Here is a 57,671-nt window from a genome sequence, read left to right on the forward strand (position 1 = left end):
TGCGTAACCAACGCTGTTGTGTTTTAGATACCAGCCGTTTGGGTGTTGATGTGTCTATTAGCTGGGACCCGGTCACAGGAACCGGAATCCTGGCGACTGCGCGCACCACTATCGCGTTTAGTGAGATACACGCCGCCTTCTGGGACCAATACTATCCGCGTGCGGCCTTGGCCGGCAAAGACACCGCCACCTGTGCACATGAGTGGCAAAGCTTGCTTGAAACGTTATTAACCTATCAGGCAATCCGCTGGTACAACAGCATCGCAGCAATACGCTCACATCGCTGTAAGCCCCAGCAATTGTATCGGGCGGTGCAACATGGCCTGACTATTCCAGTGACCTGCATTGGTAATGACCCCTCCCGCATGCAGCAGTTTTTAGCTGAGCACGAGCAAACCATTATCAAACCGGTTCACGGTGGGGCTTTCACCGAGCTATACCGGCATCGCGAGCTCCAGGCGCAGCAACCTACTTGCTTGCCCGTTACCGGCCCGATGACTCTGCAGGAGTATATTGAAGGCACTAATATCCGCTCTTATGTGATAAACACCACCGTTATCAGTGCAGAGTTACGCTCAGCGTGTGTGGATTTCAGGCAGGATACCAACACGCAAGCCTTTGCTCACGAGTTGCCCGAGGCGCTTACACAAACCGTGCTGGCATTGTTTAATCAGTTGGGTATGCAATGGGGAGCGATTGACTGGCGGCTGGACGATCAAGGGCGCTACGTTTTTTTAGAAGCGAACCCTGCCCCGCGCTTTACCTATTTCGAACAGGCAACCGGGTATGCAGTGGCAAGTAAAATGGCCGAAACCCTGATAGGCTAGAATATGCGTCATAACTACTCGGGCAAAGCAGTTTGGCCGATAATCAGCGCTACGTCCCCGGGCTTGTGACATAAAAAAACCGCTGCAGTTACGCAGCGGCTTTGGTAAAGCAATAGATATTGGCTGACTGGTTACAGCCGCCAGATACCTGCTTGCGCTTATAGAATAAACCGGCTCAGATCTTCGTTGTCTACCAGTGAATCCAAATGTTCGTTTACATAATCAGCATTGATGGTAAACGACTCACCACTTTTTTCAGATGCATCAAACGAGATATCTTCCATTAAGCGTTCCAGCACAGTGTGCAAGCGCCGCGCGCCAATGTTTTCAATCCGTTCATTGACCTGCCAGGCTGCTTCAGCAATACGCTGAATACCGGATTCATCGAATGCCACAGTAACCCCTTCGGTTTGCATCAATGCCCGATATTGTTCACACAACGAGGCATTTGGCTCGGTCAGAATACGTTTAAAGTCTTCTACCTTCAGCGCCGACAGTTCTACGCGGATCGGCAAACGGCCTTGTAGCTCAGGAATAAGATCTGACGGCTTGCTCATCTGGAACGCACCCGAGGCGATAAACAGGATATGGTCAGTACGTACCATGCCATGCTTGGTCGACACAGTAGAGCCTTCCACTAAAGGCAGTAAATCTCGCTGCACACCTTCGCGCGACACATCGCCAGAATTGTTGCCTTCACGCTTACAGATTTTGTCGATTTCATCTACAAACACAATGCCGTGCTGTTCCACCGACTCAATCGCTTTTTCTTTTAAGTCTTCCTGGTTCACCAGACGCGCGGCTTCTTCTTCAATTAAGGCTTTAAATGCATCCTTAATTTTCATTTTTTTCTTTTTCGTTTGCGAGCCAGACAGGTTCTGAAACATACCCTGTAGCTGGTTGGTCATTTCTTCCATGCCCGGCGGGGCCATGATTTCAACGCCCATTTGCGACTGCGCAATATCAATCTCTATTTCTTTATCGTCCAGGTCGCCCTGACGCAGTTTTTTACGGAAGTTCTGGCGGGTACCGCGATCTTCCACTTCCTCTTTTTTTCCCCAGGCATCTTCCGGGGGCGGTAGCAGGACATCCAGTATACGATCTTCAGCTGCTTCCTCAGCGCGATAACGTACTTTCGTCATTTCACGCTCTTTGGTCATTTTTACGGCAATATCAGCAAGATCCCGAATAATGGTTTCGACTTCCTTACCAACATACCCCACTTCGGTAAATTTAGTGGCTTCTACCTTGATAAAGGGGGCGTTAGCCAGCTTGGCCAGGCGCCGGGCAATTTCGGTTTTGCCCACGCCCGTAGGACCAATCATCAAAATATTTTTAGGGGTAACTTCCTGGCGCAATTCTTCGGGTAATTGCATCCGGCGCCACCGATTACGCAAGGCTATAGATACCGCGCGTTTGGCGTCTTGCTGGCCGATAATGTGGCGGTCCAATTCGTGAACTATTTCTCTGGGTGTCATTTCAGACATGTATAAAACCTTCTTTCGTAGGGCCGGCCTGCCGCGGCACACCGGTAGCAATACTTGGATAATCGGTAAACTTAGTAGTCGAGTACTTCAACTGCCTGATTATGGTTGGTGTATACGCAGATATCGCCTGCAATGGTCAGGCTTTTTTCAGCAATTTCTTTGGCTGATAACTGGGTGTTATCTAGTAATGCCGTAGCCGCTGACTGCGCATAAGGGCCACCAGAACCAATCGCGATAAGATCGTGTTCAGGCTGCACCACATCCCCGTTGCCGGTAATAATAAAAGAGGCAGTTTCATCGGCCACGGCTAACAGTGCTTCAAGCTTGCGCAGGGCGCGATCAGTTCGCCAGTCTTTGGCCAACTCGACAGCGGCCCGGGTTAAATGGCCTTGATGGGCCTCCAGCTTGGATTCAAAGCGTTCAAACAGGGTAAATGCATCTGCCGTTCCACCGGCAAAACCGGCCAGCACTTTGTCGTTATAAAGCCGACGAACTTTGCGTGCATTACCTTTCATGACGGTATTACCCAGTGATACCTGACCGTCACCGGCCATGACTACCTGATTGTTTCGTCTTACTGATACGATTGTTGTCACTGTTTTCCCCGATTGTTGGGCGTGCCTGCCATCTGTGTATGGCGACGCGATTTAACTTGATGATAACTAAGTGGGGGAAGCGCTATAAATTTCAAGGCTTAGCTACTGCATTCCCTGTCAGGCGGCTAAGCTGTAACCAGCTGGCATCTTAAGAGGTAAGCAGATACTGCAGGATAAGATAGGCCACGCGAAGTGGCTATGGTGTATCGGATAACAGGATGCAGGGGCCATTATCCCAGGATGCCAGTGGCATCCTGGGATAATATTCAAGCTGTTATAGAGACCAGGTCAGGATAATACAGGTGGTAATATTAATTTTTCGCAGGGTATGCTTGGCTCGCTCGGCGTCCCGCTTGGTCTGCAGCGGCCCCAGAATGACACGGAACCAGTTACCATTGGTGCCGGTGCTATCGCGAATCTGTGCTTCAAGGCCCTGAAAGGCTATTTTCGCTTTCATTTCCTCTGCTTGAGAACGGGTTCTGAATGAACCACACTGCAATAGATAGAGCTTGTCGGATTTCTCCTGCTTAGCCACCTCAACCTCTACCTCATAGCCCGGCAGTGATTTTATGTATTCCCACTCCTCTTCCGGCATTTCAGGTAAAGCATCTTCTTTTTTAACTGACACCGGCGGGGCTACTGGTCCATCTATATTGTCCTGTGCATTGTCTTTGATAGACCACAGAAACCAGATAAATCCCACCACCAAAAACGCCACCACACCGGCCACCAGCCGGGTCGATTTAGCCGGGCCAGGAGATTTCTTTTGGCGGGTCTGACGGGCAGGTTGTTTATTGTTTTTCTTCTTCGGACCTTGGGAACCACGGCCGCGAGAAACATAATCACGTTGAGCCATAAAGCGGCACTCATATCCCTCTGTTAAATCAATTGCAGCAAATTGCGCATATCCAGGCTCAAGTGTAACCTAAAACTGAACCAAAATGCTGCCTGTAAATTAGCCGTTTAATGGCGCGGCTATCATAACCGAATAAAGCCGCTAACTAAAATCTGTTGGATCGACATCTACTGACCATCTTACTTTTGCGGCATCGGGCAAGGCGGTTATAACTGGCAAACTCAGGCGCAAATGTTCGTGCAGTACTTTACGCCGCGATGATTGTAATACCAGCATAAAACGGAAGCGCCCTTGCCGCTTCTCAATTAAGCTGGGCATCGGCCCAATCAAGGTAACATGCTGGTGGGCCAGTCGCTGCTGGGAGTCGGTTAAAAACCGCCACGCCACATCACCCTCCATCGCTTCTGCCCGAATAATTACCTGCGCGCAAAATGGCGGTAATTGAGCCATTTTCCGTTCCAGCAATGCATGGCGTGCGAAGTGAGCATACCCATTATTAACCAGATCCTGAAGCAACGGATGTTGCGGGTTGTGTGTTTGTAACCACATTTCACCGGGTTTTGAAGCACGCCCGGCACGGCCCGCTAACTGGGTCACCAACTGCGCGAGCTTTTCCGGAGCCCGGTAATCACCACTAAACAATGCGCCGTCGCAATCGACGACGACCACCAGTGTTACATGTGGAAAATGGTGTCCTTTAGATAGGATTTGAGTACCAATAAGCAACTGGAACGCTTGCTTATTAATATCATCCAGGATGGTTTGTAACTTGTCTTTGCCGCGGATTGAATCGCTATCAATGCGTACCTGGGCAGACGCTGGAAACAATTGCGCCAGCCCTTGTTCTAACTGCTCTGTACCAATGCCCGCGGTAACCAGCTCAGTGCTGGCGCACTGTTCACAACGCGTGGGCATAGGCCGGGTTGCACCACAATGATGGCATTGCAGCCGTTGCTGGGCACAATGGACCGTGTAGGGCCGTTCACACCGACGACAGGTTTCAGTATGCCCGCAGTGATGGCACAACAGCGCTGGCGCGTAGCCCCGCCGGTTAACAAATACCAGAACCTGATTACCCTGGCTTAAGTGCTGGCGCATCAGGGTTAATGTCCCTTCTGCCAAGCCAAACCGCATAGGTTGGTCCCGGACATCCAGCAAGTGTTGCATAGTGGCCACCGCGCCAGCCGCCCGCTGGGTCAATTGTAAATGTTGGTAACGCTGGCTTAGCGCATTGTTTAAGGTCTCCAACGAGGGGGTCGCACTGCCTAATACTAACGGTATGTGTTCCGTACTGGCGCGCATTACTGCTAAATCGCGGGCGTGGTAGCGCAGTCCATCCTGCTGTTTGAAGGACTCATCATGTTCTTCATCTACAATAATCATCCCCGGCCGCTTGAGCGGCGTAAAAATGGCCGAGCGGGTACCAATAACAATGCCGATTTCGCCATGTCGGGCTTGATGCCATACCTGGAGACGCGCGGCATCGGTTATTTGAGAATGTAGCACGGCTACCTCGATCCCAAAACGGCGGGTGAAGCGGGCCACGGTCTGGGGCGTCAGCCCTATTTCTGGCACCAATATGAGAACCTGTTGCCCCGCCGCCAGCACATCTTCAATAGCCTGTAGATAAACTTCGGTTTTTCCGCTACCCGTTACTCCTTCAAGCAAGAATGGCGCAAATTTTCCAGCTTGCTGGTGAATAGCAGCAATTGCTACTGCCTGCTGGGAATCCGGCCGCGGCTTCTCGCCTACCTTAAATTGGCTCAGCCAGGCATTGTCATTGACGGGGGCCGCGGCTTCATACGCTTCAATCAACGCGCGTTCGCTCAACGCCTTAATTACCGCCATTGAAAATTGCGCTTTTATACTAGCCTGGCTGGCAGGTTCGGCTTGCAGCATTTGTAAACAGGCAGCCTGGCGCGGGGCTCTGGACAACGTATCGGCTGCGGTGGCGGCCCCGGTAGCCGTGACCCGGTACCAGGTTTGCGGGGCTGGTGTAGCGCTATCACCTTTGCGTAATTTAACCGGTAATACGGTATGCATTACCTCACCAGGCGCATGGTGATAATACTGCCATAACCAGCGGCTAAGGGATAATTGGGTAGCATCCAGCACCGGCTGCTCATCCAATACCGCGGCTACCGCTTTTAACCGGCTGGTGTCGGCGACCTCGGTCAACATGCCTACCACCACGCCTATCAGTTTGCGATTGCCAAACGGTACACTTACTCTTACCCCGGCAGGCAACGGCGAGTCGTGTGTATAGGTAAATGTTTGACGCAGCGGCACGGGCACGGCCACATCAATATAGACACTTGTCATAATACGCAGAGATAAACTATACCGGGCAGGCTGCCAATGGTCGCTTTTTGCACAATTATTTCTGCCTGCTACTTGAATACTGTTGCGGCATACATTAATATGCGCGGCTCTTTACGGCAAGGTCAGGTTTGACTTTGTTATTATTTAAGTAACGTATGGTGTTTAGCTGCGGGCTGAATAGCGATACGGCCTTATTATGAGGTAACCCATGAAACAAGATATCCATCCTAACTATTCAGAAATTACTGCAACCTGTTCTTGTGGTAATGAAATCAAAGTTCGCTCTACTGTAGGTAAGGACCTGAACTTGGACGTATGTTCAAACTGTCACCCTTTCTACACTGGTAAGCAGCGTAACGTTGATACTGGTGGTCGTGTTGATCGCTTCAAAAAACGTTTCGGTGCGCTGGGCAAAAAGTAAGCCTGACCACAGAAACAAAAAAAAGCGCCTTTCTGGCGCTTTTTTTATGCGCCCTGTGCGCTAAGTATTACAGCATTTTATGGCGTTTCCCCCTCATCGCCGCAGGGTCACTTAGTCCCTGCCCCTGTCCCTGGTTATCTTTCGCCACCCTCTCTGTTTTCTCAAAATCCCCGGTTGGTTCTATTCTATAAGTAAAATGAATAGAGATTATTCGCCCCTGCCAATGGTCTGCTGCGGCAAGATCATCTAGATTGGTAAGCACCACGTCATCTGATATGTTCGGTCAATACGGCTGTGCTACAGTGGTGGAAAAGATGGCAATTAAGACCAAGACAGGCAATGTACCTGTACGACAGATGTATGGACAGACCGGGCAGGACTGTCTGCGGTACAACTCCCTACCAAGAAAAGGACATACACGAAATGTCAGATTTCAGACAACGTGCGCTCGATTATCATGCTAAACCTACGCCGGGAAAAATCAGAATAGAGCTTTCAAAACCCGCCGAAACCGTAGACGACCTGGCCTTGGCCTATAGTCCTGGCGTCGCCGAGCCAGTGCGCGAAATCGCGAACGACCCTGAAAATGCGTATTTGTATACAGGCAAAGGCAATACCGTCGCGGTTATCAGTAATGGTACGGCTATCCTCGGGCTGGGAAATTTAGGACCACTGGCATCAAAACCGGTGATGGAAGGTAAAGCCTTATTGTTTAAACGCTTCGCTGGCCTGGATGCTATCGATATAGAAGTGAAACACCGTACCACCGAAGAATTTATCAATACGGTGGCCAATATTGCGGATACGTTCGGGGGCATTAACCTGGAAGATATCAAAGCGCCTGAATGCTTTGAGATAGAACAGGAGCTGATTAAGCGCTGCAAAATTCCCGTGTTCCATGACGATCAGCACGGTACAGCTATTGTGACCGCCGCCGGTATGCTCAACGCGTTGGAGATTCAGGGCAAAGACATTGAAGAGTCAACTATTGTATGTCTGGGTGCCGGGGCCGCCGCGGTAGCCTGTATGGAGCTATTGATAAAATGCGGCGCTCAGCGTGAGCGTATTTATATGCTGGATCGCAAAGGCGTGATTCACACTCGGCGTGACGACCTGACCGAACATAAAAAATTGTTTGCCAATAATACCGATAAGCGCACGCTGGAAGATGTGATGGAAGGGGCCGACATTTTTGTTGGGGTCTCTGGCCCTGATTTGTTACCGCCGGAAGCACTGGCCTTGATGGCGCCCAACCCGGTGGTTTTTGCTTGTTCCAACCCTGACCCGGAAATTAAACCCGAGCTGGCACTTGAGGTTCGTAGCGACCTGATTATGGCCACGGGGCGCTCTGATTACCCTAACCAGGTTAATAACGTACTGTGTTTTCCCTTTATCTTTCGTGGGGCTCTGGACGTGCGCGCCAGTGCCATTAATGATGAAATGAAGGTAGCGGCGGTTGAAGCAATTCGAGGGATTACCAAAGAGCCTGTGCCAGATGAAGTTTTAAAAGCCAGTAATTGTGCCGCGTTAACCTTTGGTAAAGACTATATTATTCCGAAACCAATGGATCCGCGGTTGTGCTCGCGTATTGCGACGGCAGTAGCCAAAGCAGCCATTGCCTCGGGAGTGTCACGGCTAACTGAACTGCCCTCCCATTACCAGGAATAAATTTACCAGGAACAAATTTCACCGACTATTAAAAAAGGCCCTATCCGGGCCTTTTTAGTGGTTATCAGGCGTCATTTTCGCTGGTCGGGTCGATACCCATTTCTTCCATCATTCGTCGTGCCTCAGCCGGAACCCGGTTGGGGTTATCTTTGCGCAAATCATCATCGTTGGGCAAAGGTTGCCCGGTAAACGCATGCAAAAAGGCTTCGCACAATAATTCTGAATTAGTCGCGTGGCGTAAATTGTTAATTTGCCTACGGGTGCGCTCATCAGTTAATTCTTTAAGCACATTAATCGGTATTGAAACCGTTACTTTTTTAACCTGCTCGCTCTTTTTCCCATGTTCCGCGTAGGGGTGAATATACTTTCCGTTCCATTTTGCCATTAGGAGCTCTCAGACTACTCTTTATTATGTTATGGGCTGAAATTCTAAACAATGTGCAGAAAAGGTCAATTGAGCAGTGTAAACCGCTTGACGTCTAGACATATATTATTTAGTTTAGACGTCTAAACGTCCATATATATGAGTATTTTCATGGTTTCCTACGCCCAGGGCATTGATGCCCTTAATCAGTCTTTATCTGAACTACGTGATATTGACGTGTCTTTTGAATTTTTTCCGCCCAACTCGGAGAAAATGGAACAGACGCTGTGGAAATCTGTAGAGCGCCTTGCGCCGCTAAAACCTTCTTACATGTCGGTGACCTACGGAGCCAACAGCGGCGAGCGAGATCGGACTCATGATGTGGTTAAACGCATTAATCAGCAGACTGGTATTGCCGCGGCGCCGCATCTGACGTGTGTAGATGCCAGTAAAGCAGAGTTGCAACAAATTGCGGAGGATTACTGGAACTCAGGAATACGCCGTATTGTAGCGCTACGCGGGGATCTTCCAGCCGGGGTAGATAAAACCGATATGTATGCCTCTGACCTGGTAGCGTTATTAAAAGATGTGGCTGACTTTGATATTTCGGTCGCGGCCTACCCGGAAAAGCATCCGGAGGCGGCAAACGCCCAGTCGGATTTACTCAATCTCAAGCGCAAGGCTGAAGCCGGTGCATCAGAAGCCATCAGCCAGTTTTTCTTTGATACCAGTACATTTTTACGCTTTCGTGATCGCACGGCGGCGGCGGGTATTGATATTGATCTGGTGCCGGGCATTTTACCGGTCACTAACTACCAAACCCTGCTGAAATTTGCCGGCTTCACTAATGTGCATGTACCAGGCTGGATGCACAAAATGTTTGATGGGCTGGATAAAGACGATCAGACCACCCGTAATCTACTGGGTGCCAGCATTGCCATGGAACAGGTTAAGGTACTGGCTAAAGAAGGCGTAAAACATTTTCACTTCTATACGCTTAACCGTAGTGAGCTTAGTTATGCTATTTGTCACATGCTTGGCGTACGCGGTAACGGTTAAGCGCCCCCGTTTGCTAACCCAGGGCACTACGGGCCCTGTTTATACCGCTAACCATCAGCCGCGGGCGGTGTCCTGCCAGCATAAAAAGGACGCACTATCAGTGATTAACACTGTATGCCGCGGGTAACTCACGCTACACTGAAGCCAGATTTCAGGTGTAAGGAGTAAGTTGTGGGCAAGCGAACCCCAACAGAATTGTGGCATATTGCCTATCCGCATTTTAAAGCTTTCACACAAGTGTTTGTCAGCCGCTGCAAAGGCGACAAAATTACTATTTCGGCGGGCCACCTGGCTTACGTTACGCTGCTGTCTTTAGTGCCTTTCATTATGGTGACCTTTACCGTGATGAGTGCATTCCCCGCCTTTAAATCGGTCCGTAGTAAGCTTGAACAGTTTGTGTTTTCTAATTTTGTGCCTACTGCCAGCGATGTCGTACACCAGTACATGACCGATTTTGTCAGCAATGCGTCGGAAATGGGCGCGATTGGTATTTTGTCACTATTGGTGGTGGCCCTACTGCTCATATCCAATGTTGATAAAACCCTGAACCGTATTTGGAAAACACCTAGCGATCGCCCCATCATCTATACGTTCGCTATTTACTGGATGGTGATTACATTAGGCCCGATGCTTATTGGCACCAGCGTGGTCGTTAGTTCCTATTTAACCGGTATTGCAGCCTTCGCCGAAGAATATACTCCGGGGCTTGGTACATTAATGCTAAAGCTGGTGCCTAGCATCGCCACCATGCTGACGTTTATCATCTTGTATATGTTGGTACCTAATCGCCAGGTAAAAGCACGCTACGCGGTTCCAGGGGCCATAGTCGCTACCATTTGTTTCGAGATAACCAAAAAAGGCTTTGCTTTTTATGTGACTGATTTAGCCGCTTATCAGGTTATTTACGGGGCGCTATCGGTCTTGCCGATATTGTTTTTATGGGTGTATTTATCGTGGATTGTGGTGTTACTGGGAGCGGAATTTACCTGTAGTCTGACCGATACCTTTGAGGCGAAAAAGGCGGCTCAGGAACCAAGAGACCTCCCGCTGGATTAACCAGACGCGAGGCCTGCGAGGATAGAGCACAGAAGACACCCGGCGGTGTTATTTCATTGATTTAATAAACGCATCTGATTCAGAGATGGCTGAATTCATGTCTTCAATCAATGAGCTGATATCGCCCTGCATTTGCGATAGCTCGCCTTGCAACGCGCCAATCGCACTGGCATTCAGGTTATGTTTTAAATACAAAACGTTATCTTCCAGTGCTTGCAGTACTGGTTCCATTTTGTCTTCAGCCCGACGCATCGCGGTAAGCATGCTGTCATAACGGGTGCGGGTTTCACGTAACTTGGCTTCACTTTCCCGACGCAGTGACGCGCTTTGATAGCTTTCTAGTTCATCTTCCCATTCATCAAACAGTGCATCAGCCACGCTTTCAACATTATTGATACGCGATGATACTTTCTCAGCCGCAGACTTACTGGCCTGGTATTCGTCATTTAAATCGTTGTATACATCTTCTAGTTCACCGCCATCAAAATTCATCAAGGCACTGAATTCTTCTAGCGCTGAGCTAAATTGCTCTTGCGCTTCTTCCTGCGACTCTTTCGCATTTTCTACCCGGTCGACCATGATGTCGCGTTTTTCTACACCCAGCTTTTCCCAAGCTGAATAGTACGCTGACTGGCAGCCTGATAACATCAAGCCCGTGGTTAACGTAGCCCCAAGTAGTAAGGATTTTAGTGTCATAGTTTTAGTTAGCTCCTTTATAGGTTGCTGCATCAATGATCGCCCACAGGTGGAAAATAGCGCCCACCGGCCACAGAAAAATGAAAATAACTGTGGCCGCCAGCGCGTAACAGGCGGTGATCACCAAAAAGAACATTATCGCTTTAAGTACCCTTCCCTGGACCAAATGGCCCAACCCGGGAATAAAAAAATTACACAGCGCCGCAATCACATTTCCACCTGAACCTTGACCTGACATACTTACATCCTCGAATATTTACTTAAAATGTGTTTTAGTAGTTTTAAAGTATTACCCGAACCTGCTACTTCAAACAACTCGACAAAAGCAGGAAACGACCTATTAAGCTAAACCATAAGCTTCGGCTAAACAACGCGCTGAAATAAAATGAAACGACTTTATCCAGACATTGGATGTTATGCCAGCGGATACCTGCAAACCCAGGATGATATAGCGCTGTATTACGAATTAAGCGGTAATCCTGAAGGAATTCCGGTTTTATACATTCATGGCGGCCCGGGAGCAGGACTGTCGCCGGACTACCGGCGCTTTTTTGATGGTAACCGCTACCGTATCATCGCCTTTGAACAGCGCGGCTGTGGGCGCTCGAAACCGTTCGGCAGTACCACGAATAATACCACCCAGGACACGCTTTCGGATATCACTGCTTTACGCCGCCATTTAGGTATTGAACGCTGGATACTGTTTGGCGGGTCCTGGGGCGCGACCCTGGCCCTGTTAAGTGCAATTGAAGCCCCACAGACCGTATTGGGCCTTATTCTACGGGGGGTATTTCTGGCCCGTCAGGAAGACCGTGACTGGTTCTTAGGGCCCGATGGGGGGGGCGCCCAATTATTCCCGGAATATTATGAACAGTTTGTAGCCGGTATCGCGGCGCCGGTAACGCCAGCTCGTATTTGCCAGTGGTATCAGCAGCAGTTTGATTTACCTAACGAGGCACAACGGCTATCTGCGCTCAAACGCTGGTATGTATGGGAAGAACGCTTATCCCGATTATCCCTGCCCCCTGGCACCGGCGACTTCACCACCCACTACCCGCTGCCGCTGGTGACCTGCCTGGCCAAACTTGAATGCCATTATCTGCTGAATGATTGCTTTTTAGCCGAAAATTATATTTTAGATAACATCCATAAAATCAGTCATTTGCCTGGCACCATTGTGCATGGAAGGTATGATGTGATCTGTAAAGCCCGGGCCGCCTGGCAACTCCATAAAGCGTGGCAGGCCAGTAACCTGTTTATTGTGGCGGACGCTGGCCATACCACCAGCGAGATCGGCGTAGCGCTTAAGTTGTGTCGGGCCACCCGGGATATGTCCAGATACGTGGGAGAAACATCATGATTGCACTTATTCAGCGGGTGAGCAGCGCCAGTGTAGCTGTGGACGGTAAAGATATCGCCGCCATCAACAAAGGTATGCTGGTGTTACTAGGCGTAGAGCAGAACGATAGTCAGCTACAGGTTGACAAACTGGTGAAGAAATTAGCGAATTACCGTTTATTTAGTGATGAAGATGGCAAAATGAACCTGAACCTTGGCCAGGTTGAAGGCCAGATTCTGCTGGTGTCGCAGTTTACATTGGTGGCGGATACACAAAAGGGCAACCGGCCGGGTTTTTCCCGCGGTGCGAGTCCGGCCCATGGCAAGGCTGTGTATGAAGCGACCATCGATGCACTACAGGCCGCCAACCTGCCTTTTGCCACTGGCGAGTTTGGCGCTGATATGCAGGTTAGTCTGGTAAATGATGGCCCGGTAACTTTTCAATTCACTCTGTAAGTTCAGCCTATTTCAAAAAGCTTGTTAGCGCCCTTACCTTAAGGTTAAATAGGTCTGCATTAGTATAACAATCGGGGTACACGTGTTTAGAGTCGTTACACCAAAGACAGAAGAACAGCTGGAAGCGTATTTTACTTTTCGCTGGACTTACCTGCGACAACCCTGGAATTTCCCTCCTGGCTCAGAAAAAGACGAATACGAACAGGTTGCTGAACACCGGATGCTGGTTAATGGTGCAGGTGAGATCGTCGCCTGTGGCCGAGTACATATGAATACCGCAGAAGAAGCGCAAATTCGGCATATTGCCGTACATGCTAATTATCATCGTCGCGGGCTGGGGCAGATGATACTTGGCGCGCTGGAGAATGTAGCTCGTGAGCTGGGGGCTATCCGTGCGGTCACCAATAGCCGCGAAACGTCTATCGATTTTTTCTCTTCATGCGGCTTTGCCGTGGAACGTGAAGCGCCTAACGAATTAGGCATGTTGAAACGGCAGCAAATGGTTAAGAAGCTTACTGATTTGAGCTCGTTGATTTTACACCCTAAGTGGTGCAAGGAATTGCAGGATACCTGGACAGATACGATCCCCATTACTGAACACATGGGTATAAAGTTACACCAGTATTCAGGCAAAACACTGGAAACCCGGGCCTCGCTGAATAAAAACATTAATGTGCACGGCACTATGTTTGCTGGCAGTATATTTTCACTGGCTACGCTCACCGGCTGGGGACTGATTTATCTGCAGCTTAAAGAGCGTCAATTAAGCGGCGATATTGTATTGGGCGACGGTAATATTCATTATCACAAACCGGTTACCATGAAGCCTCGGGCGATTTGTAATATTGAATCGTTAAGCGGTAAATTTACGTTAGTGGAAAAAAACAAAAAAAGCCGCTTTACCTTACAAGTCGATATTCTGGATGATGAATCGCCTGTAGCGGAGTTTAAAGGGGTGTATTGGGTACTGCCAGCCGGCTCGCCGGTAGATGAAGGTGCATAACGTGTATGGCCGGCGCCTGGTGGTGCTGCCCGCTTCATTGGCTGGGTGGTTCCAACCCGATAGAGTCACAACACCGCCGGGCGATTAAGTTGGTGTTACTGCCTTTCGCTGGCGTGACGCAGCGTAGGCGCACTTACGCTGCTGAATTTACGGCGAGAATGTACCTGGGCGTTGTACGCATTCGAACCTAACCATACGTGCGTCTCGGTTATTCATATACAGCACCTTTCCGGCATAAATCGCCTTCACTCAGACCGAACACCCTGGCTTTAGCATCATTGTGTAAAGCCTGCCTTTGGTGCGGGGCTTCACAAATAAATAGCCTCGTTGCAACTTGGGGTGGCACGCGGTTAGCACAGCTTGCTAATGCCCCTGCCCTGCAAACGTATCATCTACTATTAACGCTTAAGGCACTGGCGAGTGGCCCTGCGTAATAAATTATCCGTCTCAGGCCGTTGTCCGGCCGGTGGCGAAAGCTGCAAAGTAACCCGTTAAAGGGAAATGAAGGATACTTCTTTCCTCCAGGCAGCGTTAATAGTGTGTTAGTTATTACTGGCTCGTACGTGCATTTATCCCTCTAGCCCCTGGCAACAACCCCAACCTCTCACTAATCGACTAAAATCAGACACAAAAAAAGCGCCGGTAAGGCGCTTTTTGTATTCGATTTTTATATCACTGCGTTTTTTATGTCGCTGCGTCAAGGCTAGACTACCATTGCAGCCTGTAACTTCTTCATCGCGTTCTTCTCAATCTGACGCACACGCTCAGCAGAAACCTGATACTTATCAGCCAAATCTTGCAGCGTTATTTTATTGTCAGCTAACCAGCGGGTTTCAATAATGTCCTGACTACGCGCATCCAGCGTTTTAATTGCTGAATGTAACCGGCGGGTAGCATTGGAATCCCAATCCTGATTAATAACGTCGGTTTCGACATCCGCGGTTTTATCTTCTAAAAACTGTACGGGTGCAAAGCTGCCGCTCTCGTCATCATCAGCGCTCAGGTCAAATGCCTGATCCTGACTACTCATGCGCGCTTCCATCTGCAGTACTTCTTTAGTACTAACCCCTAATTCCTGCGCTACTTTTTGCACTTCATCATGCGTGAACCAGCCAAGACGTTTTTTTGCTTTACGCAGGTTAAAGAACAACTTGCGCTGCGCCTTAGTGGTCGCCACTTTCACGATGCGCCAGTTTTTAAGCACAAACTCGTGAATTTCAGCTTTAATCCAATGTACTGCAAAAGATACCAAACGAACACCCACTGACGGGTCAAAGCGTTTAACGGCTTTCATCAGGCCAATGTTGCCTTCCTGAATTAAGTCAGCTTGGGGCAAACCATAACCTGAATATGACTTAGCAATATGCACTACAAAGCGTAGATGAGACATCACCAGCTTTCTGGCTGATTCAAGATCTTCATCTTCACGTAATTTCAACGCCAATGCTCGTTCCTCTTCAGCAGTTAGCATATCTATCGAGCTAACAGCCTGAATATAACCTTCAATGTTGCCATTGTGGGGAACGGAAAGGGCCATTGATTGCATTGTTTTGCTCATAATCACCTCGGTTTGTTAAGCACGCTATTGTACCAATTTCAGCGCCACTTTGCGAATCCTCGCATCCGCTATATTTTGCAATGTACGGTCATATAGTCAAAATGACAATATTCAAGACCCGAGAATATCAAAAAAAGTTCCCGGTAAACGACTATTTCAATTAACCGTGTCAATGCAGTGTAGATCTAATTTCAAAAAAGTGGCAGCTGTTAGTCCTGCGTTTTATTCATCCTGTCAGATGATAAAATCGAAAACCGAACGATACAGATCTACAATCTTACTGTGCATTATTGATGCAGCAAGTAATATACCAGTATATTGTTAAAGCCCGATGACAATAAACACGATTGCGCCAATCGCTAAAACAATCCTGTTGTTGTAGGGCTGGCTTTTCCATTCGCATAAACTGTTATGTATAGCAATATCCCGCTTAGCGACATACATACACTGGTTGTATTACAGTCACTTACCAAGATGCGCTTAGTCGCGCAGTGCTTTCGGTAAACCTAGTAACTCCGCTAGTGGAACCCATCGACAAAACCGGCTTAACTATTTTATTAAATTTAATTCGTGCCCTTCCTGAGGCCAGCAGAATAATCGCTGACTTCGCCCCCGTACCGAGCATCCAACCTCTTTATATACTGTTGTTCCGTATATTCAGTTATCGCCTGACTGCGCTGTAATACATAGCCAGAAGACGGCTAAAAAATATTGTCCATGACTGTTCGTTATATGGCAAAGGCGCTGAAACCTTTGAATATTTTTTATTAACCTGGCGCTTCCGGGCCGACTTTATAGCCCCGCTGATCTGGTGCCATTTGGCTAGTGCTAAAGATGATTTGATTGGTTTTTGGAAGGATACAGCGGGCGCAAAACAAAAGTAACAGAGTATTTTCATGCCTATGTGTAGCTATTTTTCGTCTTATTGCATTAGCCGGCCGCTGGCGTGAAAATTTTGCGCGGTCTGCCCTGGTGACTTCCCACATCGCGATAAGCAGCATACATTTATTACCGCCCTCCATGGCGCGTGGTGGCATCTGTGGTGGCTTCGTAAGCCACTGGCTGGAAGCCTTCTTTTACCCAGCTCCACCTGACTGCCACGGCACTCTTGGTAATAACTCTCGGCAACTCGTGTCGGTTCGGCCCCTGTCGCCTTCGTTATATCAACTAACCTGGGCTTATCGTTTCAAGCCTGCCGCAATTTGCTTACGCTGGTGAAATCACTTTGCTCTGTACCGGCTTATTGCGCGGCTTGCGCATCCCACAACTTATACTTCCTGCCAGCTCGGCCAATACAGGCTATGACAAACAGCGTTCGTCATTATAACGTTCGCCGATAAACTGTAAGTATAATGGTGTGCATGTGAATTTCGCCGCCCCCACCGTATGCTTCAGCGCTTTGTTTTTACGGGGCCTATCATTGGTTTATCGCTGGATCGCAAACACACTGTACGGTAAAGTGAATAAATCATGTTGAAAATGTGCTCAGTGATATGGCTGAACACCAGGAAGAATTATCGGTATGTTTGCGTTTATAGCACGTCAGCCAATATTGGACGGTGAGAAAGATGTATTTGCTTACGAGCTGTTGTTTCGCGACGGCAAAGGCGGTACCTATCCTGAGCCAGCTTCTGATAAAGCCGCCCTTATCACCGAGCGGTTTAACCCGTTAGGACTGGATGATATCAGCTCGCACAAAATGTCTTTTATAAACTTTAGTGCCGAGACGTTGATTTCACGCTTTCCCACCTCGCTTGACCCGGATCGGGTCGTGGTAGAGCTATCTGAAAACCCCGGCCAGACTCAGGGCCTGATCCAGGCGTGCGAACACATAAAACAGTTGGGCTATAAAATTGCCCTCGACGACCCTATGATGCTTAGCGGTCAGTCAGACATTCTGCCCTTGCTGGATATCGTCAAGGTTGATGTGGGTAAAATCCGCGCCGAGCATGTGGCTAAACGGTTACCACAATACATTGATGCGGACGTTAAGCTTATTGCTGAAAATGTTGAAACGCATGAGGCATTTACCGAGTGTCGCGAACTTGGCTTCGATCTGTTTCAGGGGTACTTTTTCTCCCTACCAGAAGCGCGTATCGCCAGAAAGCTTCCCGCTTCAAAAATGAATCTGGTAGAGCTGATGGGCGAAAGTTCCTCAGAAAAATTTGATTTAAACCGCATCAATCAGATTATTGAACGGGATGCGGCCCTTAGTTATCTGCTATTGCGCTTTATTAATAACCCCACCGTTAACAAGCGCCATAAAATCACTTCACTGAAACATGCCCTCAATTATATGGGTGAAGTAGAAATTAAGAAGTTTATAGCCCTGTTGTCGTTGACTCACTTGGGCGATGAAAAGCCGCTAGAAATTATTCACATGTCACTGGTCAGAGCTAAGTTTTTTGATCTGTTAGCGCAACACCGTAAACAGCAGATGAATCCGCCGGTCGGCTTTTTGGTTGGTTTATTTTCGCTGCTTGATGCGTTGCTGGACCAGGATATGCCGGGGATTCTGAAGCAACTGCCGCTGGTTGATGAGGTTATCGACGCGCTGCTGGGTAAATCTAATGAATTTAACCACTATATGGTGCTGGTACGTGCCTTTGAAAGCGCTCTATGGCTCAATGTAGTGAAACAATCAAAAGCGCTGGATATTGATCAAAAGCAGCTGCATGGTTTGTATAACCAAGCGATTATCTGGGGCAATAGTGTCCGCAGTACTATCTCGTCCTACTTTCCACGCTCTAATACCAGCAATTAACAGCCTACTACAGCACTGCTTCGACCTTGTCATACCCATGCGGGGTTAGCGGGGTGTACATAGTGCTGCCTACTCTAACGCCCAAGGTACCCCTGGGCGGCCCTATAGCCTTTTATACGGCGCGGCTAGCCGTGCCCTTCGTACAGGCCAGCCCTACTCCCTTACAGAGCCAGGGCTTATAAGCACCGGCCGATTGCCACGGGCTTACTGATACAGGCTAACGGACCACCGATAGCGTGAACTACTTGGGCTCAATTTCGCGAACGTGTCGTTGCACCGATATTATTGAGCCAAGTAACCCCAATACAACTGATAGCCCTAACATCGTTAACAACGCACTGCCAGTGAGGCCGGTAATATTAAATTCTTTTTGGTAAAGACTGCCAAAGGCCTGAATACTGCTGTCCATCCACCATAAAATAATAATGACGGCGAACCAGGCAATCAGCCCACCCAGTAAACCGTACCAAAAGCCGGTGTATAAAAAAGGCCGATGAATAAAGGCATCGGTCGCCCCCACCAGTTTCATTACCAAAATCTCATCACGCTTATTAAGAATATTTAAACGAATCGTATTGCCGATAATCAATACCACTGAGATAAACAATAAGCCGCCGATAAGAGTGACCAGTTCCCGGGCAATATTCAGCACCGCATAGAGCCTTTCTAACCACTCAATATCTAACTTACCCACATCCACTTCGCGCTGCTGCGTTAACTTTTCTAACAACTGGCCGGCGGCCTGCGGCGAGACGAACTTTTCACCCGGCGTCACTAATACCACATCTGGCAATGGATTGGCCTCCAGATACGCCATTGCGTCGCCTAACCCGGAAAGCTGCTGGAACTCTTTTAGCGCTTCATCGGCCGGAATATAAGTCACACTGTCGACCTCAGGCCAGGTTTTGATGCGGGTAATCAATTGTTGTGCGCTACCTGCATTGGTTTCAGCTTTAAGAAATAGCGAAATTTCCGAGGCTTGCTCCCAGCCTGCGCTGATTTTTTCGGTATTTTTAACCAGGATATAGAGGGTACTTGGCAAGGTTATACTTAATCCTAAAACCCCGATAGTCATCAGGGAAGCCGCCGGCTGGCGCCACAATTCGCCCAGGCTACCTAGCGCTTGACGCACATGAGACACCAGGATCATGCTGATTATCTGGAAAAAGCCAACACGGCTGTCGCTGGCCCCCTGGGGACGGCCTTTAAATAACAGGCTCATGATGTCGCCTCCTGCCCATCTTCATTAAGCCCATCGGTTATCATCTGGCCACCTTTAAGGGTCAATGTGCGGTATTTCATACGCGCAATTAAGCCGAGATCATGGGTAGCAATCAATACCGACACGCCGGCCTGATTAAAGTCTTCGAATAAGCGTACAATTTCCATTGATAGCTTGGGATCCAGGTTGCCGGTAGGCTCATCAGCCAATAGTAAGGGGGGCTTATTGACTACCGCCCGCGCAATCCCTACGCGTTGTTGTTCCCCGCCAGATAGCATAATGGGCAAATCGCGGGCTTTGTCGCTTAACCCGACCATATCCAGCGCTGCATGTACTCGGCGCGAGGTTTCTTTGTGGGTGAACCCTTCAATAACCAGCGGCAAAGCCACATTGTCGAACACCGACTTATCCATCAACAACTGGTGGCTTTGAAAAATCATTCCGATATCACGTCGAATATAGGCAATTTGCCGGCGCTTAATGGTATTGAGATCATGGCCGTTGATCATCACCCGTCCCACTGTGGGCCGTTCCATAATGCTGATAAGTTTTAGTATGGTACTTTTACCTGCCCCCGAATGGCCGGTTAAAAAAGCCATTTCACCCGGGGCGATATGAAAGTTAACCTTGCTCAGCGCTCGCTGGCCGCCAGGGTAGGTTTTGCTTACCTGCTCAAATTTAATCATAACGTTTCTACCCTGCTTGAATGCTTTGCTACCAGTACCTTACGAGCGGCCTTCTGCTTCACTAAACAGGGCATCGATAAACTCGTCCCCGTTAAAGGTTCGCAGGTCATCAATGCCTTCGCCCACCCCAATGTAGCGAATAGGGATACCAAACTGATCAGCAATCGAGAAAATTACCCCGCCTTTAGCCGTACCATCAAGCTTAGTCAAAGTGATTCCGGTAAGGTTGACTGCTTCATTAAACAGTTTCGCCTGGCTTACCGCGTTTTGGCCTGTACCGGCGTCCAATGTCAGCATTACTTCGTGGGGCGCATCGGGGTTAATCTTTTTCATTACCCGGACCACTTTTTTGAGCTCTTCCATCAGGTTATTTTTATTTTGCAAACGCCCTGCGGTATCGGCTATCAATACATCCACTTTGCGCGACTGCGCAGATTGCAACGCATCGTACAACACCGAAGCACTGTCAGAGCCAGTGGGCTGGGAGATAACCGGAATACTGTTGCGCTCTCCCCATACCTGTAATTGCTCTACTGCTGCTGCGCGGAACGTGTCGCCGGCGGCCAGCATTACTTTTTTGCCGTCTTGCTGGAACTGCTTAGCCAGCTTCCCGATAGTGGTAGTTTTACCCACTCCATTCACCCCTACCATTAAAATGACAAAGGGGCCTTTGCTACTATCATGATTGTTAATCACCGTATTTAGCGGCTGTTCAACCCCTTTAAGCATAGAGCGCATTTGTTCTTTTAAGATATCCAGTAAAGCCTCGGCATCTTTTAACTGCGACCGTTTCGCGCTGTCGGTTAGCTTATTGATAATAGTGGATGTGGTATTCATACCTACATCTGCCACCAGCAGCTGGGTTTCAAGATCTTCGTAGAGCTCATCGTCTATGGTTTTGCCTTTAAACAGACTGACAAAACCACTGCCCAGATTTGCTCGGGTACGCGATAAACTTTGGCGTAAGCGACTAAACAGCGATTTTTTCTCGGCCGGCGCCGGGGCCGGCGCGGGAACGACGACTGGCTCTGGCTCTGGTTCTGGCTCTGGCTCTGGCTCTGGCTCTGGCTCTGGCTCTGGCTCTGGCTCTGGCTCTGGCTCTGGCTCTGGCTCTGGCTCTGGCTCTGGCTCTGGCTCTGGCTCTGGCTCTGGCTCTGGCTCTGGCTCTGGCTCTGGCTCTGGCTCTGGCTCTGGCTCTGGCTCTGGCTCTGGCTCTGGCTCTGGCTCTGGCTCTGGCTCTGGCTCTGGCTCTGGCTCTGGCTCTGGCTCTGGCTCTGGCTCTGGCTCTGGCTCTGGCTCTGGCTCTGGCTCTGGCTCTGGCTCTGGCTCTGGCTCTGGCTCTGGCTCTGGCTCTGGCTCTGGCTCTGGCTCTGGCTCTGGCTCTGGCTCTGGCTCTGGCTCTGGCTCTGGCTCTGGCTCTGGCTCTGGCTCTGGCTCTGGCTCTGGCTCTGGCTCTGGCTCTGGCTCTGGCTCTGGCTCTGGCTCTGGCTCTGGCTCTGGCTCTGGCTCTTCAGTGTGTGTGGCTAACGGCTCAGCTTCAACTGTTTTAGCGGGAGTTTGCTCTAATGTTTCGCTAACCTCTTCATGTGCCTCGTTTAGTTGGTCGGCCACGGCCTCGCTGGTAACTTCATCAACCTGGGTATCGGGTACAGATGACGGGGTTGAAGACTCAGAAACCGGTTTATTTTCTACGGTTTCCTTTTCGTGCTTTTTATCAGATTGCTTGTTCTTACGGAACCAGCCAAAAAGTTTCGACATTGTGCGGACAAACCCTTATTAATTCAGTATAAATTCGGCTAAACTGACCAGCCATAACCAGTCGTTATGATAACATTGTCAACCAGTATGAAGCGAGCGTCTAAAGCCCACCCTACCTCTTCCTCCCGAACCGGTCATGTTCGGATCATTGCCGGCCAGTGGCGCGGCAGAAAATTACCTGTGGCAGATATTCAGGGCTTACGTCCTACCACGGACAGAAATAAAGAAACCCTGTTTAATTGGTTAATGCATGATACCCGCAATGCCCAATGTCTGGATGTTTTTGCTGGTTCTGGTGCGCTGGGTATCGAAGCCCTGTCACGCTATGCCAGCGCGTGCGATTTTTTCGAGCAGGATGTTACCGCGGCCAACCAGTTAACCCGTAATTTGCAAACCCTGAATGCGAATGGCCTCGTGACCCGTGGAGACGCCCTTAGCTTACTGCAAAACACTTCCCAAACCTACGACCTGATCTTTATTGATCCGCCATTTAACTGCGGCTTGGTCCAACCTGCGCTGGATATTATCGTACAGCGCGAGCTGATTAAACCAAACGGACTCATTTATATTGAGCAAGAAGGTACGGCGGGCTTTCCGGTATTGCCTGATGGCTATCAGGTGGTCAAGCAAAAAAACCTGGCTCAGCTATGTTATTTGCTGGTCGAAGCCCAGGCTATGGATTAAAGCTCCAGACCAATATTTGACATACCGGCTTCCAGCGACATCGCCCTGAACGCATCCAATGCTTCGGGTTTGCGTCCCATGGTATCAAGCTTTGCTAATAGTTCTTGCTGTGTCTCAATTTCAAATTGCATCAACGGATGGTCTTTAACATTGTCATCCGTAGCTTCATCACTTAGAAGAAGAAATGCTTCTACCGAACCCTGTGACAGTTTGCTTATTACCACCGCGCCCTGCTCATCCTGCGCCAATACAAGATTGATCAGCGCACTCATTGCCATCGCGGCGTCGATGGCAGGGTAGACACCATAAAAATCGTAATCCTGAGTATCCGGGGTAGCGTCTTCTACTTTTTCCAGATGGACAGCAAAGTTAATTTTACTGCGCGGGGTGCGAAGCCATTCCCATACAAGGTCCAGGCATTTACGGTGAACGCCCTCGTCCTCATAGCCTGTAGCATCACAGAACAGCGTATAATTGGGTAACATACGCTCAAGTAGCGCGGCACCAAAAGCAACCGCTTTCCAGTCACCCAACTCTCTAACGCGGGCGAAGGTATTTAATCTTGGTTGGGTCATTAAAACATTCCAGAAGTATGTGAAAAGTACTGGGCGATGCCATCTAATAGCATTTGAATGGCGATCATCACCAGAATCATACCCATCAGACGTTCCATGGCAATAAGGCCGCGTTCGCCTAATAAGCGATGAAAGCCACCTGAAAATAATAAAATAACCGCACTTATTAGCCAGGCTGCGCCGAGCGCAAGGGACCAGTCGACCATTCGCTCAGGGTTCTGATTAGATAGCAAGATGAGCGCTGCCAGAGTAGACGGCCCGGCGATCATAGGGATCGCCAGCGGTACCAGAAAGGGCTCTTCACCTACGGCTAATCCCAACGGATTACCGGCCTGAGGGAATATCATTTTGACAGCAATAAGAAACAAAATGATGCCGCCGGCAATACTTACCGATTCCTGGCGAACATTCAGAAAATCCAGAACCGCTTGGCCACTGAACAGGAAAATAAACAATATCAGCAGCGCCAGTAGCAACTCACGAATTAAAATTACGCGCCTGCGCTTGGGTTCGATGGATTTAAGCACCGACATAAATATCGGCAGATTACCCAGCGGATCCATGATAAGAAAAAGCATGACTGCCGCCGACCAGGTATCCATTTATACAACTCCCCTACCCAATAATTCATTTAACACGTTGTAGTGTGCTACAGGCCAAACCCGGCACACATTCGGCTGGGTTTAATTTATTCGTTAATTAACTAGCAAATTGTCGCATTTACGCTTTACTTTTACTATCACCAATATAAGGATTGAATAGCATGGCCTTGATGAACGTTAAAGAAGTAGCTGCATTTTTGGGGATTCAGGAAATTCGGGTCGAACGGCTTGAGCGGGAAAGCTTGCTAACCGCAAAAGATACCGGCCCGGCAGGTGAACCTCTGTTTGAACAGGGCGATGTAGAACGTTATAAGCAACTGGCAGAGCGGTTGGGCGGAATTTAATTCCGCCTTGGTTGCCACACCAGTCCCCCACAGGTCTTTTATAACCTGTGGGTTTATGTGCCCATCTGGGCACATTTAACAATGGGTATTAGAAGTCGTGCAACATTCTGGCAATAGAGCGGATACCTTTTGCGGTTGCCCCCACCGGCATGTCACTAGTGGCGCTACCATTGTAGGCTGCCGCTAAGTCCAGGTGAACCCAGCCTTTACCCTCCGGGTTAACGAAGCGCGCCAGAAAACCTGCAGCATTGGACGCCCCGGCGCCCCCACCGCCTTTTTGCGGGCGGCTATTGGCGGTGTCGGCAAAGGCACTGGGACAGCGGTTTTTATGGAACGGCTCCAGGGGCAAGGGCCAGAATTTTTCATTTTCCTGCTGCGCGCTGGCCAGCATTTTTTGACGTGCCGCCTCGTCCATACTAAATACTGCATGGTAGTCTTTACCCAGGGCAACCATTGCTGCGCCGGTTAATGTAGCCGCATCAATGATTAATGGAGCGCCGGTTTCCGTAGCCCGTAATAAGCCGTCGGCCAACACCAGGCGGCCTTCAGCATCCGTGTTAACCACTTCCACTGTTACACCATTTTTATAAGTAATCACATCGCCTAACTTGTATGCGTGTCCGCTGATCAAGTTTTCGGCGCAGCATAATAATAGCTTTACCCGTTTTTTAAGACCCGAGGTCATCGCCAGGCCCAATGCACCTGTCACGGTAGCTGCTCCGCCCATATCGCATTTCATATCCAGCATACCTTCACTGGACTTTATTGAATAACCGCCGCTGTCGAAGGTGATCCCCTTACCGACCAGAACGGCATCCACTGGCGCATTGGGATTGCCCGTAGGATTAAAATCTGCTTCCAGTAATACCGGCGGCCGCTCACTGCCTCGGCCTACATTATAAATACCCATCCAGCCGGCGTCCTTTAACGCTTCACCGGTGGTCATTTCAATAGAGACCTTATCGCCGCCCAACTCTTTAATCCAGTTAGCTGCCCGGCGGGCCAGATTTTCCGGACTTAAATCTTCAGGTGTATCGTTTACCAGTTGGCGGGTAAACTGCAGTGCCGCAAAATGGTTTTTCAACTTGTCCTTATCCGGCGTGTCTGCCCACGTGATTGTACCCGGCGTACGAGGGCGGGTGTAGCTCATGGCAAAGGTCCATTGCTGCTCAAAGCTCCAGTCGCCTTGCAAGCGTACTTTACTTATATTCAGATTATCCAGCGTACGTGCGGCAACCGCTATTGAGCGTAAAGGGTCCGGCGAATCCGACAGATGAATCGTAGCCCCGGTATTGTTCATACTCAGTGGTGCATTGTCGCCCCACTGTTGCGCAGCGGGTTCTTGTGAAAGACAGACGTCAAAATCAGTCATAACAATTCCTTTTTTGGTTGTTACACTAGTCAAAATTTATTACAACGTAATCTAATGAAATTTACTACGTCGTTGGTACGCGGAAAGCTTATCCGCCGCTATAAAAGGTTTTTAGCCGATGTGGAGTTACCCGGGGGCGACGTCGTCGTGGCGCATTGCCCTAATACCGGGGCCATGACCGGTTGTGCCGAGCCTGGCTTTACGGTCTACCTCAGTCGCTCTGACAATCCTAAACGAAAACTGGCCTACACATGGGAGTTGGCACAGGATTTTGCCGGGAACTTCATCGGGGTGAATACCCATATGGCTAATAAACTGGTAGCGGAAGCGATAAATAACAAGGCCCTGCCCCAATTTAAACCGGTTGAGCGGTTTGTTGCAGAGGTAACACCGCCGGGGGCCAGCAGCCGCTTCGATTTTCAACTTTTTGAAGCGAATGAACTACACTACATGGAAGTCAAATCAGTCACCCTGGCACGGGACCAAGCAGGTTATTTTCCCGACGCCGTGACTAGCAGGGGAACCCGGCACTGCCAGGAATTATCCGAACTGGCGCTTAGTGGCATTCGCACCACCTTGGCATTTTGTGTTCAACATACGGGGATTGCCACAGTACATATTGCACGGGACATTGATCCCCGCTATAACGAGGCCGTATTGGATGCGCAGCGCAATGGCGTGAATATTGTTGCATTTGGCTGCTCGATAAACCAACAAAAAATGGAGATAAATCAAACACTCCCTGTTATTTTGTAAAAAACAGGTTGATTTTTTCGAGCACGACGCCATATTTGCGCCTTGCTTTTTACCTTTGCAATGGAATTTCAGGTTGCAAACGTGGTGGTTTTTGCATGAGTAAGATCACCAGTGGAAAGGTTACTTTGACACTTTGGATTGCCCGTAGCCGAAGATTTTGCTATAGATAATCGGTTTTTTGGGACATCGTGGGTGTCGTAGTGTAGGAGATGTGGCACATGCCAACAGGAAAAGAAACGAAATCCCTAGGACTTTTAGCATTAGCTGGGTTGCAACCGTATCAGCCCAAGCCTGATGAAGAGTACATGAATGAACCGCAGACAGAACATTTCCGTCTGCTTTTGAAAGCCTGGCGCGACCAGCTTCGTGAAGAAGTCGACCGCACCGTTACGCACATGAAAGATGAAGCAGCAAATTTTCCTGACCCGGTAGACCGTGCTGCGCAGGAAGAAGAGTTCAGTCTGGAACTGCGTACCCGCGATCGCGAACGCAAGCTTATCAAGAAAATTGAAAAAACTCTGAAGCGTATTGAAGCGGACGATTTTGGTTTTTGCGATCAGTGCGGTATTGAAATTGGTATTCGCCGGCTTGAAGCCCGGCCGACCGCTGATTTATGTATCGACTGCAAGACCATGGCAGAAATTAAAGAAAAACAAATGCAGGGATAATCACGCTTTGCAAGTTATGGCGGTAACAGCACCTTGCTGTTACCCGCTATTGCAATGATGTTCCCGGTATCAGCGTAATGCTTACACCTTCTTTCACAGCCTATGTGGGACGTTTTGCGCCTTCCCCGTCTGGCCCTCTTCACTTTGGTTCGCTGGTTGCAGCGCTGGCCAGTTTTCTTGACGCTCGGGCCCATCGCGGCCGGTGGCTAATTCGTATGGAAGACACCGATGCACCCCGTTGTATTGCAGGGGCTGATCAAGCGATTTTGACCACCCTCAGGGCGCACGGTTTATACTGGGACGATGAAGTACTTTATCAGTCCACCCGCACAGTAGCCTATCAACAAGCAATCAATTCGCTATTGGCTACCCACCAGGCATATTATTGCACCTGTACGCGCAAAGTCATTCGTCAGTACCCTGAAGGTTATCCCGGTACCTGTCGGCATGTTGGGCATGGTCCCCAAAACGCCTCTGTGCGGTTTAACATGGCCTTACCTGAGACTTCTTTTACTGACCGTATTCAAGGCTCCCAGCTTATTAACACAGCCCATGCACTAGAGGATTTTGTACTGCGCCGGCGTGATGGACTGTATGCTTACAATTTAGCCGTAGTGGTTGATGACATATATCAGCAGGTAAACCATGTTGTCCGGGGCAGTGATATTTTGCCCACTACTGCGGCGCACCTAACGCTCTATAAGGCGTTGGGAAAAACGGCCCCCACCTATGCCCACATCCCGGTGGCGGCCACTGAACATGGCTATAAGTTAAGTAAACAGAACAAAGCTGCGCCTCTGGATAATCAAAAAGCGACAGAAAATCTGGTAATGGCGCTGAATTTTCTGCATCTTCAGGTTCCAGATACGCTTACCCGCGCCAGTTGTGATAAAATACTGGCCTGGGCGGTTTCTCACTTTGATTGTGAGAAACTACCACACGTAAGTGAGATTATTGTCGATAAGCGCGAATCCACTTATTATAACCAGTCTATATAACATCGGAGATATCATTATTATTACGCGTGTGTTTGATACCGTTAAGCGGGTTTTTGGCAAATCAGACAGTAGTGAGGCCACTGTTGAGGGGGTCGTGATCCCACGGGCTGAGCACGGCATCTCGCGAGAAGATATCTCTGATAATGCATTAAAAGTTCTGTACCGGCTGAACAGTGCCGGTTTTGAAGCCTATTTGGTGGGCGGCTGTGTTCGCGACCTCATGCTTGGCCTGCTACCGAAAGATTTTGATGTGGTAACCAACGCTACCCCAGAGCAGATTAAAGGTTTGTTCCGAAACTGTCGCCTGATTGGCCGGCGCTTTCGTCTGGCGCATATTGTATTTGGCCGGGAGATTATCGAAGTTGCCACGTTCCGAGGGCATCATGATCCTGCTGCGCAAGACGCCAGCACCCGTGGTAAAGCCAGCGAAGATGGCCAGTTACTCCGCGATAATGTGTTTGGCACTATTGCAGAAGACGCCGAGCGGCGTGACTTTACCTTCAATGCAATGTACTACAGCGTCGCCGACTTTTCGGTTACCGACTTTGCCAACGGCCGTAAAGCCATTGCGCAGAAACAGGTTGAGTTGATTGGTGATCCGGAAGTACGTTACCGCGAAGATCCGGTTCGCATGTTGCGGGCTATTCGCTTTGCGGTAAAACTGAATATGAAAATTGCCGAGCCTACTGCAGCGCCACTGAAGCCGTTGGCTCACCTGTTAAGCAATATCCCGCCAGCCCGGCTGTTTGAAGAAACCCTGAAGTTATTTTTGTCCGGTCAGGGTAAAGATACCTTTGTTGCATTGCACGATTACGGGTTGCTGGAGCCGTTGTTTCCTCAGTTAGCGCCGCTGCTTAATGATCCCCGTAGTAAAGAAATGCAATTCGCATTGACTGTACTAGCCAATACAGACGAGCGGGTGAACAGCAACATGCGGGTCACACCGGCATTTTTGTATGCCGCCTTGTTGTGGTACCCACTGGAAGAACATGCACAGAAACTACAAGCTGAAGCAGGCCTAAGCCAGCATGATGCGTTTAATATTGCGGCGGGCGATATACTGCACCGTCAAACCCAGCGTATTATGATTCCTAAGCGGTTTTCCACCGTGATCCGGGATATCTGGATGCTACAACACCGCTTGCCGCGCCGGTTTGGTCGCCGTGCATTTCAGCTGCTTAGCCATCCTAAGTTTCGCGCTGCCTACGACTTTTTACAGGTGCGTGGAGAAACGGAAGGGGGCGACCTGCTTGAGTTGACCGATTGGTGGACCCAATTTCAGCATGGCGAACCTGGTCTGCAGAAAAAGATGCTAAGTACCTTACGTCAAAAAGAAGGTGCTGGCCCCAAACCAAAACGTCGCCGCAAGAAGCCTGCTAAAGCAAAAGGCGATGAGAATGCATAAGGAACATGTCTATATAGGCATAGGCAGCAACCAGGGCGACTCTGCTCAAATTATTCAATCAGCGTTAAAAGCGATTGGCCAGTTGAGTGAAACCCGGGTACTGGAACATTCCTCATTGTACGCCAGCTCGCCTATGGGGCCCAAAGATCAGCCTGATTTTCTAAACGCGGTGGCGTTACTGGAAACAACTTTACCTGCGTTATCTTTGCTCCATGGGCTGCAGGAAATTGAGCAAAGCCATGGCAGAGTGCGTAAAGAAGAGCGTTGGGGCCCGCGTACGCTGGACTTAGATATTCTGCTATTTGGTAATCAGCACATTGATAACCGTGAATTAACGATACCCCACTATGGTATTGCTGAGCGGGAGTTTGTGTTGGTGCCGTTATTTGAGATTGCGCCCAATATGATCATGCCCGACGGAAAGCCGTTGGCTGCCTGGGTAGCAAAATGTTCTCTGGAAGGTTTACGCCGGTTGCGCTCTTCCAATCAGCCGTAAAATCCGTATAGTTCGCCCATTAGCTAATCAACAAAGTTTCTTGTGCTATGAAAAAAGTGACTGTCTCCACCCTGCTGGCAAAAAAGCAAGCCGGTGAAAAAATTACGTCGTTAACGGCCTACGATACCAGCTTTGCCAAACTGTTCGACGAAGCCGGCATTGATGCGCTGTTAATCGGTGACTCCCTGGGCATGGTTCTGCACGGCCAGGACGATACGTTAAATGTGACAGTAGCAGATATAGCCTACCATACCCGCGCGGTTCGCCGGGGCACCTCACGGGCCTTTGTTTTAGCCGATATGCCCTTTATGTCGTATGCCACACCAGAACAATCCTATACCAATGCTGCAACCTTAATGGCTGCCGGTGCCAGTATGGTAAAAGTGGAAGGTGGGCAATGGCTATGCGACACAGTACGTGGCCTGGTAGAGCGCAGCGTACCGGTGTGTGGGCACCTGGGCCTTACTCCCCAGTCAGTTCATGTGCTGGGCGGCTTTAAAGTACAGGGCCGTCAAAGTGACAAAGCACAACAACTGCTTGACGATGCCTTGGCGTTGGAGCAAGCGGGTATTCAATTACTGGTATTAGAATGCGTGCCCACCAGCCTGGGACGTAAAATTTCGCAGGCGCTGAGCATTCCGGTGATTGGTATAGGTGCGGGTAACGGTACGGACGGTCAGATATTAGTGATGCACGATATGCTCGGGGTTAGCGCTAACTATATGCCGAAATTCTCCAAAAATTATCTGGCAGAAAACGGCGATTTACGCCAAGCATTGCAGCAATACATTGAACAGGTTAAAAGCGGTGCTTTTCCTGGCCCAGAGCACAGCTTCGAGTAATCTTATGCAAACGATCGAGTCTATCGCACAACTGCGTACCTTGCGTAAACAATGGTACAAAGAAGGCAAAACCGTAGCGCTGGTCCCCACCATGGGAAATTTGCATGCTGGCCACCTCACCCTGATTGCCGCCGCCCGCGAAACCTGCGATATTGTAGTCAGCTCTATTTTTGTCAATCCGTTGCAGTTTGGTAAAAATGAAGACCTGGCAACCTACCCGCGCACCATTGAGCAAGATAAAACTGCGTTGCAGCAACACGCCACGGATGTGTTATTTTTACCCAGCGTAGAAGAAATGTACCCCCGTGGGCTTGATCAGCAAACCTTTGTAGAAGTACCTGAAATCTCTTCTATTCTGTGCGGTGCCAGCCGTCCCGGGCATTTCCGGGGGGTCGCCACGGTGGTCAATAAGCTGTTTAATATGGTGCAGCCAGATCACGCCTTTTTCGGGCAGAAAGATTACCAGCAATTACAGGTTATACGCTTGATGGCTCAGGATTTATCACTGGATATTGAAATTCATGGTGTGGCCACCCAGCGCGCTGAAGATGGCCTTGCACTGAGCTCTCGCAATGGATATTTGAATGCCCATGAGCGCCAGCTTGCCCCGCAAATACCGCAAATGATGAACCAGTTGAAAGCGGAATTAGTGGGGGGGGCAAAGGATTTCACAAGCCTGCGCGAAAAGTATACTCAGCAACTACGCAGCGCCGGTTTTGCGCCAGATTACATCCATATTCGCGATGCAATTACCCTGGCTGAGGCGAGCCCGCAAGATCAAGCTCTGGTGATACTTGTGGCGGCCTACCTGGGTACAACCCGGCTTATAGATAATACCACCGTTACCTTATAACCTCGGTATACAGGGGAAGCCAAGCCGGCTAAAAAGTTGGTACCGTTTTCCCCTTCCGCCCCACGCTTTGTTAAGCCTGAACCGCTGCCTGAACAATTTGTCTGGCGGCCTTATTCAGCTCTTTATACAGGCGCATTCCCTTGGCAATATCAACCTGTTCGGCCAAAATATTGCGTAAATCCTGCTCGGTAGTGAGCGGGTTTGCCAGTACAACCCTGAACACAGTAATGGCTAAGCCGTTTAACTCTTCCCGCTCTAGCCGGGTTCGCGAAACAAACGACTTACCCGCTTCACGCTGCGCCTTTTGCACGCCTACAACCAATCGGTCGAGCTTCTGATTTAACTTTATTTTCTCTTCTTCACCAGCTAATTGCAGCGCCTCTTGTACCCCCTGCGGGCATATACGATAAGTTAGCAACGACAAAGTAGGTGTGGTGGTGAGCATAAATTCGCTATGCCGATCAATCATTTGCGCAAAGGCCTGCGCTTTTTCTATGTTCTGGTCGATAATCAGTTCATAGCCGCGCCGCCCCAAAATATGCAACGTTGAATACACCATCATGGCCATCCCATTGCGGGAGCCTTCTAAAGTAGTCGCCCCCAGATCTTTGGAACCTTCACGTAATATATATTGGGCATGATGACGCACCGCGTTGGCATCTTCCGGATCCCGAAATATAGCCATACCGGCCCCCATTGGCACATACATTTGTTTATGCGCATCAATAGTGACCGAATCAGCCCGGCTGATGCCATGCAGCTTCGCCCGATTGGTCGAAGAGAATAGCGTCGCACCGCCCCAGGCAGCATCCACGTGAAACCAGCAGCCTAACTCTTTAGCCACATCGGCCAGCTCATCTAATGGGTCTACATGGCCGGTTTCTGTGGTGCCGGCAATACCGACTACAGCCAGTACCTTATTACCTTCTTCCTGGTACCGACGGCCCTGGGCCAGAGCGTCTTCCGGACGTAACGTCTGCTGAGGGCATGGCAGCGTCAACAATTGCTCTCGTCCAAGCCCAAGGGCATCTACTGCTTTAGATAGCGAGTAATGTCCGCGTTTTGAACAGATGACGCCCAGATTATTTATATTATAGTGGCGATAGGCCGCAGCTAACCCAGCTCGCGCTACACCGCTAAAGCCTTTTTGTGGGCCCAGAAGCTTATTGCGCGCTACCCATAAAGCCGTAATATTGGCAATGGTTCCCCCGGAACAAAAGGCCCCAAGGGCATGTTTGGCACTGTGCAGGTATTGATCATAAAACGCATCTGCTTCGTCAAAAATCAGATTGTGCATCATACCCAGCACTTGACGCTCCAACGGCGTAAAGGCTTTTGAAGTTTCTATTTTCACCAGATTCTGGTTAAGCCCCACCAATAATTTTGATAGCGGCAGGTGAAAATATGGCAAAGCAGAAGTCATGTGACCGATAAACGTAGGGGAATAAGTGTTGACCGAATGCGCCACCAGCTTTGTCAGTAATGATTCTGCATGTTCTGACACAAACTCAGGGGATTCCGGTACGCTGGGCAAGGCAAAATCTTTTTCAATTTCTTCCAGCGAGGTCTTTTTAGTCACCACATGCTGTGACAAAAAGTCCATAATATTGTCAGACAAATGCTGTTCAATCTGCGCTAATTTTGAGTCCTTGTGTTCAGGTTTGGTAAAGACCCGAAACAAGTGCTTAAGACTAACCTGAGCTTCACCCACCACTAAACACACCTCTATTTGCTAAGGACCGTAATAACCACCACTACGGCAATACGCCAGTCAGTCCGACAGCATGTCTGTATTGACTTGTTGAGCCTGCTGAAAACTTAGCAGAACCAATACAAAGGAGCGGAACTTTACCCCATAATAGCACTCAGGCCAAGTTGTGCAGACCGCTGAGCGCTATTATTCTATTTATAGCTGGCATAAGTATTTTTTATTAAGCCATTTTTTTCGCCGGTAATGCCATCATGCATTGGCTTTAAACACAGCTCTGTTATATTGAGGCTGTGATGGAAAAGGAAACCAACCATGCCGATACGAGAAATAACAGACCCTTTTCGGCTGGAAGACATTGTCCCTTATTTTCAGCCTATTGTCGATTTACGCACCGACCGCGTATGGCGCTATGAGTGCCTAGCGCGGCTGGTGACGGAACCGGAAAAGGTTTATTTGCCGAATGAATTTCTGTATCTGGTGGAGCGGCACAATCATGTCCAGCAGTTAACCGAGACAATGTTTGCCCAGTGCGCCAAATTTTTTGCCAATAAAAACCTGAGCTGGAATATCAACCTGGATTTGGCTGATCTGCACAATCCGGCTTTACTTAGCTTTTTCTCGCAGCAGCTGTCAGCCTATTGCAATCCGGGGCGGGTGTGTGTGGAAGTTAGCGCGCAATCTGCTATTTCGGATCTCGCACAGTTTGGGGCGTTTGTCGACGCAATCCAGCCTTCAGGTATTGGGGTGTTTGTGGATAATGTGGGCCGTGTACCCGGGAATATTAAACGTTTGCTTGAGCTTCCCTTACGCGGGATAAAACTTGACGGAGGATTACTCCGTCATTATCAAACCACGCCCGCGGTACAGGAGTTTATCAGCTATGTGTGCGAACAGGCGCACGAGCAGCGTATCAGCGTTGTGGCAGAACAGGTTGAAGATCTCGATATACTGGAGATTGTGCATCATCTACCGATAGATTATGCACAAGGTTTTGTTTTCAGTACGCCGAAGCCCACCCTGGCCGACTAAGCATCAACCTCATCAGCCCGGCAGACCAGTTCCCAGCAGGTCTGCCCGCTGTCCTGATATTTTCGTTCAAATGGCGTGAATGCCTGACCATCACTTACCTGATGCAGATTGCTAGCAACCCCATAATGTTGCGCTGCCTGGGCAAACTCCAGCAAATAAATAAGCCAGTTACTGCGCACCCGTACATTAGGCGTTAAGGCCATTAAATCGACAAACGCTGCACATGCGTGCCAGCGTTTTTGTACCTGAGCGGGTTTCGGGTACGGATTAGGGTACAATAAATAATGGGCTGAAACCGGCCAGTGATGCTGGGCAATCAATCGCCAAAAGTCATTTACGTCGGCCCGTATAACGCAATAATTGCTAGCCTGCTGTTGATAATGACTATGCTTGCTAAGCCGCGCCTGGGACTTATCCAGACCAATCACTTTTGCTTTGGGGTTCGCCATAGCCAGCCGTGCTGTGCTCTCGCCTACCCCACAGCATGAATCTATAATAATCTCTCCCGACCAGTCGCCCAGCCAGTCACAGGCTCGCTGAAAAGCCTCCCGGGTATGGGCACTGACAGGCCGCTGATTAGTGGCGTGTTGATAGCGTTTTACGAGCGCATCCAGCTTTTCGTGAACCTGGGTTTGGGTAGTGGATATGCTTCTGGCGCTAGAGTGCTGATCGCTCATCTTAACTACGTATCCCCCGCCCGGTTTTAAGCAGGTAGGTGGCCAGCGTAAACAAAACAATATTAAACACTACCAACACGCTTAGCGAGACTGCAATGTCGACATCTGAAACCCCTAAGAAACCATATCTGAAGCCATTCACCATATAAACAATGGGGTTAGCTTTGCTGACTATTTGCCAGAATTCAGGCAGTAGACTCAGTGAATAGAAAACGCCGCCTAAATAGGTTAACGGAGTGAGCACGAACGTCGGCACTACGCTAATGTCGTCAAAACTTTTGGCGAAGATAGCGTTAATCAAGCCCGCTGTGGCGAATAAAATGGAGGTTAATAATACCGTAAGTACTATGACCCCAATATGATGGAACTGAACATTCACAAAAAACAGCGACACTAATGTGACAATGATACCAATCAGCATAGCCCGCGCCACACCGCCACCCACGAACCCGGCAATGATGACCCAGGTCGGTACAGGAGCCACCATCATCTCTTCAATATTGCGCTGAAATTTGGCGCTAAAAAAGGAGGATGAGACATTTGAATATGAGTTTGTGATCACCGACATCATAATAAGGCCCGGCACGATGAATTCGATATAGGTGAACCCACCCATCTGGCCAATCCGATCGCCTATCAAATTACCAAAAATCACAAAGTACAAACTCATGGTAATAGCGGGTGGCACCAATGTTTGAATCCAGATGCGCAAAAAGCGGGTGCACTCTTTAATCCAGATGGTATTTAGCGCTACCCAGTTGTTTTGTTTATGCATTCGTTACTGCCTCTTGCTGTGCCCGGCCCGACTCCACCAGCCTGACAAATAATTCTTCTAAGCGATTCGCCTTATTACGCATGCTAAGCACTTGAAAACCCTGTTCAGTCAGTTGGGTAAATACGGGGTTCAACCCTTCCTGCTTTTCGACATCGACTTCCAGCGTGTGCGTATCAATTACACGGTGTTCGAAGCCCCGCAGAATGGGGGTACGGTCGCTATGTGCCAAATCAAGGACGAAAGTTTCGGTACTTAGCTTTGATAGTAAGGCTCGCATGGAGGTGTGCTCCACAATAATCCCCTTATCAATAATGGCGATATTGCGACAAAGCATTTCCGCTTCTTCAAGATAATGAGTGGTCAGAATAATCGTAATACCCTGTTCATTTATCTCTTTCAAAAAGGTCCACATTGACCGGCGGATTTCAATATCGACACCGGCAGTGGGCTCATCCAGTATGAGTAATTTTGGTTCATGCATGAGCGCCCGGGCAATCATTAAGCGACGTTTCATACCGCCCGATAATTCGCGGGCCCGGGCATCCCGTTTTTCCCATAAATCCAGTTGGGCCAGGTATTTTTTCGCCCGCGCTTTCGCTTCGCCGCGCGGCACGCCGTAATAGCCTGCCTGATTAAGCACAATCTGCAAGACCGTTTCAAACTGATTGAAGTTAAATTCCTGCGGTACTAACCCGATGCATGCTTTGGCAGCATCTATCTGGCTGGCAAGATCATACCCAAAGACTTTAACCGAACCTTCAGAAGCATTTACCAACGAACTAATAATGCCAATTGTGGTCGATTTGCCTGCACCATTGGGGCCCAGAAGGGCAAAAAAATCCCCTTCGTCTACCTCAAGGTCCAGACCTTTGAGGGCCTGAACACCCCCTTTATAGGTTTTCCGCAGTCCGGAAATATCCAATGCTTTCATGCTATAGCCTGTATTAATGAAGGGCAGTAATTGTTCAACCAGAATAGGAATTGGTTAACTGCTGCGGTTAACACGCTGGCATAATCGTAAACGCCAAAACGTACAGTAAGTATGAACAAAATCGGGTAAATCAAGTTACCCGCGATTTCCTCAGGGGCGTAGGATAACAAATCCCAAGGGCTGTGTGAGCAGCTTATCGCTAAACAAATGTAACTATGCGATAACCTTTTTGCACAAACGCACACCGGCCTCAGGGTACCTGGCTCAGCATTATTCATTATTCGCAGAAATAAGGCATTACGCGGTGCTGCAATTCCAGATTTACCGTCAGAATCGGCCGCCCGCAGGCGCAGTTAAAAACAGTTGAAAGTAAGTATTCGCTTATACTGCAGCCTCGATAAACCGGCCCGCTGCTTAGTAGCTGGTTGGGCGGCTGCCTATATCACCGCGACCCACCCTGCCAGATAGAGCGCAGCCCACGCTATGACCGGATAATTCACCATCGCGTCCACGGCGATACCAGGCTCACTTTTGCTGCGGCGCATCACCCTAGCTGCGTCACTGGCCGCAATAGTGGCGAAATTGTGGCGCAGTGGGGGATTTTCAGGCGCAGTTATCCTGCGGTGGATATAGTTGTGTATAGTAGCCATTTTGAAAACACACTGAGACAGGTATGCCCAGAACAATTGCATTGGTAGAAGATGATGCGGCCATTCGGGAAAATTACACTCTGGCGCTACAGGCCCAGGGTTATCAGGTTCAGGCTTACGCCGATCGCCCACGTGCAGCCGCCGCCTTTGATACCGCGCTACCTGACCTGGCGATCATTGATATTGGACTGGTCGATGAAATGGAAGGCGGCTTTAAGCTTTGCCAGCAGTTACGACAGCTTTCACAAACCTTGCCAATTATCTTTTTCACCGCACGCGACAATGATGTTGATACCATCAGTGGGTTACGCATGGGCGCGGATGACTATCTCACTAAAGACATTAGCATGGCCCATCTGTTGGCCCGTATTGCCGCGCTTTTCAGACGTACCGACTTACTCGCCTTACCGCAACAACAAAGCGAACAGATACGGCTTGGCGAACTACTAGTGGATATTAGCCGTATGACCGTGACCTGGCGGCTGCAACCTGTTGCGCTGACAGTGACAGAATTTTGGATGCTGCATGCGTTAATACGTCGGCCGGGCCACGTGAAAAGCCGCCAGCAACTAATGGATGAGTCGCAAATGGTGGTAGATGACACCACTATTACCTCGCATATTAAACGGATTCGTAAGAAATTTGTGCAGCTTGATAATGACTTTGAGCATATCGATACTGTCTATGGCATAGGCTATCGCTGGCAGGGATAAATGTGTTGTCATTACGGTTTTCTCTACGTTTACAGCTGTTATTGCTGTCTCTGTTCTTATTTACCATCCCGTGGTTGGGCTATAAGTATGTATGGGAGCTTGAGCAATACCTACGCGCCGGGCAGGAACAGACCCTGATTGGTACCGCGCGTTCGGTCGCGACCGCCTTACACGAACGCCCCGCGCTGTTTGACAGCCAAAGTGCCTATCTCAAAGATGTGCGTCCCGGTACCGACCTGTATGCTCCGCAAATGGCCACGCCAATCAGACTGGACGGCAAACTGGACGACTGGCAAGCCGTCGCCCACCTAGCCCGCCATTATAGTGGTGCCCAGGTGGTAACCTGGTTCGGCAATACTATGCCATTTATGCAGGTCAGCTTAGCGTTTGATCATATGGTAGGCCGCTATGGAGAATATTTGTATGCGCAATTCACGGTATCCGACGATGCACTGGTGTGGCGTCAGCAAAACAGCCTGGCGGTGGATAATAGTGACCACTTACTAATAGGCGTTACTGATGCCCAGGGGCATTTTCAGCGCTTTATTATATCGCCCTACCAACCTGGTTGGATCAATGCTTACCGACTCACTGACGACCCCACTCAATACCGGGCGGCGGACAACGAATTACGGATCCAGGGTCACTGGCAGGTTACCCCGGCTGGCTATAATATAGAATTGCGCTTTCCCTTAACTATGACAGCCGGTTCCTTAGCGTTTGCATTAGTCGATGTGGATGATGCTGCGAAGCCGGTAAAGCGCTATGCAATAGGCACAGCTAACCCTAATAGTGCCAGCGGCCTTGGCACAGTGGTCACTCCATCGCCGGAAATTGAACGAATTCTTAGCGGCTTAAAATATGCCGACTCACGGGTATGGGTAGTTGATCGGCACAAACGGGTACTGGCCAAAGCCGGTGATATTCTATCGGCTTCGGGGTTCAGCTCGGCGCCGGCCAGGCCCCCACAGGAAGGTTGGTGGGGGTATCTTGAACGCCACTGGCTATTGCCTTTGTATTACCATATTTTAACCCGCCCGCCGGCCGACTTTGTAGACGAACTGGAAGGCGCCTATGCTCTGGCCGGCCAAGACATTAATGGCGCATTGCATGGCTCCCCGCGCTCTTTATGGCGGCTCACCCCTGACAATAAGGCTGTGATCTTATCAGCCGCCTATCCTATTTATATAGATGGACAGGTTATGGGAGCCGTGGTGGTAGAGCAAACTACCAATGGTATACGGACCTTGCGCAATCGCGCGCTAGAACAGTTGTTTCATGTCATTCTGGCGGTGATGTTGTTAGGCACCACTGGCCTGCTGCTATTTGCCAGTCTGATTTCCTCACGTATTCGCGCCCTGCGTGATGCTACTGAAGCAGTGATAGATGATAATGGTAAGATTATCGGTGGGCTGCCCCAGCGCGCACGCTTCGATGAAATTGGTGATCTCAACCAGGCTTTTGCCGATGTGTTACAACGGCTACAACAGTACAACTCTTACTTGGAGAACATGGCATCGCGTTTATCGCATGAATTGCGTACGCCGGTTGCGGTAGTGCGCAGCTCTCTTGATATGCTTGAGCACTGTGAGGATGAGTTTGCCAGACAACAGTTTGTGTCACGCGCCCAGTCTGGCCTTACCCGGTTGAGTAAAATTCTGAATAGCATGAGCGAAGCCACCAGGCTGGAACAGGCCTTCGCGCAGGAAGCCGCAGAAACGTTTAATGTCAGCGAGGTTATTACAGGTTGTATGGAAAGCTATCGGCATACCTATCCGGATCGTCGGTTTGACCTTCAGCTATGTTCCAGGAGCGCTTACGCTACGGGGGCGCCGGACCGGTTTGCTCAAATGCTCGATAAGATTATTACCAATGCCATAGAGTTTAGCCAGGCTGATTCGGTGATTATGGTGTGTAGCAAGCTTGAGACGCGCCACCTGGTATTAACTGTGACTAATCATGGTTCGCAGTTACCCGAAGGGATGCAGGACCAGCTATTGCAGTCGATGGTCTCAGTACGGACCAAAGAGACCTCAGCGGCGCATACCGTGCATCTGGGATTAGGCTTGTATATTGCCAATATGATAGCGACATATCACAAAGGCCAGTTAACCATAGCTAACGCCACGCAAGCCCACGCAGTAGTGGTAACCTTAAAGTTGCCCGTTAGCTATTAGCAGGCGGCGTAGTATCCGAGCCTGCGCTGTTTTTGGTCAAGGTGCGCATACGCCGTTTCGCCATCATATGGGCGAAGCGCCGCATACTCACGGTAGTGTCTTTTTCATCCACAATATCCACCCCCAGCAAATTCTCCAGCAAATCTTCCAGGGTGATAATGCCTTCAAGACCACCATACTCATCAACCACCAACAACATGTGTACCCGCTTATGTAAAAACTGATTCAGTATGCCTGGCAGGGGCATACTTGAAAGTACAGTGACCATGGTGATTCGAAGCTCTTTAAGCTGGCGCTGCCCCTCGCCCTTGGCCTGAGCCAGTAAAAGGTCTGAACGTAATACAAACCCTGTAATACTCTCTGAATCAGAGCTTTCATAAACCGGAATACGTGAATATTCGATAGACGCATGCTCATTGAAAAAGGCTTCCACCGTGGTCTCTTCGCACACCGAAAACATCACAGTGCGATGCGTCATGGCATCTTTTATTTTGAGCTCATGCATTCCCAGCAAACTTTGCATCAGTGCAGCCTCTTGCTGCGCCAGTTGTCCTTCCTGACCAGATAGTTCGGCCATCGCGTGTAATTCGCTACGACTCAGGCCCCTTAGCGGGCTTTCTTCTTTAAAGCCACTGGTCAGTTTTTCAGACATCAACACAAAGGGGTACAAAATCAGCGTCAGATACTTCAAAAAATACGCGGTGGCAGGCGCCAGGGCCCGCCAGAAGGTCGCGCCCAATGTTTTAGGAATAATTTCGGAAAAAACCAGAATAAGTAACGTGAGGATGGCTGAAATCACACCCAGGTACGCATCCCCAAAAACGACCGCAGCCTGCGCCCCGGCCCCTGCTGCGCCCATGGTATGCGCAATGGTATTCAGGGTTAAAATTGCCGATAGCGGCTTGTTGATATTTTCGGTTTGCTTACGAAGTAGTTCGCCTGCCGGGCGCTGCTGTTTTTCGAGCACCGAGATAAAGGCGGAAGAAACGCTGAGTATAACGGCCTCGGCAATACTGCACAGGAACGAAAAACCCAACGCAATCATCACATATACGATTAATAAAAACATGTACCCTTTAGCCTGCAACCTGATTTCCAGTATCTATTATGAAGATGCCTGCGTCAGTTACAAGGGGAAAGCCGTAAACCTGAAGATTCGTTGTGAACAGTATGCCTGCCCCGGCCGGGGCAGGCAGATAATCGCAGCCTGACTGGTCTGCATTATTTCGTTAGATTAACTGTTTTTACTACCGTTTTTCCTAAACCGCGAGATCACGGCCCAGGCTTCAAGCATAACCAGTACGCTGACTATCAACACCACTGCATCTAAGAATACCAGCAAGTAGTTCTGCGCCAGATAATATTCTTTTAGTTTAATTACACCGGCGAAAAAGGCCATTACCAGAACAAAGGTCATCGGAATGAGGGTGAACTTGGCTGGCCGACCCATCTTAATGAGCATCACAGAGATAACCAGCAGCGTCAGACTAGCCAGAATTTGGTTTGTGGAACCAAACAGGGGCCAGATAATCATGCCGCCAGAACCTGATGCGCCACCTGCGCCAAAGGCAAGTAACAAACATGTCCCTACCGCAACCAGGGTGGCTACTATACCGTTTTTCAATATACCCAGATTATAGATATCGCCCCATTCCTGAATAATATAGCGCTGTAAGCGTACACCCGAGTCCATCGTAGTACCGGCAAAAAGTACCACCATTACCGCTAAAATAGTTGAAGCGAACTCAACCGATAAACCCCAGCCGCCGGCTATCAGGTTGGCGCCACCGGTGATAAACGCATCTACGCTGCCTGCGCCAAGGTGGCTGTATACCTCGTGCCATTCTTCAGGTGATGCGGCCATCATGACACCCGATACCGCAACAATCGTGATCAGCGCCAGTGTGCCTTCCCCTACCGCGCCAAGATACCCAACAAAACGCACATCGGTTTCTTTGTTCAGTTGCTTAGAGCTGGTCCCTGAAGCCACAATACCGTGAAAACCTGAGACCGCCCCGCAGGCAATAGTCACGAATAACAATGGAATAATACTGGGTGAATCTACTGCGGTTTGCGTGTTAAATGCAGGAGCCGTGATATCAGGCATAGACACAAATACCGCGCCGTATAACAGCAGTAATCCTACAATTAGCTGCATCCCATTGATAAAGTCACGGGGCTGCAACAGCATCCATACCGGTAGCAACGAGGCAATAGCAGCATAAATAAACAGGATAATAATCCAATTGGCTTTGTCGGCCAGGCCAAACAGTGTTTCAGGCAGTGAAATAGGAATATAGCTACCGGCATATACTGAAGCATACAGCACAATAATACCGACAATACACATGGGGATGAGGCTGAAGTTACGCTTCAGCAACTGCCCTATAATCAGGGCAACAGCTATCGCGGCCCACGCCGGGAATACTGCGTTAGGCTGCGCCACAAAGGAGTTAGCTATAACCATCCCGAATACCGCATTAACCATCAGCAGCACTAAAAAGATAACAATCATGAACAATGAGCGGGTCCGCTTGCCGATGACTGATTCAGACAACGCGCCCATAGACTTACCTTTATGCCGCGTACTTGCCCATAATGCGCCCATGTCGTGAACACCAGCGAAAAAGATAGTACCTAACACTACCCATAACACCGCAGGCACCCAGCCCCAGTAAACCGCAATGGCCGGCCCGACAATCGGCGCGGCCCCCGCGACCGAGGTAAAATGGTGCCCCCACAGCACGACTTTGTTAGTCGGCACGTAGTCTTTACCGTCATTAAGCTCATGGGCGGGGGTTACAAAGTTATCATCGAGTTTGAATATCTTGGTGGCGATAAATTTCGAGTAGACAAACCACCCGATGATCATCCCCACGATACCCAGCAGAACGATTAAAATTGATTGCATAGAGTAATCCTGATCACGAAAGCACTTCGTTGTTATCGTTTATAGTCGTCAGATAACACAATACCGTACCCGGGCGGTACGACAACGTATATTGTTAGTTATTATCGGCTAACCCGTAAGTATCATGTTACAACCTTGGTCAGCGTATTATACGGTGATGTGAATCGCAAATTCGCCGTTGGTAAGACTAAAGTCTAACGTAATACGCCATCTACAAGAAAGAAACTTGTTATTTACATCCTCATTTTTGTTCTACCTTCCTGCCATTGCACGAAAAAGCCAACTATCGCCGTTATAACAGCCGGTAATTGCACACCATTTTGGCTCGTGCATTCCCCACCCGATAGCTGCGTAAAAAATTTAAAGGGATAAATATAGCCAACAGAAATGGCCGCAGAGCGTCGTTAGATACGCAGCTTGCGTCTGGTGCCGATAATTAAATGCGATAGCAAAGCAGGTGAGGGAATGCCCTCACGGTAACCGTGTGTGCATAAGGCTGATAATTGCGAATAGGGGGAAAGAAACAGGCTGTGGGATGGATAGATAATTAGGCTGAGAGTTCGGGTAACGGCTGGGCTTTAAACTGGGTATATAAGTCCGTCCTCTGCAGACACCTGGGTTAACCTCGCAGGTTCGTTAACACCTGTTATCGCGCGCAGGTGGCAATTTGCCAGGCTAAATTAAGCGTAAGCGCTTGAGCACTCGAGGGCTGCTAATAAAGGGAAGTTAATAAACTACTGGTATTTTATTGCTATGAGTCGAGTAAATAGGCAATGTTAAAGCGAGAGACATTGTCTTGGGGCCTGCTTAGGCCTAGCGCGGTAAGAGATAATGAAAAGGGTTGAACACGATAAATAAGATGCGCCCCAGGCATTCGCCGGATTATCCTATATCCATCGACCAAACATAAAAAAGGCCGCTTGCGCGACCTTTTCGTTGTACTCATGTAGCTAAAGATTAAGCAATAATCTTAGAAACAACACCAGCACCTACTGTACGACCACCTTCACGGATTGCAAAGCGCAGACCTTCGTCCATCGCGATAGGAGCAATCAGTTCTACTACGAACTTCAGGTTGTCACCAGGCATTACCATTTCTACGCCTTCTGGCAGCTCTACAGCACCAGTTACGTCAGTTGTACGGAAGTAAAACTGTGGACGGTAACCTTTAAAGAATGGCGTATGACGGCCACCTTCATCTTTACCTAGTACGTATACTTCAGCTTCAAACTTAGTATGCGGCGTGATAGAGCCTGGCTTCGCCAGTACCTGACCACGTTCAACTTCGTCACGCTTAGTACCACGCAGAAGAACACCTACGTTCTCACCCGCACGGCCTTCGTCTAGAAGCTTACGGAACATCTCAACACCAGTACAAGTAGTCTTGGTAGTATCTTTCATACCAATGATTTCTACTTCGTCACCAACTTTGATGATGCCCTGCTCAACACGACCCGTTACAACAGTACCACGGCCTGAGATTGAGAATACGTCTTCGATAGGCAGAATGAACGGCTTGTCGATTGCACGCTCTGGCTCTGGAATATAAGAATCCAGTGCTTCGCCCAGCTCAACGATTTTCTTTTCCCACTCTTCTTCACCTTCCAGTGCTTTCAGGGCAGAACCCTTGATCACTGGCAGGTCGTCGCCTGGGAATTCATATTCGTTAAGAAGTTCACGTACTTCCATTTCTACCAGTTCAAGCAGCTCTTCATCGTCAACCATGTCACATTTGTTCATGAACACGATTACGTAAGGAACGCCAACCTGACGACCTAGCAGGATGTGCTCACGCGTCTGCGGCATAGGGCCGTCAGTTGCAGCAACAACCAGAATTGCACCGTCCATCTGAGCAGCACCGGTGATCATGTTTTTAACATAGTCAGCGTGTCCTGGGCAGTCTACGTGTGCGTAGTGACGGCTAGGTGTGTCATATTCTACGTGTGAGGTAGAAATGGTGATACCACGGGCTTTTTCTTCAGGCGCGTTATCGATCATATCGAAAGCGCGTGCTGAACCACCGTAAGTTTTCGCCAGAACTGTAGTGATAGCTGCAGTCAGAGTGGTTTTACCGTGGTCAACGTGGCCGATTGTACCCACGTTTACATGGGGTTTCGTACGTTCAAACTTTTCTTTTGCCATTTTCCTCGTTTCCTAAGTTAAAAGTCCGACCGTTATGACCGGACCGAACCTTCATTTAGATTTAACTTCTAGCGTTAATTATTGCCTGCGCAACGTTGCTAGGCGCTTCAGAATAATTGAAGAACTCCATTGAGTATGAAGCACGACCCTGCGTTTGTGAACGCAAGTCGGTCGCATACCCAAACATTTCAGAAAGCGGCACTTTTGCGCGAACTATTTTTACGCCGGCTACACCTTCATCCATACCCTCGATCATGCCGCGGCGACGATTAAGGTCGCCTACAACATCACCCATCCAGTCTTCCGGAGTTGTGACTTCAACTTTCATTGTGGGTTCAAGCAACACCGGATTTGCTTCCGCGGCGCCTTTTTTGAATCCCATAGAGCCGGCGATCTTAAACGCCATTTCAGAAGAATCAACATCGTGGTAAGAACCATCGAACAGCGTTACCTTGATATCAAGTACCGGGTACCCTGCGACTACACCACTTTGCAACTGCTCCTGAATGCCCTTATCAACCGCTGGAATGAATTCCTTAGGAACCGCACCACCTACGATGTTATTTACGAACTCGTAACCAGCACCTTCTTCCTGCGGCTCTATTCTCAGCCAGACATGACCAAACTGGCCACGACCACCTGACTGACGAACAAACTTTCCTTCAGCTTCCACAGACTTGCGAATCGTTTCACGATACGCTACCTGCGGGTTACCAACGTTACATTCTACCTTAAATTCACGCTTCATGCGGTCGACAATGATATCGAGGTGAAGTTCACCCATGCCAGAGATTATCGTCTGGCCGGTTTCATCGTCTGTTTTAACCCGGAACGACGGATCTTCAGCAGCCAGTTTATTCAGGGCAATGCCCATTTTTTCCTGGTCTGCCTGAGACTTAGGTTCAACCGCAATAGAGATTACCGGATCGGGAAACTCCATACGCTCCAACGTAATAACGTGATTAGGGTCGCAAAGCGTGTCACCCGTAGTGACATCTTTCAGGCCAATTGCGGCAGCAATATCACCGGCCCGAACTTCTTTCAGTTCTTCACGGTCTTTTGCATGCATTTGTACAATTCGGCCAAAGCGTTCGCGCTTACCTTTCACCGGGTTAAATACCGTATCACCGGTACGTACTACCCCAGAATAACAACGGAAGAATGTCAGCGTACCTACAAACGGGTCGGTGGCAATCTTAAAGGCCAATGCTGAGAACGGTTGATCGTCATCAGCCTGACGCTTCTCTTCGGTTTCGTGCTTATCATCAAGCACCCCGGTGATTGCCTTGACTTCGGTAGGTGACGGCAGATATTCAATAACTGCATCCAGTACAGCCTGCACACCTTTGTTCTTAAATGCACTGCCACAGGCAGCCAGAACAATCTCGTTATTCAGGGTCCGAATACGTAAGCCCTGACGAATTTCATCTTCGGTCAGCTCTTCGCCTTCCAAATATTTGTTCATCAGCTCGTCAGAGGCTTCAGCCGCAGCTTCCACCATTTCTGTACGATACTTTTGAGCTTTTTCTACATATTCTTGTGGAATCTCTTCGTAAACAAAGGTCATACCCATGTCTTCAGAGTTCCAGTTTATCGACTTCATTTTCAGCAAGTCGATGACGCCGCGGAAATTTTCCTCAGCGCCGATGTTCAGTTGAATCGGTATGCAGGTAGCGCCTAAACGCTTTTTGATTTGACCTACGACCCGTTCAAAATCCGCACCGGCCCGGTCCATCTTATTGACGAACACCAAGCGCGGTACTTCATATTTATCAGCCTGCCGCCAGACTGTTTCTGATTGAGGCTCCACACCGGAAGATCCACAAAAAACAACAACCGCCCCGTCAAGTACACGTAATGAACGTTCTACCTCAATGGTAAAGTCCACGTGGCCAGGGGTGTCGATAATGTTGATTCGGTGCTGTTCATGTTGCTGGTTCATCCCAGCCCAAAAACAGGTCGTCGCGGCAGAAGTGATAGTAATACCACGTTCCTGCTCTTGCTCCATCCAGTCCATAGTGGCGGCGCCATCATGCACTTCACCAATCTTGTGGGAAAGCCCTGTATAAAACAGAACACGCTCCGTAGTGGTGGTTTTACCCGCATCTACGTGCGCCACAATACCAATATTACGATATCGTTCAATTGGGGTCTTACGAGGCATACGTCTCTCTCAGTTGATCGTTAAAAAAATTAACGATATTACCAGCGGTAATGGGCGAACGCTTTGTTCGCTTCGGCCATACGGTGCACGTCTTCACGCTTCTTAACCGCAGAACCTTTGTTATCAGCTGCATCCAGCATTTCAGCTGCTAGGCGTTGTGACATAGACTTTTCGCCACGCTTACGTGATGCGTCTACCAACCAACGCATACCCAGTGCATTACGACGAACCGGACGAACTTCTACTGGAACCTGGTAGGTAGAACCACCTACGCGGCGAGATTTAACCTCTACAGTAGGACGAATGTTGTCCAGTGCATCTTCAAATACTTCCAGGTGTGGCTTGCCGGTTTTTTCAGCAACAATATCTAACGCACCGTAAACGATTTTTTCAGCAATTGACTTCTTGCCGTCGAGCATTACGACATTCATGAACTTGGCAAGCAGCTGTGACTTAAATTTTGGTTCAGGTAGGATCTTACGTTGACCTACGACTCTTCTTCTTGGCATATCAATTCTCCGTGGAATTCAGGGTTTACCCAAAACTCGGTTTACTTCTAGTTTGGCCTTACTAACGGAGAACCGTTATGACTTAGGCTTCTTCGCGCCGTATTTAGAACGGGCTTGGCGACGATCGTTTACACCTGCGCAGTCTAATGTACCGCGTACTGTGTGGTAACGAACACCTGGCAGATCTTTAACACGACCGCCACGAATCAGTACAACACTGTGTTCTTGCAGGTTATGGCCTTCACCACCGATGTATGAAGAAACTTCAAAACCGTTGGTTAGACGCACACGACATACTTTGCGCAGTGCAGAGTTTGGTTTCTTAGGCGTAGTGGTATATACACGTGTACATACACCACGTCTTTGTGGGCACGCTTGCAGCGCAGCTACGTTGCTTTTCTCAACGGGCTTTTTGCGCGGCTTACGCACTAACTGGTTAACTGTTGCCATTAACTAGCTCCTAATTAGTAACTACGAAAACCCCAACCTTTTTGTTCGGGCTCATTAATTGCGATTGGCTTGTTTAATCGCACAATTCTGTGCTCGTCAGAATTGCTGTGCTTTGAAACAAAAAAACCGCGCCCTCTTTTGCGTCCTTAAGACTGTCCAAAAATTGGGTCGCGGAATTCTAATGATCAAAGCGTGCAGTGTCAAGGTGTACAAAGGATAACCATAAAGATTAATGATTATCTCTGGCCACCTGACGCTACATTAAAAGGCGACATGTCGCCTTTTAAATCTTTTTACTGGTCAGAAGATGACTCACCGCTCACTTCAGCATTTAGCGCTTCAGTCAGGGCCTGCTCTGCTTCTTCAGCAGATACTGACATCTCTTCCAACGCTGCCTGACGCTTCTGCATCCGACGTTCGTGGTAAGCAAAACCAGTACCGGCAGGAATCAAACGACCCACAATTACGTTTTCTTTAAGACCACGTAAATCGTCTTCTTTACCCTGTACCGCCGCTTCTGTCAGAACCCGTGTGGTCTCCTGGAACGATGCCGCAGAGATAAACGATTCAGTTGACAGTGACGCCTTGGTAATACCCAGTAACTGTGTCTCATACGAAGCAGGCAGTTTGCCCTGACGTTCAAGTTCACGGTTAGCAATTTTCACATTTGCCACCTCAACCTGTTCGCCTTCCAGGAACAGACTGTCGCCTGGTTGAGTAATCAAGCACTTACGCAGCATCTGACGAATAACAACTTCGATGTGCTTATCGTTAATCTTAACACCCTGCAGACGGTAAACTTCCTGTACTTCGTTCACGATGTAGTTAGACACCGCGCTGATACCACGTAAACGTAAGATATCATGTGGAGACTCAGGACCATCGGCGATGACTTCACCACGTTCAACCTGTTCACCTTCGAACACGTTAAGCTGACGCCATTTTGGAATCATCTCTTCGTATTGATCGCCATCTTTAGGTGAAATAACCAGTCGACGTTTACCTTTGGTTTCTTTACCAAAGCCAACCGAACCAGATACTTCAGCCAAAATAGCAGGCTCTTTAGGTTTACGCGCTTCAAACAAGTCAGCAACTCGTGGCAGACCACCGGTAATATCCCGTGTCTTCGAGCTTTCCTGTGGAATCCGCGCCAGTACGTCACCCGCCTGGGCTACCTTACCATCCGCTGATTCAATCGTTGTAAAGCTAGGCAGACGAATTTCCTGCAGACCAATCTCTTCACTTTCCAGAATGATCTTAGGTTCTTTCGAATTCACCTTAGACAGGTCTTTAACCACAACCCGGGTCAAACCAGTCAGTTCGTCCTGCTGCATCTCGGTGTTGGAGTCGTCAATGTCAGCAAAGCTAACTTTAGACGGCCGCTCAACGATGATGGGGTGACTATGCGGGTCCCACGTAGCAACGATGTCGCCAGCGTTAACCTCTGCACCTTCATCAACCGATAATACCGCGCCGTAAGGCACTTTATAGCGCTCTTTCTCACGACCATGGGTATCAGTGATCGTCAACTCAGTAGAGCGCGATACGATAACCATTTTGTTTTCGGTATTGCGCACACTTTTGTTGTTCTGCAACTTCAATGAACCGGCAGTTTTAACCTGAACACTGTTTTCTGCAGAGGCCCGTGATGCCGCCCCACCAATGTGGAACGTCCGCATGGTAAGCTGTGTACCTGGCTCACCGATGGACTGTGCAGCGATAACACCCACAGACTCACCTTTAGCAACCATATGACCACGTGCCAGGTCACGACCGTAACAGTTAGCACATACGCCAAAGTCGTTGTCACAAGTAATAACCGAGCGAACCTGAATCTGGTCGATTGAATGCGCTTCAAGTAAGTCTACTAAGGCTTCATCTAATAGAACATTACGTTCAATCAATACCTCGTCACTACCTGGGATAACGACGTCTTCTGCTACCACACGACCTAGTACACGCTCACGCAATGGCTCAACAACATCACCACCTTCAATCAGCGGAGACATTTTAACACCTTCATAGGTGCCACAGTCGCTGTTAGTAATAACCAAATCTTGCGCAACGTCTACCAGACGACGAGTCAGATAACCCGAGTTAGCAGTTTTCAATGCAGTATCGGCCAAACCTTTACGCGCACCGTGAGTAGAGATGAAGTACTGTAGTACGTTCAGACCTTCACGGAAGTTAGCCGTAATAGGCGTTTCGATGATTGAACCATCTGGTTTCGCCATCAGACCACGCATACCCGCTAACTGACGAATCTGGGCTGCACTACCCCGTGCACCCGAGTCGGCCATCATATAAACAGAGTTAAATGATTGCTGCTCTTCTTCTTCGCCTTTCGCATTCAGAACAATATCTGACTTCAGGTTATCCATCATGGCCTTAGCAACTTTTTCGTTGGCATTTGACCAGATATCGATAACTTTGTTGTAACGCTCACCCGCCGTTACCAGACCGTTCTGGAACTGTTCCTGGATTTCAATAACTTCGGCTTCAGCAGCGTCGATGATTTCTTTCTTCGCTTCCGGAATAACCATGTCATCGATACCCACTGACGCACCGGCAATCATTGCATAATGGAAACCGGTATACATGATTTGGTCAGCAGCAATAACGGTGTCTTTCAGACCCAGCGTACGGTAGCAGGTATTCAGCAAACGTGAGATTTGCTTTTTGCCCATCGCCTGGTTGATAACTTCAAACGGCAGACCTTTTGGCAGAATCAACGAGAAAATAGCCCGGCCAACAGTAGTTTCTGTCAGCGTTACTTTTTCTGTTTTGGTACCGTCTTCAGCAATATCGTATTCGGTGATACGAACCTTAACCCGTGCATGCAATTCAGCAGCATCGGTACGGTATGCTTTTTCAGCTTCGTTCGGGCTGGTAAATACCATGCCTTCACCTTTACCGTTAATTTTATCACGGGTCAGGTAATACAAGCCTAATACAACGTCCTGCGAAGGAACGATGATAGGTTCACCGTTGGCTGGCGACAAGATGTTGTTAGTAGACATCATCAGGGCGCGCGCTTCCAACTGCGCTTCGATTGTCAGCGGTACGTGTACCGCCATTTGGTCACCATCGAAGTCGGCGTTGTAGGCCGCACAAACTAGTGGATGCAACTGAATCGCTTTACCTTCGATAAGGGTCGGTTCAAATGCCTGGATACCCAGTCTGTGAAGTGTTGGTGCACGGTTCAGTAGTACCGGGTGTTCGCGGATAACTTCATCCAATACATCCCATACTTCTGGAGCTTCGCGCTCAACCAGCTTCTTCGCAGCTTTAATCGTAGTGGCTAAACCACGGCCTTCCAACTTGCCATAAATAAACGGCTTGAACAGCTCAAGTGCCATTTTCTTAGGCAGACCACACTGATGCAAACGCAGTGTAGGTCCTACGGTAATAACCGAACGGCCAGAGTAGTCAACACGCTTACCCAGCAGGTTCTGACGGAACCGGCCCTGCTTACCTTTAATCATATCGGCAAGCGACTTAAGCGGACGCTTGTTGGAGCCTGTGATAGCGCGCCCACGTCTGCCGTTGTCCAGCAATGCATCTACTGCTTCCTGCAACATACGCTTTTCGTTACGTACAATGATATCAGGCGCGGCAAGATCAAGCAGACGCTTAAGACGGTTATTACGGTTGATAACCCGGCGGTATAAGTCGTTCAAATCTGAAGTGGCAAAACGGCCACCATCCAGCGGTACAAGTGGGCGCAGGTCTGGCGGTAATACCGGCAGCACTGTCATAATCATCCACTCTGGCTTGTTACCAGACTGCTGGAAAGACTCAAGCAATTTAAGACGCTTAGTGATCTTCTTACGCTTGGTTTCAGAATTGATGCTAGGCAATTCTTCGCGCATTGCAGCAACATCAGCATCAACATCAAGCACTTTCAACAAATCGAATACCGCTTCGGCACCCATTTTGGCGTCGAATTCGTCGCCATTTTCTTCCAGTGCGTCCAGATATTCTTCTTCGTTCAGCAACTGGCTACGCTCAAGCGTGGTCAGTCCTGGCTCTGTCACTACATAAGATTCGAAATACAACACACGCTCGATATCACGCAATGTCATATCCAGCATCAAACCAATACGCGACGGCAATGATTTAAGGAACCAAATATGTGCTACCGGGCTCGCTAGCTCGATATGACCCATACGCTCACGGCGTACTTTAGTCAGGGTAACTTCAACGCCACACTTCTCGCAGATTACGCCGCGATGCTTAAGACGCTTGTACTTACCACACAAACATTCGTAGTCTTTCACCGGACCAAAGATGCGCGCGCAGAACAAGCCGTCACGCTCAGGCTTAAAGGTACGATAGTTTATAGTTTCAGGCTTTTTAACCTCACCGAATGACCACGAGCGGATCATTTCAGGTGATGACAGACCAATTCGAATATTATCGAACTCTTCTGTCTTGTTTTGTTGCTTTAGAAACTTTAATAAGTCTTTCACAATACTCTCCCAGCGGAGTCAGTCTCTATAACCCGACCGGTGAGGTCGGGCCATCAAATCAAACTATGGCGTACGCCGTGTTACTTTTCTTCCAACTCGATGTTGATACCCAACGAGCGAATTTCTTTAAGTAATACGTTGAAGGATTCAGGCATGCCTGGCTCCATTCTGTGATCGCCATCAACGATATTTTTGTACATTTTCGTACGACCGTTAACGTCATCCGATTTCACTGTCAGCATTTCCTGAAGCGTATATGCTGCACCGTATGCTTCAAGCGCCCATACTTCCATCTCACCGAAGCGCTGTCCACCAAACTGAGCTTTACCACCCAGAGGCTGCTGCGTAACCAGACTGTAAGAGCCGGTAGAACGCGCATGCATCTTGTCATCAACAAGGTGGTTCAGTTTCAGCATGTACATGTAACCCACGGTTACCGGACGCTCAAACTCACGACCTGTGCGGCCATCGCTTAGTGTAATCTGTCCGCTTTCCGGGATATCAGCCAGTTTAAGCAGCGCTTTAATCTCATCTTCACGAGCACCGTCAAATACCGGTGTCGCTATTGGCAGACCTTTACGCAGATTCTGAGACAAACGTACCACTTCGTGATCGGTAAAGTTGTCAATATCAACTTCCTGATGGTTCTCACCCAGCGTGTAAACTTCCTTCAGGAATTCACGTAGCTTGGTAAGCTCCGCCTGCTCTTTGAGCATTCGGTCAATCTTCACACCAATACCATGAGCAGCCATGCCCATGTGAGTCTCAAGAATCTGACCAATGTTCATCCGCGACGGTACACCCAACGGGTTCAGTACGATATCAACCGGGTTACCAAACTCATCGTATGGCATATCTTCTACCGGCACGATGGTTGAGATAACACCCTTGTTACCGTGACGTCCTGCCATTTTGTCACCAGGCTGTATATGACGCTTAACAGCAAGGTACACTTTGACAATTTTCAGTACGCCTGGTGCAAGGTCATCACCTTGGGTAATCTTGCGACGTTTAACTTCAAATTTCTTATCAAAATCTTGTCTGATTTCTGCATACTGCTCAGCAATCTGATCCAGATCGTTCTGAACATCTTCGTCTTTCAACGTAATGTCGAACCATCTCTCGCGAGGTGTACTGTCCAGTTTAGCTTCTTCAACACCGGCTCTGATTAACGTGTTTCTCGCACGCGAGAACGTACCATCGGCCAGGATATTGAATTCATCCGACAGGTCTTTCTTAACCTGACGCAGCTGCATATCTTCGATTTCCAGTGCGCGTTTGTCTTTCTCAACGCCATCACGGGTAAACACCTGAACATCGATAACCGTTCCATGTACCGAGTTAGGTACACGCAAAGACGTATCTTTAACGTCAGACGCTTTTTCACCGAAAATTGCACGCAGTAGTTTTTCTTCTGGCGTAAGCTGGGTTTCACCTTTAGGGGTTACTTTACCCACTAAAATATCGCCGCCTTTTACTTCGGCACCGATATAAACAACGCCCGACTCATCCAGTTTACCAAGTGCCGCTTCACCAACATTAGGAATATCAGAAGAAATTTCTTCTGGACCCAATTTAGTATCACGTGCAATACAGCTTAGTTCCTGAATATGAATCGTTGTGAAACGGTCTTCTTCGGCTACCCGCTCTGAAATCAGAATCGAATCTTCGAAGTTATAACCATTCCACGGCATAAAGGCGATACGCATGTTTTGACCAAGCGCCAGCTCACCTAAATCTGTAGACGGACCATCAGCCAGTACATCACCTGCAACAATAGGGTCACCTACGTTACACGTGGGTTTCTGGTTGATACAGGTGTTCTGGTTAGACCGCGTGTACTTAGTCAGATTATAGATATCAATACCGGCTTCACCTGCCAGCATCTCATCTTCATCTACCTTAATTACAATGCGGCTTGCATCAACATAATCTACCGTACCGCCACGCTTAGCAACGACCGTAACACCAGAGTCAACAGCAATAGTACGTTCCATACCCGTGCCCACAAGCGGCTTATCCGCACGTAGCGTAGGTACCGCCTGACGTTGCATGTTGGCACCCATTAGGGCCCGGTTGGCATCATCGTGTTCCAGGAACGGGATAATGCTGGCTGCTACAGAAACAATCTGCTGCGGCGACACATCCATGTAGCTGATTTCAGCTTTAGGCATTAAAACAGTTTCACCACGGTGACGAGAAGGTATCAAGTCGTCAACCACTGCACCGTTTTCATCAAGCAGTATATTAGCCTGAGCGATTACATACTGACCTTCTTCAATCGCTGACAGATAATCTATCTCATCAGTAACAATGCCGTTCACTATGCGACGAAATGGTGTTTCAAGGAAACCAAAGTCGTTAGTGCGGGCAAAGCTCGCGAGTGAGTTAATCAGACCGATGTTTGGTCCTTCCGGCGTTTCGATTGGACATAACCGACCGTAGTGTGTTGGATGCACGTCACGTACTTCGAAACCAGCACGTTCACGTGTCAGACCGCCCGGACCTAATGCAGAAATACGACGCTTGTGCGTAACTTCTGATAGCGGGTTGTTTTGGTCCATGAACTGAGACAACTGTGAAGAACCGAAGAATTCTTTTACCGCCGCCGAGATAGGCTTAGCGTTAATCAAATCCTGCGGCATAATGCTATCAAGGTCGCCTAGACTCAGACGCTCTTTAACTGCACGTTCAACACGGACCAGACCTACACGGAACTGGTTCTCTGCCATTTCACCTACTGAACGGATACGACGGTTACCCAAGTGATCGATATCATCCACTTCATCTTTACCATCACGGATCAGAATCAGACGTTTCATTACGGAAACGATATCATCTTTATCTAGCGTACCTGAACCAACTAGCTCTTCGCGGCCTAAGCGGCGATTGAACTTCATACGGCCTACTGACGACAAATCATAACGGTCTTCAGAGAAGAACAAATTGTCGAATAAGGTTTCAGCTGCATCTTTTGTTGGTGGCTCACCAGGGCGCATCATGCGATAAATTTCAACTAACGCTTCAAGGCGATTGGTTGAACCATCGATACGCAGGGTGTCAGAAATATAGGAACCATGATCAAGATCATTGATGTACAAGGTTTCAAATTCTTTAATACCTGACTGGCTAAGGGCAGCCAGACTTTCCAGAGTTAGTTCATCATTAGCATTAGCAATGACTTCTCCGGTGTCTTCATTAACGTAAGTGCGCGCATATACCCGGCCAATCATATATTCTGCGGGTACTGCAAGCTCGTTAATGTCGGCTTTTTCCAATGCACGTGTATGACGCGCAGAGATACGACGTCCAGTTTCCACCAGAACGTTGCCTTCACCATCAAGAATATCAAACTGAGCCGTTTCACCACGCAGGCGATCTGGCACGACTTCCATCATCAGTTTGTCTTTTTCAATCCGCACCTGAACTTTGTCAAAGAAAGTCTCAAGAATTTCTTCAGTCGACATTTCCAGTGCACGCAAAATGATCGTTGCAGGCAGCTTGCGGCGACGGTCTATACGAACGAACAGGTTATCCTTAGGATCGAACTCAAAATCTAACCAGGAACCACGGTAAGGAATAACGCGGGCGTTATACAATACCTTGCCTGATGAGTGAGTCTTTCCTTTATCGTGATCAAAGAATACACCAGGTGAACGGTGCAACTGAGAAACGATAACCCGTTCAGTACCATTGATTACGAAGGTTCCGTTATCTGTCATCAACGGAATTTCGCCCATGTACACTTCTTGTTCTTTGATATCTTTTACGGTACCTGGGGCGGCTTCTTTATCAAACAATACTAAACGTAGTTTTACTCTTAACGGAGCAGAAAAAGTGACGCCGCGAATTTGACATTCTTTTACATCAAAAACCGGTTCTCCCAGGCGATAGCTTACAAATTGAAGCTCCGAATTACCTGAGTAACTTTTAATTGGAAATACTGAACGAAATGCTGCTTCCAAACCGTATTGAGCATCTGGATCTGTCTCAATAAACTTTTTGAAAGAATCTAGCTGAATTGAAAGAAGGTATGGAATTTCCAATACCTGTGGGCGTTTGCCAAAATCCTTACGGATACGTTTCTTTTCGCTATAAGAGTAAACCATGGGTTCCTCAGCCTGCTGATTTTTGACCCAACCTGCTGTCTGATACAAACCAGACAACAAACTTCCAAAACCCTTTTTCCGGGTAATCTCACCAGCATACAACAAAATTTAACCTATTATTAGTTAACTTGTTGGTTTAGTGCTTCTTATCTGATGAGCCGGGTGCGCATTACGGGTGACATTAAAGGGTTAAAAACTGTCTACCCTACAGCGCAAAAAGGCTGGTGGTCTAAAAAACCACCAGCCTAGCCGTTTAAGGCAGGTAAACTGACTAGGTCAGATTACTTAACTTCAACTTCAGCGCCAGCTTCAGTAAGTTCTTTTTTCAGTGCTTCAGCGTCGTCTTTGCTTACGCCTTCTTTGATAGCTTTAGGAGCTGATTCAACCAGTTCCTTCGCTTCTTTCAGGCCAAGACCAGTTGCTGCACGAACTGCTTTGATTACCGCAACTTTGTTCGCACCGAATGAAGTCATTACAACGTCAAATTCAGTTTGTTCTTCTACAGCAGCAGCTTCGCCA

At 48.8% G+C, this 57,671-nt stretch carries 48 protein-coding genes (2 of these 48 only partly in view); 21 read left to right on the forward strand and 27 right to left on the reverse strand.

All coding sequences use genetic code 11. From position 1 onward, the window contains the following. Positions 1-827, forward strand: partial view of an ATP-grasp domain-containing protein gene (locus D0Y50_RS17175; protein WP_170145544.1) — the 3' portion only. It extends 73 nt beyond the left edge of the window; only the last 827 of its 900 coding nucleotides appear in the window; its start codon lies beyond the left edge, outside the window; it ends in the stop codon at positions 825-827. A 158-nt stretch (positions 828-985) separates the two neighbouring features. Here the strand turns inward: D0Y50_RS17175 and hslU are convergent, their stop codons facing one another. From hslU to priA, 4 genes are all read right to left on the reverse strand, one after another. After that, positions 986-2,314, reverse strand: a complete 1,329-nt coding sequence (hslU, locus tag D0Y50_RS17180) for an HslU--HslV peptidase ATPase subunit (RefSeq protein WP_108568894.1) — start codon at positions 2,312-2,314, stop codon at positions 986-988. Positions 2,315-2,385: 71 nt separating this feature from the next. After that, positions 2,386-2,910, reverse strand: coding sequence for an ATP-dependent protease subunit HslV (gene hslV / locus D0Y50_RS17185; protein WP_108568895.1), 525 nt, complete (start codon positions 2,908-2,910; stop codon positions 2,386-2,388). A 274-nt stretch (positions 2,911-3,184) separates the two neighbouring features. After that, positions 3,185-3,766, reverse strand: a complete 582-nt coding sequence (locus tag D0Y50_RS17190) for an SPOR domain-containing protein (RefSeq protein ID WP_108568896.1) — start codon at positions 3,764-3,766, stop codon at positions 3,185-3,187. 141 nt (positions 3,767-3,907) lie between these two features. Then, positions 3,908-6,088 carry a primosomal protein N' gene (gene priA, locus D0Y50_RS17195; protein ID WP_117318174.1) on the reverse strand — a complete coding sequence of 727 codons (2,181 nt, stop codon included), beginning with the start codon at positions 6,086-6,088 and terminating at the stop codon, positions 3,908-3,910. A 208-nt stretch (positions 6,089-6,296) separates the two neighbouring features. Here priA and rpmE point away from each other — a divergent pair, with 208 nt between their 5' ends. Next, positions 6,297-6,509 (forward strand): 50S ribosomal protein L31, encoded by a 213-nt coding sequence (gene rpmE / locus D0Y50_RS17200; protein ID WP_108568898.1) that lies wholly within the window; start codon positions 6,297-6,299, stop codon positions 6,507-6,509. Between the two features lie 423 nt (positions 6,510-6,932). After that, entirely contained in the window at positions 6,933-8,177 is a 1,245-nt protein-coding gene (locus D0Y50_RS17210; RefSeq protein ID WP_108568899.1) for a malic enzyme-like NAD(P)-binding protein, read from the forward strand. A gap of 64 nt (positions 8,178-8,241) precedes the next feature. On the opposite strand, the gene metJ is transcribed toward D0Y50_RS17210, so the two are convergent. Next, positions 8,242-8,562: a met regulon transcriptional regulator MetJ gene (gene metJ / locus D0Y50_RS17215; RefSeq protein WP_108568900.1), complete on the reverse strand. Its 321-nt coding sequence runs from the start codon at positions 8,560-8,562 to the stop codon at positions 8,242-8,244. A 150-nt stretch (positions 8,563-8,712) separates the two neighbouring features. Between metJ and metF the strand changes: the two genes are divergently transcribed. After that, positions 8,713-9,600, forward strand: coding sequence for a methylenetetrahydrofolate reductase (gene metF / locus D0Y50_RS17220; RefSeq protein WP_117318830.1), 888 nt, complete (start codon positions 8,713-8,715; stop codon positions 9,598-9,600). Between the two features lie 204 nt (positions 9,601-9,804). Then, a complete protein-coding gene (locus D0Y50_RS17225; protein ID WP_232366531.1) occupies positions 9,805-10,656 on the forward strand; it encodes a virulence factor BrkB family protein in 852 nt (283 codons plus the stop codon). A gap of 48 nt (positions 10,657-10,704) precedes the next feature. Here D0Y50_RS17225 and D0Y50_RS17230 read toward each other — a convergent pair whose 3' ends face one another. After that, complete coding sequence (locus tag D0Y50_RS17230; protein WP_176582468.1) at positions 10,705-11,352, reverse strand: DUF2959 domain-containing protein; 648 nt, start codon at positions 11,350-11,352, stop codon at positions 10,705-10,707. Between the two features lie 4 nt (positions 11,353-11,356). Further along, positions 11,357-11,590 carry a DUF6677 family protein gene (locus D0Y50_RS17235; protein ID WP_108568902.1) on the reverse strand — a complete coding sequence of 78 codons (234 nt, stop codon included), beginning with the start codon at positions 11,588-11,590 and terminating at the stop codon, positions 11,357-11,359. Between the two features lie 147 nt (positions 11,591-11,737). Here D0Y50_RS17235 and pip point away from each other — a divergent pair, with 147 nt between their 5' ends. The 3 genes from pip (at position 11,738) to D0Y50_RS17250 (ending at position 14,149) form a co-directional block, all read left to right on the forward strand. Next, on the forward strand, positions 11,738-12,712 hold the full coding sequence (pip, locus tag D0Y50_RS17240; protein WP_108568903.1) for a prolyl aminopeptidase: 975 nt from the start codon (positions 11,738-11,740) through the stop codon (positions 12,710-12,712). Continuing rightward, a complete protein-coding gene (dtd, locus tag D0Y50_RS17245) occupies positions 12,709-13,146 on the forward strand; it encodes a D-aminoacyl-tRNA deacylase (protein ID WP_108568904.1) in 438 nt (145 codons plus the stop codon). The genes pip and dtd overlap by 4 nt, the downstream gene beginning before the upstream one ends. Before the next feature lie 82 nt (positions 13,147-13,228). Next, a complete protein-coding gene (locus D0Y50_RS17250) occupies positions 13,229-14,149 on the forward strand; it encodes a bifunctional GNAT family N-acetyltransferase/hotdog fold thioesterase (RefSeq protein WP_108568905.1) in 921 nt (306 codons plus the stop codon). A gap of 703 nt (positions 14,150-14,852) precedes the next feature. Here D0Y50_RS17250 and rpoH read toward each other — a convergent pair. After that, complete coding sequence (rpoH, locus tag D0Y50_RS17255) at positions 14,853-15,707, reverse strand: RNA polymerase sigma factor RpoH (RefSeq protein ID WP_108568907.1); 855 nt, start codon at positions 15,705-15,707, stop codon at positions 14,853-14,855. Positions 15,708-17,229: 1,522 nt separating this feature from the next. On the opposite strand from rpoH, the gene D0Y50_RS17265 reads away from it, so the two are divergent. Continuing rightward, positions 17,230-18,471, forward strand: coding sequence for an EAL and HDOD domain-containing protein (locus D0Y50_RS17265; protein ID WP_108568909.1), 1,242 nt, complete (start codon positions 17,230-17,232; stop codon positions 18,469-18,471). A 241-nt stretch (positions 18,472-18,712) separates the two neighbouring features. On the opposite strand, the gene ftsX is transcribed toward D0Y50_RS17265, so the two are convergent. From ftsX to ftsY, 3 genes are read right to left on the reverse strand one after another with little or no spacing between them, the layout of a single operon-like run. Continuing rightward, positions 18,713-19,693 (reverse strand): permease-like cell division protein FtsX, encoded by a 981-nt coding sequence (gene ftsX, locus D0Y50_RS17270; protein WP_117318179.1) that lies wholly within the window; start codon positions 19,691-19,693, stop codon positions 18,713-18,715. Then, positions 19,690-20,379, reverse strand: a complete 690-nt coding sequence (gene ftsE / locus D0Y50_RS17275) for a cell division ATP-binding protein FtsE (RefSeq protein WP_108568911.1) — start codon at positions 20,377-20,379, stop codon at positions 19,690-19,692. Before ftsE ends, ftsX begins: the two co-directional genes overlap by 4 nt. A gap of 39 nt (positions 20,380-20,418) precedes the next feature. After that, complete coding sequence (ftsY, locus tag D0Y50_RS17280; protein WP_232366296.1) at positions 20,419-22,137, reverse strand: signal recognition particle-docking protein FtsY; 1,719 nt, start codon at positions 22,135-22,137, stop codon at positions 20,419-20,421. A gap of 66 nt (positions 22,138-22,203) precedes the next feature. Here ftsY and rsmD point away from each other — a divergent pair, with 66 nt between their 5' ends. Continuing rightward, complete coding sequence (rsmD, locus tag D0Y50_RS17285) at positions 22,204-22,821, forward strand: 16S rRNA (guanine(966)-N(2))-methyltransferase RsmD (RefSeq protein ID WP_117318181.1); 618 nt, start codon at positions 22,204-22,206, stop codon at positions 22,819-22,821. Here rsmD and D0Y50_RS17290 read toward each other — a convergent pair. Both D0Y50_RS17290 and D0Y50_RS17295 read right to left on the reverse strand, forming a co-directional pair. Further along, positions 22,818-23,396 carry a YjaG family protein gene (locus D0Y50_RS17290; RefSeq protein ID WP_117318184.1) on the reverse strand — a complete coding sequence of 193 codons (579 nt, stop codon included), beginning with the start codon at positions 23,394-23,396 and terminating at the stop codon, positions 22,818-22,820. The two genes, rsmD and D0Y50_RS17290, sit on opposite strands and share 4 nt — an antisense overlap. Further along, entirely contained in the window at positions 23,396-23,998 is a 603-nt protein-coding gene (locus D0Y50_RS17295; RefSeq protein WP_108568915.1) for a YhgN family NAAT transporter, read from the reverse strand. The genes D0Y50_RS17290 and D0Y50_RS17295 overlap by 1 nt, the downstream gene beginning before the upstream one ends. A gap of 161 nt (positions 23,999-24,159) precedes the next feature. On the opposite strand from D0Y50_RS17295, the gene D0Y50_RS17300 reads away from it, so the two are divergent. Continuing rightward, complete coding sequence (locus D0Y50_RS17300) at positions 24,160-24,342, forward strand: helix-turn-helix domain-containing protein (RefSeq protein ID WP_108568916.1); 183 nt, start codon at positions 24,160-24,162, stop codon at positions 24,340-24,342. Between the two features lie 88 nt (positions 24,343-24,430). On the opposite strand, the gene pepB is transcribed toward D0Y50_RS17300, so the two are convergent. Next, positions 24,431-25,714: an aminopeptidase PepB gene (pepB, locus tag D0Y50_RS17305; RefSeq protein ID WP_108568917.1), complete on the reverse strand. Its 1,284-nt coding sequence runs from the start codon at positions 25,712-25,714 to the stop codon at positions 24,431-24,433. Between the two features lie 54 nt (positions 25,715-25,768). On the opposite strand from pepB, the gene sfsA reads away from it, so the two are divergent. The 7 genes from sfsA to panC all read left to right on the forward strand — a co-directional run bounded on the left by sfsA (position 25,769) and on the right by panC (position 31,732). After that, on the forward strand, positions 25,769-26,470 hold the full coding sequence (sfsA, locus tag D0Y50_RS17310; RefSeq protein WP_108568918.1) for a DNA/RNA nuclease SfsA: 702 nt from the start codon (positions 25,769-25,771) through the stop codon (positions 26,468-26,470). A 218-nt stretch (positions 26,471-26,688) separates the two neighbouring features. Next, positions 26,689-27,138 (forward strand): RNA polymerase-binding protein DksA, encoded by a 450-nt coding sequence (gene dksA / locus D0Y50_RS17315; protein ID WP_108568919.1) that lies wholly within the window; start codon positions 26,689-26,691, stop codon positions 27,136-27,138. A gap of 77 nt (positions 27,139-27,215) precedes the next feature. Continuing rightward, complete coding sequence (gluQRS, locus tag D0Y50_RS17320) at positions 27,216-28,136, forward strand: tRNA glutamyl-Q(34) synthetase GluQRS (protein WP_117318187.1); 921 nt, start codon at positions 27,216-27,218, stop codon at positions 28,134-28,136. A gap of 97 nt (positions 28,137-28,233) precedes the next feature. Continuing rightward, positions 28,234-29,541 carry a polynucleotide adenylyltransferase PcnB gene (pcnB, locus tag D0Y50_RS17325; RefSeq protein WP_108568933.1) on the forward strand — a complete coding sequence of 436 codons (1,308 nt, stop codon included), beginning with the start codon at positions 28,234-28,236 and terminating at the stop codon, positions 29,539-29,541. After that, entirely contained in the window at positions 29,534-30,037 is a 504-nt protein-coding gene (gene folK, locus D0Y50_RS17330; RefSeq protein WP_108568921.1) for a 2-amino-4-hydroxy-6-hydroxymethyldihydropteridine diphosphokinase, read from the forward strand. Before pcnB ends, folK begins: the two co-directional genes overlap by 8 nt. Positions 30,038-30,084: 47 nt before the next feature. Then, complete coding sequence (panB, locus tag D0Y50_RS17335) at positions 30,085-30,879, forward strand: 3-methyl-2-oxobutanoate hydroxymethyltransferase (RefSeq protein WP_117318190.1); 795 nt, start codon at positions 30,085-30,087, stop codon at positions 30,877-30,879. Between the two features lie 4 nt (positions 30,880-30,883). After that, a complete protein-coding gene (panC, locus tag D0Y50_RS17340; RefSeq protein WP_108568923.1) occupies positions 30,884-31,732 on the forward strand; it encodes a pantoate--beta-alanine ligase in 849 nt (282 codons plus the stop codon). A gap of 70 nt (positions 31,733-31,802) precedes the next feature. On the opposite strand, the gene panP is transcribed toward panC, so the two are convergent. Beyond that, on the reverse strand, positions 31,803-33,443 hold the full coding sequence (gene panP / locus D0Y50_RS17345) for a pyridoxal-dependent aspartate 1-decarboxylase PanP (protein WP_108568934.1): 1,641 nt from the start codon (positions 33,441-33,443) through the stop codon (positions 31,803-31,805). 312 nt (positions 33,444-33,755) lie between these two features. On the opposite strand from panP, the gene D0Y50_RS17350 reads away from it, so the two are divergent. Then, a complete protein-coding gene (locus D0Y50_RS17350; RefSeq protein ID WP_117318192.1) occupies positions 33,756-34,472 on the forward strand; it encodes an EAL domain-containing protein in 717 nt (238 codons plus the stop codon). Here the strand turns inward: D0Y50_RS17350 and trmB are convergent. The 3 genes from trmB to D0Y50_RS17365 are packed head-to-tail and all read right to left on the reverse strand — an operon-like array spanning position 34,469 to position 36,855. After that, positions 34,469-35,149 (reverse strand): tRNA (guanine(46)-N(7))-methyltransferase TrmB, encoded by a 681-nt coding sequence (trmB, locus tag D0Y50_RS17355; RefSeq protein ID WP_117318194.1) that lies wholly within the window; start codon positions 35,147-35,149, stop codon positions 34,469-34,471. The two genes, D0Y50_RS17350 and trmB, sit on opposite strands and share 4 nt — an antisense overlap. A 1-nt stretch (position 35,150) precedes the next feature. Continuing rightward, complete coding sequence (locus D0Y50_RS17360; RefSeq protein ID WP_108568926.1) at positions 35,151-35,924, reverse strand: ABC transporter permease; 774 nt, start codon at positions 35,922-35,924, stop codon at positions 35,151-35,153. Continuing rightward, entirely contained in the window at positions 35,917-36,855 is a 939-nt protein-coding gene (locus D0Y50_RS17365) for an ABC transporter ATP-binding protein (protein WP_108568927.1), read from the reverse strand. The genes D0Y50_RS17360 and D0Y50_RS17365 overlap by 8 nt, the downstream gene beginning before the upstream one ends. A 673-nt stretch (positions 36,856-37,528) precedes the next feature. Between D0Y50_RS17365 and pdsR the strand changes: the two genes are divergently transcribed. Beyond that, positions 37,529-38,218 (forward strand): proteobacterial dedicated sortase system response regulator, encoded by a 690-nt coding sequence (gene pdsR, locus D0Y50_RS17370; RefSeq protein WP_108568928.1) that lies wholly within the window; start codon positions 37,529-37,531, stop codon positions 38,216-38,218. A 5-nt stretch (positions 38,219-38,223) separates the two neighbouring features. Beyond that, a complete protein-coding gene (gene pdsS, locus D0Y50_RS17375; RefSeq protein WP_117318836.1) occupies positions 38,224-40,395 on the forward strand; it encodes a proteobacterial dedicated sortase system histidine kinase in 2,172 nt (723 codons plus the stop codon). Here the strand turns inward: pdsS and D0Y50_RS17380 are convergent. The 9 genes from D0Y50_RS17380 to rplL form a co-directional block, all read right to left on the reverse strand. Then, on the reverse strand, positions 40,385-41,464 hold the full coding sequence (locus D0Y50_RS17380) for a CNNM domain-containing protein (RefSeq protein WP_117318196.1): 1,080 nt from the start codon (positions 41,462-41,464) through the stop codon (positions 40,385-40,387). The two genes, pdsS and D0Y50_RS17380, sit on opposite strands and share 11 nt — an antisense overlap. A gap of 165 nt (positions 41,465-41,629) precedes the next feature. After that, complete coding sequence (locus tag D0Y50_RS17385; RefSeq protein ID WP_117318198.1) at positions 41,630-43,306, reverse strand: carbon starvation CstA family protein; 1,677 nt, start codon at positions 43,304-43,306, stop codon at positions 41,630-41,632. A 957-nt stretch (positions 43,307-44,263) separates the two neighbouring features. Then, positions 44,264-45,448, reverse strand: a complete 1,185-nt coding sequence (gene tuf, locus D0Y50_RS17390; RefSeq protein ID WP_117318200.1) for an elongation factor Tu — start codon at positions 45,446-45,448, stop codon at positions 44,264-44,266. Positions 45,449-45,509: 61 nt separating this feature from the next. Next, positions 45,510-47,612, reverse strand: coding sequence for an elongation factor G (gene fusA / locus D0Y50_RS17395; RefSeq protein WP_108566836.1), 2,103 nt, complete (start codon positions 47,610-47,612; stop codon positions 45,510-45,512). A 38-nt stretch (positions 47,613-47,650) separates the two neighbouring features. Beyond that, the gene (gene rpsG / locus D0Y50_RS17400; RefSeq protein WP_108566835.1) at positions 47,651-48,121 is read right to left on the reverse strand and encodes a 30S ribosomal protein S7; all 471 of its coding nucleotides are present in this window, start codon (positions 48,119-48,121) and stop codon (positions 47,651-47,653) included. Positions 48,122-48,196: 75 nt separating this feature from the next. Next, positions 48,197-48,571, reverse strand: coding sequence for a 30S ribosomal protein S12 (rpsL, locus tag D0Y50_RS17405; protein WP_018984244.1), 375 nt, complete (start codon positions 48,569-48,571; stop codon positions 48,197-48,199). Between the two features lie 293 nt (positions 48,572-48,864). Next, positions 48,865-53,043, reverse strand: a complete 4,179-nt coding sequence (gene rpoC / locus D0Y50_RS17410) for a DNA-directed RNA polymerase subunit beta' (protein WP_108566834.1) — start codon at positions 53,041-53,043, stop codon at positions 48,865-48,867. A gap of 80 nt (positions 53,044-53,123) precedes the next feature. Next, positions 53,124-57,152, reverse strand: coding sequence for a DNA-directed RNA polymerase subunit beta (gene rpoB / locus D0Y50_RS17415; RefSeq protein WP_108566855.1), 4,029 nt, complete (start codon positions 57,150-57,152; stop codon positions 53,124-53,126). 281 nt (positions 57,153-57,433) lie between these two features. Beyond that, positions 57,434-57,671, reverse strand: the 3' portion of a protein-coding gene (gene rplL, locus D0Y50_RS17420; RefSeq protein WP_108566833.1) for a 50S ribosomal protein L7/L12. 140 nt of this gene lie beyond the right edge of the window; 238 of the gene's 378 nt are visible here — the last part of the coding sequence; its start codon lies beyond the right edge, outside the window; it ends in the stop codon at positions 57,434-57,436.

Source organism: Salinimonas sediminis, from assembly GCF_003429285.1.
Taxonomy (GTDB): domain Bacteria; phylum Pseudomonadota; class Gammaproteobacteria; order Enterobacterales; family Alteromonadaceae; genus Alteromonas; species Alteromonas indica.

Excerpts from the sequence above, each read along its gene's own strand:
- hslU (WP_108568894.1), bottom strand. The coding sequence starts at position 2,314 with ATGTCTGAAATGACACCCAGAGAAATAGTTCACGAATTGGACCGCCAC.
- D0Y50_RS17190 (WP_108568896.1), bottom strand. The coding sequence starts at position 3,766 with ATGGCTCAACGTGATTATGTTTCTCGCGGCCGTGGTTCCCAAGGTCCG.
- priA (WP_117318174.1), bottom strand. The coding sequence starts at position 6,088 with ATGACAAGTGTCTATATTGATGTGGCCGTGCCCGTGCCGCTGCGTCAA.
- rpmE (WP_108568898.1), top strand. The coding sequence starts at position 6,297 with ATGAAACAAGATATCCATCCTAACTATTCAGAAATTACTGCAACCTGT.
- D0Y50_RS17210 (WP_108568899.1), top strand. The coding sequence starts at position 6,933 with ATGTCAGATTTCAGACAACGTGCGCTCGATTATCATGCTAAACCTACG.
- metJ (WP_108568900.1), bottom strand. The coding sequence starts at position 8,562 with ATGGCAAAATGGAACGGAAAGTATATTCACCCCTACGCGGAACATGGG.
- metF (WP_117318830.1), top strand. The coding sequence starts at position 8,713 with ATGGTTTCCTACGCCCAGGGCATTGATGCCCTTAATCAGTCTTTATCT.
- D0Y50_RS17230 (WP_176582468.1), bottom strand. The coding sequence starts at position 11,352 with ATGACACTAAAATCCTTACTACTTGGGGCTACGTTAACCACGGGCTTG.
- D0Y50_RS17235 (WP_108568902.1), bottom strand. The coding sequence starts at position 11,590 with ATGTCAGGTCAAGGTTCAGGTGGAAATGTGATTGCGGCGCTGTGTAAT.
- pip (WP_108568903.1), top strand. The coding sequence starts at position 11,738 with ATGAAACGACTTTATCCAGACATTGGATGTTATGCCAGCGGATACCTG.
- dtd (WP_108568904.1), top strand. The coding sequence starts at position 12,709 with ATGATTGCACTTATTCAGCGGGTGAGCAGCGCCAGTGTAGCTGTGGAC.
- rpoH (WP_108568907.1), bottom strand. The coding sequence starts at position 15,707 with ATGAGCAAAACAATGCAATCAATGGCCCTTTCCGTTCCCCACAATGGC.
- D0Y50_RS17265 (WP_108568909.1), top strand. The coding sequence starts at position 17,230 with ATGTTTGCGTTTATAGCACGTCAGCCAATATTGGACGGTGAGAAAGAT.
- ftsX (WP_117318179.1), bottom strand. The coding sequence starts at position 19,693 with ATGAGCCTGTTATTTAAAGGCCGTCCCCAGGGGGCCAGCGACAGCCGT.
- ftsE (WP_108568911.1), bottom strand. The coding sequence starts at position 20,379 with ATGATTAAATTTGAGCAGGTAAGCAAAACCTACCCTGGCGGCCAGCGA.
- ftsY (WP_232366296.1), bottom strand. The coding sequence starts at position 22,137 with ATGTCGAAACTTTTTGGCTGGTTCCGTAAGAACAAGCAATCTGATAAA.
- rsmD (WP_117318181.1), top strand. The coding sequence starts at position 22,204 with ATGATAACATTGTCAACCAGTATGAAGCGAGCGTCTAAAGCCCACCCT.
- D0Y50_RS17290 (WP_117318184.1), bottom strand. The coding sequence starts at position 23,396 with ATGACCCAACCAAGATTAAATACCTTCGCCCGCGTTAGAGAGTTGGGT.
- D0Y50_RS17295 (WP_108568915.1), bottom strand. The coding sequence starts at position 23,998 with ATGGATACCTGGTCGGCGGCAGTCATGCTTTTTCTTATCATGGATCCG.
- D0Y50_RS17300 (WP_108568916.1), top strand. The coding sequence starts at position 24,160 with ATGGCCTTGATGAACGTTAAAGAAGTAGCTGCATTTTTGGGGATTCAG.
- pepB (WP_108568917.1), bottom strand. The coding sequence starts at position 25,714 with ATGACTGATTTTGACGTCTGTCTTTCACAAGAACCCGCTGCGCAACAG.
- sfsA (WP_108568918.1), top strand. The coding sequence starts at position 25,769 with ATGAAATTTACTACGTCGTTGGTACGCGGAAAGCTTATCCGCCGCTAT.
- dksA (WP_108568919.1), top strand. The coding sequence starts at position 26,689 with ATGCCAACAGGAAAAGAAACGAAATCCCTAGGACTTTTAGCATTAGCT.
- gluQRS (WP_117318187.1), top strand. The coding sequence starts at position 27,216 with ATGCTTACACCTTCTTTCACAGCCTATGTGGGACGTTTTGCGCCTTCC.
- folK (WP_108568921.1), top strand. The coding sequence starts at position 29,534 with ATGCATAAGGAACATGTCTATATAGGCATAGGCAGCAACCAGGGCGAC.
- panB (WP_117318190.1), top strand. The coding sequence starts at position 30,085 with ATGAAAAAAGTGACTGTCTCCACCCTGCTGGCAAAAAAGCAAGCCGGT.
- panC (WP_108568923.1), top strand. The coding sequence starts at position 30,884 with ATGCAAACGATCGAGTCTATCGCACAACTGCGTACCTTGCGTAAACAA.
- D0Y50_RS17350 (WP_117318192.1), top strand. The coding sequence starts at position 33,756 with ATGCCGATACGAGAAATAACAGACCCTTTTCGGCTGGAAGACATTGTC.
- trmB (WP_117318194.1), bottom strand. The coding sequence starts at position 35,149 with ATGAGCGATCAGCACTCTAGCGCCAGAAGCATATCCACTACCCAAACC.
- D0Y50_RS17360 (WP_108568926.1), bottom strand. The coding sequence starts at position 35,924 with ATGCATAAACAAAACAACTGGGTAGCGCTAAATACCATCTGGATTAAA.
- D0Y50_RS17365 (WP_108568927.1), bottom strand. The coding sequence starts at position 36,855 with ATGAAAGCATTGGATATTTCCGGACTGCGGAAAACCTATAAAGGGGGT.
- pdsR (WP_108568928.1), top strand. The coding sequence starts at position 37,529 with ATGCCCAGAACAATTGCATTGGTAGAAGATGATGCGGCCATTCGGGAA.
- D0Y50_RS17380 (WP_117318196.1), bottom strand. The coding sequence starts at position 41,464 with ATGTTTTTATTAATCGTATATGTGATGATTGCGTTGGGTTTTTCGTTC.
- D0Y50_RS17385 (WP_117318198.1), bottom strand. The coding sequence starts at position 43,306 with ATGCAATCAATTTTAATCGTTCTGCTGGGTATCGTGGGGATGATCATC.
- tuf (WP_117318200.1), bottom strand. The coding sequence starts at position 45,448 with ATGGCAAAAGAAAAGTTTGAACGTACGAAACCCCATGTAAACGTGGGT.
- fusA (WP_108566836.1), bottom strand. The coding sequence starts at position 47,612 with ATGCCTCGTAAGACCCCAATTGAACGATATCGTAATATTGGTATTGTG.
- rpsG (WP_108566835.1), bottom strand. The coding sequence starts at position 48,121 with ATGCCAAGAAGAAGAGTCGTAGGTCAACGTAAGATCCTACCTGAACCA.
- rpsL (WP_018984244.1), bottom strand. The coding sequence starts at position 48,571 with ATGGCAACAGTTAACCAGTTAGTGCGTAAGCCGCGCAAAAAGCCCGTT.
- rpoB (WP_108566855.1), bottom strand. The coding sequence starts at position 57,152 with ATGGTTTACTCTTATAGCGAAAAGAAACGTATCCGTAAGGATTTTGGC.